Source organism: Streptomyces sp. Ru71 (assembly GCF_002920535.1).
Taxonomy (GTDB): Bacteria; Actinomycetota; Actinomycetes; order Streptomycetales; family Streptomycetaceae; genus Streptomyces.
In genome coordinates this window covers 1-57,671 of sequence record NZ_PQSS01000044.1, presented here as the reverse complement: position 1 = coordinate 57,671, position 57,671 = coordinate 1, and the positions used below count along the sequence as shown (strand labels likewise).

The 57,671-nt window shown below is 72.8% G+C and carries 47 protein-coding genes and 2 pseudogenes (1 of these 49 running past the window's edge); 22 read left to right on the top strand and 27 right to left on the bottom strand.

What is annotated here, in order from left to right; genetic code table 11:
* The 6 genes from C3489_RS24075 to C3489_RS24050 form a co-directional block, all read left to right on the top strand.
* A protein-coding gene (locus C3489_RS24075; protein WP_103784128.1) for an FAD-binding oxidoreductase crosses the window boundary here: on the top strand, nt 1–218 show its end. Its footprint begins 829 nt before the window's first position; the window shows 218 of its 1,047 coding nt (coding positions 830–1,047); its start codon lies beyond the left edge, outside the window; its stop codon occupies nt 216–218.
* Between the two features lie 55 nt (nt 219–273).
* Nucleotides 274–2,037 carry a carbamoyltransferase C-terminal domain-containing protein gene (locus C3489_RS24070; RefSeq protein ID WP_308460821.1) on the top strand — a complete coding sequence of 588 codons (1,764 nt, stop codon included), beginning with the start codon at nt 274–276 and terminating at the stop codon, nt 2,035–2,037.
* A 25-nt stretch (nt 2,038–2,062) separates the two neighbouring features.
* Nucleotides 2,063–2,548, top strand: coding sequence for an SRPBCC family protein (locus C3489_RS39530; RefSeq protein WP_103784126.1), 486 nt, complete (start codon nt 2,063–2,065; stop codon nt 2,546–2,548).
* A gap of 5 nt (nt 2,549–2,553) precedes the next feature.
* Nucleotides 2,554–3,171 (top strand): histidine phosphatase family protein, encoded by a 618-nt coding sequence (locus C3489_RS24060; protein ID WP_374936771.1) that lies wholly within the window; start codon nt 2,554–2,556, stop codon nt 3,169–3,171.
* Nucleotides 3,172–3,403: 232 nt separating this feature from the next.
* Nucleotides 3,404–4,186: a polysaccharide deacetylase family protein gene (locus C3489_RS24055; RefSeq protein ID WP_103784124.1), complete on the top strand. Its 783-nt coding sequence runs from the start codon at nt 3,404–3,406 to the stop codon at nt 4,184–4,186.
* Between the two features lie 146 nt (nt 4,187–4,332).
* Entirely contained in the window at nt 4,333–4,980 is a 648-nt protein-coding gene (locus C3489_RS24050) for a dihydrofolate reductase family protein (RefSeq protein ID WP_103784123.1), read from the top strand.
* Nucleotides 4,981–5,062: 82 nt separating this feature from the next.
* Here the strand turns inward: C3489_RS24050 and C3489_RS24045 are convergent, their stop codons facing one another.
* The 13 genes and pseudogenes from C3489_RS24045 to C3489_RS23985 all read right to left on the bottom strand — a co-directional run bounded on the left by C3489_RS24045 (nt 5,063) and on the right by C3489_RS23985 (nt 23,186).
* Nucleotides 5,063–7,867: a DUF5682 family protein gene (locus C3489_RS24045; protein WP_103784122.1), complete on the bottom strand. Its 2,805-nt coding sequence runs from the start codon at nt 7,865–7,867 to the stop codon at nt 5,063–5,065.
* A complete protein-coding gene (locus tag C3489_RS24040; RefSeq protein WP_103784121.1) occupies nt 7,864–8,976 on the bottom strand; it encodes an AAA family ATPase in 1,113 nt (370 codons plus the stop codon). Before C3489_RS24040 ends, C3489_RS24045 begins: the two co-directional genes overlap by 4 nt.
* Nucleotides 8,977–9,056: 80 nt before the next feature.
* Nucleotides 9,057–10,485 (bottom strand): annotated as a pseudogene (locus tag C3489_RS24035) (VWA domain-containing protein).
* On the bottom strand, nt 10,482–11,870 hold the full coding sequence (locus C3489_RS24030; RefSeq protein ID WP_258054926.1) for a hypothetical protein: 1,389 nt from the start codon (nt 11,868–11,870) through the stop codon (nt 10,482–10,484). The pseudogene C3489_RS24035 and the gene C3489_RS24030 overlap by 4 nt, the downstream one beginning before the upstream one ends.
* A complete protein-coding gene (locus C3489_RS24025) occupies nt 11,870–12,376 on the bottom strand; it encodes a hypothetical protein (protein WP_219821974.1) in 507 nt (168 codons plus the stop codon). The genes C3489_RS24030 and C3489_RS24025 overlap by 1 nt, the downstream gene beginning before the upstream one ends.
* A 143-nt stretch (nt 12,377–12,519) precedes the next feature.
* Nucleotides 12,520–14,637, bottom strand: a complete 2,118-nt coding sequence (locus C3489_RS24020) for an SWIM zinc finger family protein (protein ID WP_103784118.1) — start codon at nt 14,635–14,637, stop codon at nt 12,520–12,522.
* Entirely contained in the window at nt 14,637–17,465 is a 2,829-nt protein-coding gene (locus tag C3489_RS24015; RefSeq protein WP_103784117.1) for a DEAD/DEAH box helicase, read from the bottom strand. Before C3489_RS24015 ends, C3489_RS24020 begins: the two co-directional genes overlap by 1 nt.
* 107 nt (nt 17,466–17,572) lie before the next feature.
* Nucleotides 17,573–18,154, bottom strand: a complete 582-nt coding sequence (locus C3489_RS24010; RefSeq protein WP_103784116.1) for a sugar kinase — start codon at nt 18,152–18,154, stop codon at nt 17,573–17,575.
* On the bottom strand, nt 18,151–19,299 hold the full coding sequence (locus tag C3489_RS24005; RefSeq protein WP_103784115.1) for an ROK family glucokinase: 1,149 nt from the start codon (nt 19,297–19,299) through the stop codon (nt 18,151–18,153). Before C3489_RS24005 ends, C3489_RS24010 begins: the two co-directional genes overlap by 4 nt.
* 141 nt (nt 19,300–19,440) lie before the next feature.
* Nucleotides 19,441–20,232, bottom strand: coding sequence for an ATP-binding cassette domain-containing protein (locus C3489_RS24000; protein ID WP_103784114.1), 792 nt, complete (start codon nt 20,230–20,232; stop codon nt 19,441–19,443).
* A complete protein-coding gene (locus C3489_RS23995; RefSeq protein WP_103784113.1) occupies nt 20,229–21,260 on the bottom strand; it encodes an ABC transporter permease in 1,032 nt (343 codons plus the stop codon). Before C3489_RS23995 ends, C3489_RS24000 begins: the two co-directional genes overlap by 4 nt.
* Complete coding sequence (locus tag C3489_RS23990) at nt 21,257–22,261, bottom strand: sugar ABC transporter substrate-binding protein (RefSeq protein ID WP_103784112.1); 1,005 nt, start codon at nt 22,259–22,261, stop codon at nt 21,257–21,259. The genes C3489_RS23995 and C3489_RS23990 overlap by 4 nt, the downstream gene beginning before the upstream one ends.
* 187 nt (nt 22,262–22,448) lie before the next feature.
* Nucleotides 22,449–23,186 (bottom strand): GntR family transcriptional regulator, encoded by a 738-nt coding sequence (locus C3489_RS23985; protein WP_103784137.1) that lies wholly within the window; start codon nt 23,184–23,186, stop codon nt 22,449–22,451.
* 129 nt (nt 23,187–23,315) lie between these two features.
* Between C3489_RS23985 and C3489_RS23980 the strand changes: the two genes are divergently transcribed.
* Complete coding sequence (locus C3489_RS23980; RefSeq protein ID WP_103784111.1) at nt 23,316–24,344, top strand: Gfo/Idh/MocA family oxidoreductase; 1,029 nt, start codon at nt 23,316–23,318, stop codon at nt 24,342–24,344.
* A gap of 17 nt (nt 24,345–24,361) precedes the next feature.
* On the opposite strand, the gene C3489_RS23975 is transcribed toward C3489_RS23980, so the two are convergent.
* The 4 genes from C3489_RS23975 to C3489_RS23960 all read right to left on the bottom strand — a co-directional run bounded on the left by C3489_RS23975 (nt 24,362) and on the right by C3489_RS23960 (nt 28,880).
* Nucleotides 24,362–25,546, bottom strand: coding sequence for a cytochrome P450 (locus C3489_RS23975; RefSeq protein WP_103784136.1), 1,185 nt, complete (start codon nt 25,544–25,546; stop codon nt 24,362–24,364).
* A gap of 57 nt (nt 25,547–25,603) precedes the next feature.
* Nucleotides 25,604–26,296: a response regulator transcription factor gene (locus tag C3489_RS23970; RefSeq protein ID WP_103784110.1), complete on the bottom strand. Its 693-nt coding sequence runs from the start codon at nt 26,294–26,296 to the stop codon at nt 25,604–25,606.
* Nucleotides 26,297–26,465: 169 nt separating this feature from the next.
* Nucleotides 26,466–27,566 (bottom strand): hypothetical protein, encoded by a 1,101-nt coding sequence (locus C3489_RS23965; RefSeq protein ID WP_258054925.1) that lies wholly within the window; start codon nt 27,564–27,566, stop codon nt 26,466–26,468.
* Between the two features lie 99 nt (nt 27,567–27,665).
* Complete coding sequence (locus C3489_RS23960; RefSeq protein WP_103784109.1) at nt 27,666–28,880, bottom strand: histidine kinase; 1,215 nt, start codon at nt 28,878–28,880, stop codon at nt 27,666–27,668.
* A 221-nt stretch (nt 28,881–29,101) separates the two neighbouring features.
* Between C3489_RS23960 and C3489_RS23955 the strand changes: the two genes are divergently transcribed.
* Entirely contained in the window at nt 29,102–29,302 is a 201-nt protein-coding gene (locus C3489_RS23955; protein WP_103784108.1) for a hypothetical protein, read from the top strand.
* A gap of 44 nt (nt 29,303–29,346) precedes the next feature.
* Here the strand turns inward: C3489_RS23955 and C3489_RS23950 are convergent, their stop codons facing one another.
* Together C3489_RS23950 and C3489_RS23945 are read right to left on the bottom strand one after the other, a co-directional pair.
* Nucleotides 29,347–29,742 carry a ribonuclease domain-containing protein gene (locus tag C3489_RS23950; RefSeq protein WP_103784107.1) on the bottom strand — a complete coding sequence of 132 codons (396 nt, stop codon included), beginning with the start codon at nt 29,740–29,742 and terminating at the stop codon, nt 29,347–29,349.
* A gap of 101 nt (nt 29,743–29,843) precedes the next feature.
* Entirely contained in the window at nt 29,844–30,659 is an 816-nt protein-coding gene (locus tag C3489_RS23945) for an AIM24 family protein (RefSeq protein ID WP_103784106.1), read from the bottom strand.
* 164 nt (nt 30,660–30,823) lie between these two features.
* On the opposite strand from C3489_RS23945, the gene C3489_RS23940 reads away from it, so the two are divergent.
* Nucleotides 30,824–31,564 carry an SDR family oxidoreductase gene (locus tag C3489_RS23940; protein ID WP_103784105.1) on the top strand — a complete coding sequence of 247 codons (741 nt, stop codon included), beginning with the start codon at nt 30,824–30,826 and terminating at the stop codon, nt 31,562–31,564.
* A 90-nt stretch (nt 31,565–31,654) separates the two neighbouring features.
* On the opposite strand, the gene alc is transcribed toward C3489_RS23940, so the two are convergent.
* Nucleotides 31,655–32,770 (bottom strand): allantoicase, encoded by a 1,116-nt coding sequence (gene alc / locus C3489_RS23935; RefSeq protein ID WP_103784104.1) that lies wholly within the window; start codon nt 32,768–32,770, stop codon nt 31,655–31,657.
* A 68-nt stretch (nt 32,771–32,838) separates the two neighbouring features.
* Nucleotides 32,839–34,175: pseudogene (allB, locus tag C3489_RS23930) on the bottom strand (allantoinase AllB).
* Nucleotides 34,176–34,468: 293 nt separating this feature from the next.
* Between allB and C3489_RS23925 the strand changes: the two are divergent.
* Entirely contained in the window at nt 34,469–35,272 is an 804-nt protein-coding gene (locus tag C3489_RS23925) for an IclR family transcriptional regulator (protein WP_103784103.1), read from the top strand.
* A gap of 151 nt (nt 35,273–35,423) precedes the next feature.
* Nucleotides 35,424–37,811 (top strand): excinuclease ABC subunit UvrA, encoded by a 2,388-nt coding sequence (locus tag C3489_RS23920; RefSeq protein ID WP_103784102.1) that lies wholly within the window; start codon nt 35,424–35,426, stop codon nt 37,809–37,811.
* A gap of 132 nt (nt 37,812–37,943) precedes the next feature.
* Here the strand turns inward: C3489_RS23920 and C3489_RS23915 are convergent, their stop codons facing one another.
* Nucleotides 37,944–38,252 carry a DUF5955 family protein gene (locus C3489_RS23915; protein ID WP_103784101.1) on the bottom strand — a complete coding sequence of 103 codons (309 nt, stop codon included), beginning with the start codon at nt 38,250–38,252 and terminating at the stop codon, nt 37,944–37,946.
* Nucleotides 38,253–38,432: 180 nt separating this feature from the next.
* Between C3489_RS23915 and C3489_RS23910 the strand changes: the two genes are divergently transcribed.
* Both C3489_RS23910 and aceB read left to right on the top strand, forming a co-directional pair.
* Nucleotides 38,433–39,041, top strand: a complete 609-nt coding sequence (locus C3489_RS23910; RefSeq protein WP_103784100.1) for an NTP transferase domain-containing protein — start codon at nt 38,433–38,435, stop codon at nt 39,039–39,041.
* A gap of 222 nt (nt 39,042–39,263) precedes the next feature.
* Nucleotides 39,264–40,889, top strand: a complete 1,626-nt coding sequence (gene aceB, locus C3489_RS23905) for a malate synthase A (protein WP_103784099.1) — start codon at nt 39,264–39,266, stop codon at nt 40,887–40,889.
* Nucleotides 40,890–40,945: 56 nt separating this feature from the next.
* On the opposite strand, the gene C3489_RS23900 is transcribed toward aceB, so the two are convergent.
* Nucleotides 40,946–41,857 (bottom strand): HipA family kinase, encoded by a 912-nt coding sequence (locus C3489_RS23900; RefSeq protein WP_103784098.1) that lies wholly within the window; start codon nt 41,855–41,857, stop codon nt 40,946–40,948.
* Between the two features lie 20 nt (nt 41,858–41,877).
* A complete protein-coding gene (locus tag C3489_RS23895) occupies nt 41,878–43,497 on the bottom strand; it encodes an IucA/IucC family protein (RefSeq protein WP_103784097.1) in 1,620 nt (539 codons plus the stop codon).
* Between the two features lie 92 nt (nt 43,498–43,589).
* Between C3489_RS23895 and C3489_RS23890 the strand changes: the two genes are divergently transcribed.
* Genes C3489_RS23890 through C3489_RS23880 form a run of 3 tightly spaced genes read left to right on the top strand, consistent with a single transcriptional unit; the run spans nt 43,590 to nt 47,188 of the window.
* The gene (locus tag C3489_RS23890; protein WP_103784096.1) at nt 43,590–45,077 is read left to right on the top strand and encodes an IucA/IucC family protein; all 1,488 of its coding nucleotides are present in this window, start codon (nt 43,590–43,592) and stop codon (nt 45,075–45,077) included.
* A 45-nt stretch (nt 45,078–45,122) separates the two neighbouring features.
* Complete coding sequence (locus C3489_RS23885; protein ID WP_103784095.1) at nt 45,123–46,385, top strand: VWA domain-containing protein; 1,263 nt, start codon at nt 45,123–45,125, stop codon at nt 46,383–46,385.
* On the top strand, nt 46,385–47,188 hold the full coding sequence (locus tag C3489_RS23880; protein WP_103784094.1) for a hypothetical protein: 804 nt from the start codon (nt 46,385–46,387) through the stop codon (nt 47,186–47,188). The genes C3489_RS23885 and C3489_RS23880 overlap by 1 nt, the downstream gene beginning before the upstream one ends.
* Nucleotides 47,189–47,561: 373 nt before the next feature.
* Here C3489_RS23880 and C3489_RS23875 read toward each other — a convergent pair whose 3' ends face one another.
* On the bottom strand, nt 47,562–48,194 hold the full coding sequence (locus C3489_RS23875) for a winged helix-turn-helix transcriptional regulator (RefSeq protein ID WP_103784093.1): 633 nt from the start codon (nt 48,192–48,194) through the stop codon (nt 47,562–47,564).
* Between the two features lie 81 nt (nt 48,195–48,275).
* Here C3489_RS23875 and C3489_RS23870 point away from each other — a divergent pair, with 81 nt between their 5' ends.
* The 4 genes from C3489_RS23870 (at nt 48,276) to C3489_RS23855 (ending at nt 51,444) form a co-directional block, all read left to right on the top strand.
* Nucleotides 48,276–49,484 (top strand): pyridoxal phosphate-dependent aminotransferase, encoded by a 1,209-nt coding sequence (locus C3489_RS23870; protein WP_103784092.1) that lies wholly within the window; start codon nt 48,276–48,278, stop codon nt 49,482–49,484.
* Nucleotides 49,485–49,626: 142 nt separating this feature from the next.
* On the top strand, nt 49,627–50,226 hold the full coding sequence (locus C3489_RS23865; RefSeq protein ID WP_103784091.1) for a histidine phosphatase family protein: 600 nt from the start codon (nt 49,627–49,629) through the stop codon (nt 50,224–50,226).
* A 116-nt stretch (nt 50,227–50,342) separates the two neighbouring features.
* Nucleotides 50,343–50,972, top strand: a complete 630-nt coding sequence (locus C3489_RS23860) for a hypothetical protein (protein ID WP_103784090.1) — start codon at nt 50,343–50,345, stop codon at nt 50,970–50,972.
* Between the two features lie 49 nt (nt 50,973–51,021).
* Nucleotides 51,022–51,444, top strand: coding sequence for a thioesterase family protein (locus tag C3489_RS23855; RefSeq protein WP_103784089.1), 423 nt, complete (start codon nt 51,022–51,024; stop codon nt 51,442–51,444).
* Nucleotides 51,445–51,457: 13 nt separating this feature from the next.
* Here C3489_RS23855 and C3489_RS23850 read toward each other — a convergent pair whose 3' ends face one another.
* Both C3489_RS23850 and C3489_RS23845 read right to left on the bottom strand, forming a co-directional pair.
* Nucleotides 51,458–51,916 (bottom strand): hypothetical protein, encoded by a 459-nt coding sequence (locus C3489_RS23850; RefSeq protein ID WP_103784088.1) that lies wholly within the window; start codon nt 51,914–51,916, stop codon nt 51,458–51,460.
* Nucleotides 51,906–55,727: a polymorphic toxin-type HINT domain-containing protein gene (locus C3489_RS23845; RefSeq protein ID WP_146075347.1), complete on the bottom strand. Its 3,822-nt coding sequence runs from the start codon at nt 55,725–55,727 to the stop codon at nt 51,906–51,908. Before C3489_RS23845 ends, C3489_RS23850 begins: the two co-directional genes overlap by 11 nt.
* Before the next feature lie 396 nt (nt 55,728–56,123).
* Here C3489_RS23845 and C3489_RS23840 point away from each other — a divergent pair, with 396 nt between their 5' ends.
* Complete coding sequence (locus C3489_RS23840) at nt 56,124–56,624, top strand: hypothetical protein (protein ID WP_258054922.1); 501 nt, start codon at nt 56,124–56,126, stop codon at nt 56,622–56,624.
* Nucleotides 56,625–56,698: 74 nt separating this feature from the next.
* Nucleotides 56,699–57,671: trypsin-like serine protease (locus tag C3489_RS23835; protein WP_146075346.1), on the top strand; the 973-nt coding region annotated here is incomplete at its 3' end.

Sequence of the window (57,671 nt, the reverse complement as noted above, 5' to 3'; positions counted from 1 at the left end):
GCATCGCCGGGCATCTCGGCACCCTGTTCCCCGCCCTGGACGGCAGCGGCCTGCATCGCGCGTGGACCGGCGACTTCGACGCCAGCCCCGGCAACTCCGCCTTCATCGGCGAACACCCCACCCGCCGCTTCCTGTACGCGGCCGGATTCACCGGCGCGGGTCTGTGCCAGGCGCCCGCGGCCGGAGAGAAGCTGCGCGACCTGCTGATCGCCAAGTAGCCCCATAACAGGAAAGAATCCCGTGATTGTTCTCGGATGTAATGGTTTCAGTCGGGTGTCGGAGTTCTTCTCCGAACGCCTCGGTGCGACCGGCATCAACAAGCATTACCTCCTGGGCCATGACGCCGCCGCCGCACTCCTGATCGACGGCCGCCTGGTCGCCGCGGTGGAGGAGGAGCGCCTCAACCGGGAGAAGAAGACCACCGACTTCCCCGTGAACGCGATCGACTGGTGTCTGAACGAAGCCGGGATCACGTTCGACGACGTCGATCTGTTCGCCTTCCCGTGGAACTGGACCCCTCAGGTCCTGAACGAGATCCTGGACGGCATCCGCACCTCGCCCATGCCGCTGGCCGCGAAGACCAACCTCATGAGCGACATGGCCGACTTGTTCGACCAGGTCGTCAGCCCCGAGGCGATGCTCGCGGACTTCGAGGCCCGCACCGGACACCGCCCCGACCCGGCCAAGGTCCGCTTCGTTCCTCACCACCTGGCGCACGCCACCACCGGCTACTACCTCGCCGGCATGAAGGACGCCGCGTTCCTCGTCAGCGACGGCCGCGCCGAACGCTTCTCGACGCTGACGGGCGAGATACGCAACGGCAGGATCACCGTCTTCGACGACACCGTCATCGGTGCCCAGTACTCCATGGGCACCCTGTTCTCCTCCATCACCCGCTTCCTCGGCTTCGTCCCCAACAACGACGAGTACAAGGTGATGGGCCTGGCGGGATACACCGCCCCGCCGGCGCCGAACCCGTTCGTCGAGCACCTGCTGCGGCTGCACGACGACGGCCGCTACAGCTTCACCAAGCCGCTGCAGACCGACAACCTCCACAGCCACGACGCCCTGTTCGAGGAGTACTTCGGCCCGTTCGAGGACACCCTCGCCTACAAGGCCCGCGTCGCCGCCGCCGCGCAGCAGATGCTGAACGTCGCCACCGCCCACCAGGTCCGCCACCTGGAGCGGCGGACGGATCTCGACCTGCTGCTGTTCGAAGGCGGCGTCGCCCTGAACTGCCTGAACAACACCCCGCTGTTCGAAGGCTCCCGCTTCGAGGACATGCACGTCAGCTTCGGCGCCTCGGACACCGGCATCACCATCGGAGCCGCGGCCCATGCCTGGCTCAACGACCCCGGCACCGAGCCCGCCGCCGTCCTCGCCGCCGCCTCCACACCCGTCACCCCGTACCTCGGCCCGGCCTACGACGACGCCGCGATCGAGGAGGCCCTTGAGCGTTTCGGCGACCGTGTCGCCGTCTCGCGCCTGGACGACGAGGAGGTCGTCGAGCAGGTGGCGAAGCTGCTGACGCAGAAGGTCGTCATCGGCTGGTTCGAAGGCCGTATCGAGCACGGGCCGCGCGCGCTGGGGCACCGCAGCATCCTCGCCAACCCCGGCTTCGACGACATCAAGGACATCATCAACACCCGGGTCAAGCACCGCGAGCCCTTCCGCCCGTTCGCTCCCCTGGTCCTCGAAGAGCAGGCGCCGAAGATCTTCGACATGGGGCGCAAGACCAGCTCCCCGTACATGACGTTCGTCTTCCCCGTCCGCGACGAGTACAAGGAGCGCATCCCCGGCGCCGTACACGTGGACGGCACCTCCCGGATCCAGACCCTGACGGACGAGGGAACCCCGCGGCTCACCGCACTGCTGCGGAGGTTCATCGACCTCACCGGCACCCCGTGCCTGATCAACACCTCGTTCAACGTCGCCGGCGAACCCATCGTCTGCACTCCTACCGACGCCCTGAACTGCTTCCTGGGCACCGAGATCGACTACCTGGTCCTCGGAAACCACCTCGTCGCCAAGAACTAGACAAGAACCAGAGAAGGAACACCCCGTGCCGATCAAGATCCAGCGCAAGCACACCATGTACCACTCCACCATCCTCGACGCCGACCCGGAGACGGTGTGGGCGACCATCCGCGACGCCATGCAGATCCTGGAGATCGTGTCCCCCGGCGACCTGGACGTCCACCGGGACGTCAGCTGGGTGGAGGGCGGCTCGGTCGAGACGGTGCCGGCCCGCTACGACTTCAAGCTCACGCTCAGCGGCAAGGTCGTCCAGCAGGAGATCGCCGCCCGTGACGAGATCAACAAGACCCAGTCCTACCGGGCCGTCGCACCCACCAGCGGAGTCGCCAGCTACGAGGCCACCATCCGGGTGTTCCCCATCACCAACGACCCGGCCCGCAGCTTCTTCGACTGGTCGCGGGTCCTGGAGATCGCCGAGGACGCCGACCTGAGCGTGGTCGAGGGCATCATCGACATCATGGAGAAGCAGACCGACGCCGTACGGGACCACTTCGCGCAGACCTCGAAGTGAGCGACGTGACGACACTCGTCCTGCTGCGGCACGGCGAGACCCTGCTCACGCCCGAGCGGCGGCTCTCCGGGAGCGGAGGATCCAACCCGGGCCTCTCCCCGGCCGGACGCCGCCAGGCCCGGGCGGCAGCGGACGCCCTCGCCCGCCGCGGCGCCATCGAGGCGGTCGTCACTTCACCGATGCGGCGCTGCCAGGAGACCGCTCAGGCCGTGGCCGCGCGCCTCGGCCTGAGCGTCCAGGTCGACCGGGACCTGCGGGAAGCGGACTTCGGCGCCTGGGAGGGACTGACCTTCGGCGAGATCCGCGAACGCTACCCGGACGACCTGAGCGCATGGTTCGCCTCGCCCGAGAGTCCGCCCTCGGGCGCGGGCGAGACCATGCGGGAGGTCACTCGCCGGGTCTCCGCCGTACGGGACGGACTCCTGGCCCGGTACGCCGGCGCCACGGTCGTGGTCGTCTCCCATGTCGTACCGCTCAGGACCCTGATACGGCTCGCCCTGCAGGCCCCGCCGCACAGTCTGTTCCGTATGGAGGTCGCGGCGGCGTCCCTGTCGACGGTGAGGTACGACGAGGACGGCACCGCCACGGTGCTGGCCCTCAACGACACGCATCACTTGGACTGAACCGCACGCCGAGGGGCCCCGGCACACGTGACGTGTGCCGGGGCCCCTCGGTCCTTGTTCCTTGTTCGCGGATCGTTCAATCACCGCCGCCGCGCGCGGACTTGTCCGTGAACTCCCGCAGAATTGTCCGTGATCGGTAACGGACGGATCCGATGGCCGCTGTCTCTCGTCCTGTCAGGTGGCAGAACAGGGGCCGAGGGCCGGTGGGGAACTGCGGGGAAGTGGGGCGGACATGGCACGTCACGGTGGTGGACGCGGCTGGTACGGCAAGGTGGTTGGCGCGGCTCTCGGGGTGACCGTGCTCGCCGCCGGTGCCGCGGTGTGGACGGCTCAGGCCGGTGAGGTGAGCGCCACCGCCTCCTCGCCCAAGCCGTCCGCGTCGGCCTCGTCGGGCACTGCGCCGGCGTCGCCGGTGGCGGTGACCATCGCGCACGCCTCGGACAAGGGACCGCGCGGCGTCAACATCACCATCGACGACGGCCCTGATCCGGTGTGGACGCCTCAGATGCTCGACCTGCTTGAGCAGTACGGGGTGAAGGCCACGTTCTGCATGGTGGGGACGCAGGCGCAGGCCCACCCGGACCTGGTGAAGAAGGTGGTCGCGGCAGGGCACCGGCTGTGCGACCACACCGTGTCGCACGACACCACCATGGACAAGAAGTCCCAGGCGTACCAGTCGCAGCAGATCCTCGACGCCGAGCGCATGATCACCGAGGCCTCCGGCGGCGTGAAGCCGATGTACTACCGGGCCCCCGGCGGCGCCTTCACCCCGTACAGCCGCACCCTGGCCGCCTCCCGGGGCATGCGTCCGCTGGGCTGGAACGTGGACTCCAAGGACTTCGAGCGGCCGGGCACGAACGCGATCGTCGCCACCGTCCAGCGTGAGGTGCCCAACGGGCCGACGCTGCTGTTCCACGACGCGGGCGGCGACCGCTCCCAGACCGTCGCGGCCCTGCGCCGCATCCTCCCCTGGCTCAAGGAACAGGGCTACTCCTTCGGCTTTCCTGTGCGCTGATCTCTCCCGTCGGGAACCGGCGAGCAAAGCCTTGACCTGGGCCGGGCGGCCTCGGCGGTGGGAGCGCGCGTCGTGTCGACGCCACCGATGAGTTCCGCCAGGCCGCGGAGTCTTATCACCGTGGCCTGACGACACGGGAGGAACACATGACCACTCAGCTACTGCGGGTGCAGAACTTCTGCGTTTCGAGTGACGGGATCGGCGCGGGTGAGGAGCAGAGCCTGGAGCGGCCGTTCGGGCACGTCGATCCCGGTCGGCTGTTCGCCTGGGCCGGTGCCACGGCGAGCTGGCCCATGCGCACCGACCCCGGTGGCACCCGGGGCCTGGACGACTACTTCACCCGCGATTTCTCGCGCAACATCGGCGCCGAGATCATGGGCCGCAACAAGTTCGGTCCGCAGCGAGGGCCCTGGCAGGACCCCGAGTGGCGCGGCTGGTGGGGCGAGGAGCCCCCGTTCCGCACTCCGGTGTTCGTCCTGACCCACCACAAGCGCCCCTCGTTCACGCTGTCCGACACCACCTTCCACTTCGTCGACGGCGACCCCGCGACGGTGCTGGCGCAGGCGCGGGAGGCGGCGCAGGGCAAGGACGTCCGGCTGGGCGGCGGGGTCACCACCATCCGGGAGTTCCTCGACGCCGACCTCGTCGACACCCTGCACGTCGTGGTCTCGCCGGTGAAGCTCGGGTCCGGACTGCGGCTGTGGGACTCCCCCGAGGAGCTGAGCGACCGCTTCCACCTGGAGGTCGTGCCCAGCCCGAGCGGCGTGCTGCACCACCTGTTCTGGCGCAGGTGACGGGCGTGCCGAAGTCACCGGTGCGGGGGGCCGGTGACTTCGGCGGGTGGGTCGTCAGGCGTTCAGGGCGTCGCAGGGGACGTCAGCGAGTCGTCAGCAGCGCCTCCAGGGCCTCCGCGGAGCGTGGATGGCGGGCGAGCAGGGCCGCGCCCGCCGGGGCCGGCTCCGCCGTCTGCCAGGGGTCCGCGCAGCCGAGCAGGTCCGCCACCGCCTCGCAGGCCGCGGGGTGGGCGGCGAGCAGGGGCAGGCCGCGCGGGCCGGGCGCCCGGTCGCGGGAGGGCCGGGCCGCCGCCGGGGCCGGGTCGGCCCGCCACGGGGGCACCCAGGCGTCCAGGGCCGCCAGCCGGCCGGGGAAGATGCGGCCGGCCTCCCGGATCAGCAGGGGCGCGAGGTCCGCGCCGCCGCCGCGCAGGGTGGTGATCAGGGTCGGCAGCCAGGGCAGCAGCACCGGGTCCGGCAGCTGGGCGAAGGCGTGGGAGACGGCTTCGACGACGAAGTCGGCCAGGCCCGGAACCGGTTCCAGCGCGTGCAGGAGGCCGCTGAGGTAGCGCGGGTAGGCCGGCACCACCAGGGGGTTGGCCAGCAGTTCGGCGCACCGCGCCCGCAGGTCCGCGCGGGAGAGATGGCCGAGCTGGGTTCTGGCCGCCCACAGCAGCGCGATCTTCGCGGGGTCCTCGGGGTGCGACTGGGCGACGGCCAGCTCCAGCTGGTTGCGGTCGCAGCCGAGGGAGAGCGCGAGGCTCTCCATGCTGAACAGGAAGCCCAGCATGGCCGCCACCTGGCCCACGCTCGCGTCGTCGTCGGCGCACGCCGTCGGCAGCAGGGTGCAGTAGTGGGCGTAGCCGGTCTTGACGAAGGACTCGATCCACTCCGGGAGTGTCGGCTCACTGGTGCGGTAGTACGCCAGCAGTCCGCGCACCCGGCGCAGTACCTCCGGGGCGCCGTCGACGCTCCGCTCGGTGGCCAGGACCTCCAGGGCGTGCCGGCCCAGTTCGTCGGCGAGGCGGCGGCTGCGCAGGTACAGGGTGGCGTCCTCGACGGTCTCCAGGACGGTCGCCGTGGTCGCCTGCGGACCGTACGCGGTGCGGCGCAGACGCTGTTCGAGGACCTGCTCCAGGCTGACGCCCTCGTAGCCCAGCTCGATCAGGGCCCGCTGGTGGGTGCCGAGGGCCAGGTCCCACGACTCCTGGATGGGGTCCTCGCCGAGCTTGCGTTCGCCCATGATGGGGCGGGCGGCGCCGTGCGGCATCACGTAGCGCAGCATCCACAGCACGTCGGAGCACGGCCGCAGCTCGGGGCGGGACGCCATGTCGAGCAGGGCCCGCTGGACTCCGCGCTGCTGGAGCTTGAGGTTCAGCGGCGCCAGCCGGTCGTGGACGTCGCGGGCGAGCGGCGGCAGGGCGTCGTATCCGACCTGGCCGACGCGGTCGCCGCCGAGCATGATCTCCACGAGCCGGCGCACGTCCCGCCGGCCGGGCACGGTGTCCTTCTCGATGCAGGTGACCGCCGCGTCCTGGAAGTCGTACGGCGTCGGCTTGGCGCGGTCGCGCATCCCGGCCAGCAGGATGGACGTCTCGAACACCGCGATGGCGTCGGCGGTGGAGGCCAGGTAGCCGTTGCGGCGGGCGGCCCGCACGATCTCCACGGACCAGCCGAGCAGTTCCTCCTCGTCCAGGCGGTCCAGGACGGGGGGCCTGCGCAGGAAGCCGCTGAGCCGGTCGGAGGCGGCGGCCGGGTCGACCGCGGCCGGGGCGTCGGCCTTCGCGGTCTTCCCGGGTGCCTTCGTGCCCGCCTGCCCGGCCAGCCGGTACGGCTTGACCCGGGTGCGTCTGAGGTTCTTCGCCCACTGCGTCGCGGCGATGGACACCGAGCCCGCGGCGAGGCCGAACTGCGCCTCGATCGCCGCGTGCGAGGACGGGATCAGCCCGTGCTGCCACTTGGTGCCGCTGGGCGCGCTGATGTCGAAGGTGTCCGCGCCGTGCACGCCGAACTCCGCCACCCGGCTGGCCGCGTGGAAGGCGCCGCACACATACAGGGCGTCCGCCGGGTCGGTGCCGGTCGCGGTGAGGTGCTGCCGCATCCGCGTCCACATGTACCGCTCGCGGTCCTCGTCGACGCGGATCCGGTGCGCCTCGCCGGGGGCGAGACGGCGGAAGAGGCTGCCGATCAGCAGCATGACCTGGCGGTAGGTGTCGTGGTCGGCGTCGCCGAGGGGCAGCTCGACGTACTGGTGCCACCACTCCGACCAGTGCCGCACCCGGCCATGCCTCAGCAGGTGCTCCTCCAGTTCGACGAAGCGTGGGCGCAGGTCGCCGATCTCCACGCCGACCGCGTCGCCGTGCAGCGCGGCCTCCTCCTCGGCGGGCGGCGCGTCGGGGTCGGCCGTCGCGGCGGCTTCCTCCTCGTTCTCCTGCCACTGGAAGACGTGGTCGGAGGAGCGGTCGACGAGGACGAGTTCGACGCCGGGGGTGTCCAGGGCGTAGGCGATCGCCTGGTACTCGGCGGACGCCTCGGTGATCGGGGCGACCACCGACAGCGGCGCCCACTCGGCGGGCAAGCCGTCGACCTCGGTGGCGAACGCCTGAACCGCGACGGGCAGCCGGCAGTTGCGCAGCTCGGTCAGCAGCGGCGCCATGTCCTCGCACAGCTCCAGGTAGACCACCTTCGGCCGCTTCTCTCGCAGCCGGCGGGCCATGGCGAGCGCGGAGGCGGGCGAGTGGTGGCAGACCGGGAAGATCTCCAGCGGTTCGCGCACCGCGCGGTCGACGTCGTCGACGATGCCGAGGAGGATGCCCTCCAGTGCGTTCGGCCCGTCGGCGAACGCGGCTGCGGCTTGCTGGAGTTGGCCGCGCAGTGCGGCGAAGGTCCCCTCGTTCACGGCGCTCACGCCAGGGTGGCGATCGCGTCGCGGCCGCCCTCGTAGAACTCCGGCCAACTGCCGCCCTCCTCCTTGCCGCGCGGCTCGACGACGCCGTGCAGGTACTTGTTGAGGATGGCGAGGTCCTCGGGCTCGCGCCGGGCGAGCGAGCCGACGAGGGAGGAGGCGAGGGTGCGGGCGGTCAGGGTGCGCTCGCCGAAGAAGTTGCTGTGCAGGATGGCGTCCTCCAGCACGCCGATCTGCTCGGCGGTGGACAGCGCCGACTCCAGCTTCTCGTCGTCGCTGGCGGCCGCGGCCGCCGAGGCGCGCAGGTCGGAGAAGCTCTGCAGCAGCACGTCCAGCAGCGTCGGCGGCACGTCCAGCTCTATGCGGTGGCGGCGCAGCAGTTCCTCGGTGCGGAAGCGGACGATCTCCGCCTCGCTCTTCTTGTTGGTGACCACGGGGATGCGGACGAAGTTGAAGCGGCGCTTGAGCGCGGAGGACAGGTCGTTGACGCCCCGGTCGCGGCTGTTGGCGGTGGCGATGACGGAGAAGCCGGGCTTGGCGAAGACGATGTTGTCGCTGTCGAGTTCGGGCACCGAGATGTACTTCTCGGAGAGGATGGAGATCAGTGCGTCCTGGACGTCGCTGGTGGAGCGGGTGAGTTCCTCGAAGCGGCCGATGACGCCGCTCTCCATCGCGGTCATGATCGGTGAGGGGATCATCGACTCCCGCGACTGGCCCTTGGCGATGACCATGGACACGTTCCACGAGTACTTGATGTGGTCCTCGGTGGTGCCGGCCGTGCCCTGCACCACCAGGGTGGAGTTGCGGCAGACCGCGGCGGCCAGCAGTTCGGCCAGCCAGCTCTTGCCGGTGCCGGGGTCGCCGATCAGCAGCAGTCCGCGGTCGGAGGCGAGGGTGACGATGGCGCGCTCGACGATGCTGCGGTCGCCGAACCACTTCTGGGAGATCTCCCGGTCGAGCCCGTCGGCCCGCTCGGAGCCCAGGATGAACAGCCGGATCATCTTCGGCGACAGCCGCCAGGAGAACGGCTTGGGCTGGTCGTCGACGGACTCCAGCCAGTCCAGTTCCTCGGCGTACTTGATCTCGGCGGGGGCACGCAACAGGTCGGACATGAGGGGGCCTTTCGGTGATGAAGAGAGGTGAGAAGAAGGCCGGGCGAGGAGCCCGGTGGCGTCGGGCGCGGCCGGGCGCGTCAGGCCAGGAACGTCTTCAGCTCGTGGACGAGCTTGCGGATGTGGCCGGATATGACCGGCGTGCCGAGGTCCTTGAAGCGCTCCTTGAACCACGGGTTGACGCTGCCGCGGCCCGCGCTGGTCACCGAGCCGACGGGGATGAACTTCGCCCCGGAGCGGTGGACGGCCGCCATGCTCTCGAACAGTTCCTCGGAGCGCCATTCGTAGAAGTCGGAGATCCACACGACGACGGTGTTGCGCGGTTCGGCGATCTTCGGCTGGGCGAGGGCCATCGCGACTGTGCCGTCCGTGCCGCCGCCGAGGTTGGTGCGCAGCAGGGTCTCGAACGGGTCGTTCACCCACGGGGTGAGGTCGAGCGCCTGGGTGTCGTAGGCGATCAGGTGGACGTCGACCTTGGGCAGTCCGGCGAAGATGGACGCCAGGATGGTGCAGTTGACCATGGAGTCGACCATCGAGCCCGACTGGTCGACGACGACGATCAGCCGCTGGGGTGTCGTCCTGCGCGCGGTGTGCCGGTAGTAGAGGCGGTCGACGTAGAGCCGCTCCTCGTCCGGGTCCCAGTTGGTGAGGTTCTTCCAGATGGTGCGGTCCAGGTCGAGGTTGCGGAAGACCCGCTTGGGCGGCACCGACCGGTCCAGTGCTCCCACGGACGCCTTCTCGACCTGTGTGCGCAGCACTTCCGCGACGTCGTCGACGAAGCGGCGGATGAGCGCCTTGGCGTTGGCGAGGGCGACACCGGAGAGGTTGTTCTTGTCGCGCAGCAACTGCTCGATGAGCGACATGCTCGGGGTGAGCTGTGCGGCGAGCCGCGGATCGGCGAGGACCTCGCGCAGCTTCATGCGCTTGACCAGGTCGGCCTCGATGGCGCCGAGTTCGGGGCCGATCGCCGGGATGAGGGTGCCGAGGTCGGGGTGGGTGGCCGGGTCCGGTGCCGGTGGGGCTGACTCCCTGGCCGGCGCCCGCACGTGCGGCGCCGTCTCCCGCGCCGCGGCCGCCGCGCAGGTCGCCCGGTGCGCAGCCGAGCGCCCGCTCCAGCCAGCCGGCGTCGGACTGCCAGCGGGCCAGCTGCCCGGCGGTGACCGTGCCGGCGGCGGAGGCGAAGACGTTGAGCAGCACCTTGGAGACCAGGGCGGCGCGTCGTACCTCGGCGGCCCGGTCGCGGCCGTCCGGGTCGGGTTCGGGCACCATCAGCCGGTCGAACTCGGCGGCCAGCTCGGGGTGGCGCTGCACGAGGGCGTCGATGGAGGACTGCGGGTCCAGCAGCGCGGGCGGCAGTCCGATGTCCTCGACGACGGCGAGCGAGGCGGACTCCAGGCCGGGCTGTTCCTCGTGATCGAAGAGGCGGGCCAGCAGCCGCCAGTACAGGACCTGACGGCGGTTCTCGTCGGCGTCGGCCGGTGCGGCCCCCGTGGTGGTGTGGTCGGTCATGCGCGCAGCAGCCTTCCCGCGCGTTCGCGCAGTACGGCCACCGCGTCGGTGGCGGCCTTCTCCGCCTTCACCCCGGCCTTGTCGGTGGTGCCCCCGGCCCATGCGCCGGCGTGCACGGCGACGGTCTTCTTGCGCACCGTGGTCTCCACGGCGAGCGGCTGGAGGACGAAGTCCCCGGCGTCCCAGCGCAGCAGCCCGATGCAGGCGCTGGAGCCGGCGACGGTCTGCGGGGTGAGCGGGCCTGCGGCCGGGACGCGGTCGGTGTCGACGGCGAGGCGACACCCGGCGACGGTGAACACCAGTCCCTCGTCGTCCTGTTCGGCGCCGTAGCCCTCCAGGAAAACCGGCTCGGCCAGCCGCACCGGGTGCCGGTCCAGGGGCGCGGCCGGGGCCGCGGTGGCGGTCGGCAGGGCGACGCGGGCGGTGGCGAAGGGGTCGGCGTGCTCGCCCGGGCGGGCGTGCTCCTCGTGCCAGATCAGGTCGCCCTCGGCGGTGACCGGCATGTCGGTGAGGTCCATGGAGCGGCCCTCACCGGCGGCGGTGAGGAGGGTGAGGTGCGGGCGCAGCAGCTGCCAGACGCCGGCGCCGAGGACCGTGTCGGGCTTCGGCACGGACACGCTCACCCGCACCAGCCGGGGAGAGCCGCCGTCGGCCGGTTCGAGGACGGCGTGGACCTGGGCCTGGGCCGCGCCGGCGTGTTCCTGGAGATCGACGCCGAGGGGCAGCAGCCGGCCCGTGACGGTGTCCGTGGCGGGCGCGGTGGCGGCGCCTGGCACGGTCAGGAGCATGCCGCGCGCCCACAGGTCGGCCCAGCGGCGCACGGGGACCCGGTCCACGGCCGCGCCGGGGCAGGATGCGGCGAGTTCGGCGGCGAAGCCGTCGAGGAGCGTCGCGAGGCGCCGCAGCCCCGGGTCGGGGAGCATCGCGGAGACCACCTGGGCGGAGCCGGCGACCACGTCGTGGTCGATGCCCTGCCAGCCGGCGCGGGCCAGGTCGCACAGCCAGGAGCGGGCGGCGGCGAGCAGGTTCGGCGGCTGCTCCCCGGCGGCGGGCGGGGCCGGTTCCCCGGCGCGGGTGCGGCCGGTGGCCTCGTCGGCGCGGGCGGCGAGCGCGTCGTGCACGGCGCCCAGCACAGCGGTGCGGGCGGCGGCGAGGGCGAGGAGGTGATCCTCGCTCGCGGCGCCGGCCGCGGCCTTGTCGGCGGCCTCGGCGACCCGCGCGGCGAGCGGGCTCGCGGCGACCGCGTCGGCGAGGGCCGTCAGGCCTTGCGTCTGGGCCGGCTGGGGGCGCAGCAGGCCGCCGAGCAGAGCCTGGTCGAAGGCGTCGACGGCGGCCAGTGCCTCGTCGAGGCCGTCGACCGGTTCGGTGAGCAGGTCGAGCCTCATCACGCCACCGCCCTCGTGGGCGGGAACCACTGCATCTCCGGCAACGGCGCCGTGGTGGCGGCGAGTTCAAGGTAGGACAGGTGGCGCAGGAACCGGCTGAAGACCGACGCGGCGGCCTTGCTGTCGGCCGGGGACGGGCGGGTCGCGCCCATCGCGTGGTGGATCGCCAGCGCGCCGGCCTCGCCGTCCGCGAGGTCGACCCGCAGATAGCGGGCGACGCGCTCGGCGCCGTACTGCAGCACCGATTCGTTGATCAGCGCGCCGATGTGGTTGCAGAAGCCGCCGCGGGCGCCGCCGCAGGGTCGGTTGTTGTTGGTGCTGCACGCGTAGGCGTACGTCCCGGCGGCGACCGACGAGACGTAGACCCGCTCGATGGCCGAGCCGCTGGAGACGACGCCCTGCAGACGTCCGTCGGCCAGTTCCACGAACGGGACCTTGGCCAGCTTGCGCGGCCGGGCGGGCGGGATCACCCGCGCCGTGCTCGACCTCTCGAACTCGGACAACACACCATCTCCTTTGCAGCACAAGGGAAGCCCAGTCGCCGGATCGGCGGGACATCAACGAACTTAGCGGGGGCCACTGACAACGCCCTTCGGACGGACGGCCGGTGGGCTTCACCCGTGCGGCTGGGTACGCCGGCGGTGCGCCCTCAGAGTTCCTCGGTGATGCCGAGGCCGGTCAGGGCGCCGACCGGGTCCGGGTCGGGTGTGCCGCGCGGCCACCAGTCGTCGGCGCCCGGCTCGGACTCGTACGCGTACCACAACCCGTCGCGGCCCAGGCGGAGTTGGACATGGCCGCGCGGGTGGGTGAGGCGGTTGCGCCAGGGCCGGAACGCGGGGAGGTCGGCGGCGAGGAGCGCCGGGCGGGCACGGTCGAAACGTCCCGCCGGCGGATCCCAGGGCTCCTCCAGTACGGCGAGCCCGTCCCGTCCGCCCTGGCGCCACGCGGCGACCGCGCGCGCCAGCTCGGCCGGGCTGCGGCCGGCGGCGGAGGCGAGCGAGGAGTACAGGGCGCGTGAGCCGGCGGTGAGCCCGGAGCCGGGCCGGGCCGCCGCCAGCCGGATCGCGTCCTGCCACAGTGTCAGCTCGCCCACCTCGTCCCGGCCGGTGGCGAGCAGGGCGTGGGCGCGGGCGGCGGCGTCGGTGGCCAGCTGGTCCAGCGCGATCGGGTCGGGCCCGCCGGGGGCCGCCGGGTAGACGGGCGGCTGCTCCGGGTGCGCGGGCAGCGGCAACGGCTCGGGCAGCGGCGGCAGTCGGCGCGGCGCGAGCGCCTCGGTGGCCCGCACGCCGGGCAGGGGCGCCGGCTCCCGGTCCTGGGCGGCGCGGGCCGCTCGGGTGGCGCTGAGCCGGGCCAGCGTGTCGAGCAGCTGCCGCTCGCCCCGGCCGCGCAGCAGGAGCAGCACGAAGGGGTCTTCGTCCAACAGCCGCGCGGTCTGGTAGCAGAGGGCGGCGGCGTGCTTGCAGGGGTGACCGCGGTCGGGGCAGCTGCACCGGGGTTCCAGGTCGCCGGGACCGGGCAGCAGGCGGACCCCGCAGTCGGCGAGGGAGTGCGGCATCTCCTTGTCGAGCAGGGCGGCGATATGGCCGGGCCGCTCCGCCGCCGCGTCCAGGAAGCGCGCCCAGTCCGCGTCGTCGAGCGTGCGCAGCCGCACCTGCACGCGGTAGGGGCGGGGGCGGCTGCCCCGCACGTACGCGAGCACCGAGCCCGGGGTGACCGTGATGGCGTCCACATGGCCCTGTTCGGCGTAACCGCGCCCGCGCGCCAGCCTCTTGGGATCCAGCGCGCCTTCCTCCAGCGCCGTGATCCAGGCGTTGCCCCACCAGGTTTCGGCGAACCGGGAGCCCTCGCCGGCCGGTCCGGGCGCGAAGGCGGGGAAGGTGCGGCGCAGATCGCCGTCCCGGGCGGGGGCGGCCATGGAGCGGGGGACGTGGGACGCGGGGCCAGGAGGGTCGGGCGGTGCGGGGTGAGTGGGGGTGTCGGACGCGGGCAGCACGGGCTGAGGCCGCGCCGGCTGCTCGGGGTGGCCGCTGTCCTGACCGGTCCACCCGCTGTCCTCGTCGTCGGGCTCGCCGGGCGCCGGGTCCGAGGGCATGCGGAAGGCGCCCGCCAGGAAGTTCCTCACGTCGAGCGCCCGTTCGCGTGCGAGGTCGCCACGGGAGGGACCGGGGTGCCGCGTGGCCGGGGGCGCGGCGGAGCGGGGCGGCCGTCGCCGTGCCGTGGACGTCTCGGCCGCGTCGGCCGCCTTGCGCTGGGCCTCGGCCCTGGCCGCGCGCAGCGCCTCGCGGGCGCGGTCCGCCGGGGCGCTGTCGCCGGACCGGGTCCCGCGCGGCACGGAGGCGGTGTCGCCGGAGTGGGTCCCGGACGCCGCCGGGGCGGTGTCGCCCGGCTGGGTCCCGGCCGGCGCCGGGGCCGTGTCCGGCGGCGTCTCGTCAGGCGCAGGGGGTTCCGTGGCCTGGTCGTCGGTCCGCGCCGCCGTACGCCGCTGGGCCACCGCGCGTCGCAGTGCCGCGCGGGCGGCGTCTCCCGGCCGCGGTCCCGAAGGTACGGGCTGTTCCGGCTGCTCGGGGTCCTCCCGCCGCACCGGGGGCTGGGCGGGGTCCATGGCGGGCGCCTGTTCCACGGGCTCGTGCTCCGCTCCGGCGCCCTCCCCCTCGCCGGCTCCCTCCGGTTCCGGTGTCGCGCCCGCACGCTCCCGTGCCTCGCGCAGGGCCCGGCGTGCCGCCTCGGCGGGGCCGGGGGCGTCGGCCGATGGGTCCGTCGGTGCCATCACGCCTCCCTCCGCAGCGAGACCAGATCGGACAGTTCACGGTCGGTCAGTTCGGTGAGGGCGGACTCGCCCGAGCCGAGGATCGCGTCGGCCAGGGCGCGCTTGGCGGCGAGCATCTCGGCGATGCGATCCTCGACGGTGCCCTCCGTGATCAGCCGGTGCACCTGCACCGGCTGGGTCTGGCCGATGCGGTAGGCACGGTCGGTGGCCTGCTCCTCGACGGCCGGGTTCCACCAGCGGTCGAAGTGGACGACATGACCGGCCCGGGTGAGGTTGAGGCCGGTCCCTGCGGCCTTCAGGGACAGCACCAGGACCGGTGTCGTGCCGGCCTGGAAGCGGTCGACCATGCGTTCGCGCTCGGGCACGGGGGTGCCGCCGTGCAGCAGGTCGACCGGGACCGCGCGGGCGGCCAGGTGGGCGGTGATCAGGCGGGCCATGCCGACGTACTGCGTGAAGACCAGCGCCGAGCCGTCCTCCGTGAGCAGGGTGTCCAGCAGCTCGTCCAGCAGGGCGAGTTTCCCGGAACGGGCGGCGAGCCGGTCGCCGTCGGCCCGGCCGTGGTCCTCCTTCAGATACAGCGCCGGGTGGTCGCAGATCTGCTTGAGCGAGGTGAGCAGCTTGAGCACCAGGCCGCGGCGGGCCATGCCCTCGGCCGTCTCGATGGCGAGCATCGACTCGCGCACCACCGCCTCGTACAGCGCGGCCTGTTCGCGGGTGAGCGGCACCGGGTGGTCCGTCTCCGTCTTGGGCGGCAGCTCGGGCACGATACCCGGGTCGGACTTCTTGCGCCGCAGCAGGAACGGGCGCACCAGGCGGGCCAGCCGCCGCACCGCCTCCTCGTCCTCCCCGGTCTCCACGGCACGCGCGTGCCGGGCGCGGAAGGACTTCAGCGGGCCGAGCAGGCCGGGGGTCGTCCAGTCGAGCAGCGCCCACAGCTCGGAGAGGTTGTTCTCGACCGGTGTGCCGGTGAGCGCCACGCGCGCGGGGGACGGGATGGTGCGCAGCGCCTTCGCCGTCGCCGAGTACGGGTTCTTGACGTGCTGCGCCTCGTCGGCGACCACCATGCCCCACGGCTGCTCGGCCAGTGTGGGGGCGGCCGAGCGCATGGTGCCGTAGGTGGTGAGGACGAAACCGCCGTCGAGGTCCTCCAGGGTGCGGCCCTGCCCGTGGTAGCGGCGCACGGGGACGCCGGGGGCGAAGCGGGTGATCTCGCGCTGCCAGTTGCCGAGCAGGGACGCCGGGCAGACGACCAGGGTGGGCTCGCGGCGGGCCCGTTTGAGGTGCAGGGCGATCACGGTGATCGTCTTGCCGAGGCCCATGTCGTCGGCGAGGCAGCCGCCGAGGCCGAGGGAGGTCATCAGTTCGAGCCAGGCGAGACCGCGCAGCTGGTAGTCGCGCAGCGTGGCGTGCAGCCCGGGGGGCGGCTCGGCCGGGTGCAGGCCGGCCGTGAGCCGGTCGCGCAGGGCCGCCAGCGCGCCCGCCGGGACCGCCTCGACCGTCTCGCCGTCCACCTCCGCGGTGCCGGTGAGGGCGACGGACAGCGCGTCGACCGGGTCGAGCAGGCCCAGGTCGCGCTTGCGGGCCTTGCGGACCAGCGCCGGGTCGACGAGCACCCACTGGTCGCGCAGCCGGACCACCGGGCGGTGGGCCTCGGCGAGGGTGTCCATCTCCGCCTCGGAGAGCGGGTCGCCGCCGAGGGCGAGCTGCCAGCGGAACTGCAGCAGGTCCTCGCTCTCGAAGAACCCGGTGCCGTCGGTCGCCGAGCCCGGCGCGGGCCGGACCACCGCGCTCGCCGTGAGGTCGTGGGCCAGGTCGCGGGGCCAGTGGACGGCCACCCCGGCGGCCGCGAGGCGGGTGGCGGCCACGCCGAGCAGGTCGCCCAGCTCGTCCTCGGACAGGGCCAGCACGTCCGGCGTGTCCTGTTCGGTGAGGCGGCCCAGCGGCGGCCACACCCGGGCGGCACGCCGTACGGCGAGGGCGGCGTCCACACGTGCGCGGGGGCCGAAGGCGTCGGCCTCCCCCGCCCACAGCGCCGCCGCGTCGGCGACCAGGGTGGGGTCGGCGAGGCTGTGGACCTGCACGATCGCCGCTCCGGCACCCCGCGCGCCCGCGCCGCCCGAGCCCTGGTCGAACAGATCCTGCGCCGCGAGGTCCAGGCGCAGCGAGATCCGCACCCCGGCGTCCATACCGGCGGCGACCTCGGCGGCCCAGTCCTGCGCGCCGGGCAGCCGCAGCGGCTCGCGGGCGGCGAAGGGCCGGCCGGCGGCGTACGGCGCGGCCGGGGTACGGGGCAGGGTGTCGGTGACCGCGTCCAGGAAGGCGCGCATCAGCGCCTCGGGGGCGGGCAGCCGCAGCGGGCCCGGGCCGGGCAGCGGGACGGCGTGCCCCTCGGCGGGCAGGGCGGCGGCGACCGCGCGCAGATGGGCGATGTCGTCCGGGTCGAGGGGGCCGGCCCGCCAGGCGTCGTGGCCGCTGGGGGTGAGGCCGGGCAGCAGGCGCCCGCGCGCGGTGAGCCGCAGCGCGTGCAGCGCTGCCGCGCCCCAGCAGGCGGTGGCGGGATGGGCGGCCGGGTCACGGCGGGCACGCACCAGCAGCGGCAGGGCGGCGTCGAGCGGCAGGGACAGCGCCGGGGTCCGTCTGCGCCGGACGGACGCGCCGTGCGGGCGTACCACCGTCAGTTCGGCCGGCTCGGCGGAGGTGAGCTGCGGCAGGGGGCCGTCGTCCGGGTCCCAGAGGGCGATCCGGCCCTCGCGCGGCACGGCGGCGGGCAGGAAGACGGCCGCGAGCCGCACGGGCACGCGCTCGGCCACGGCGGGCATGTCGCCCATACGTTCCGCCACCTCCCGTCCGCACGTCGGATCAGACGTCTCCGACTCTACGGGCGGGGTCTGACAATCGGCTCCGGCGGCCGGGAGCGCCCGGTCTCACAGGACGCTCACGGCACCGTACGGGAGACGACGTACACCATCGGGTTGTCCGGGTCGGCCATGTTCACCACGACGTCCTGGGTGGGCGCCGGGTTCTTCTGCTCGTGCACCAGACCGCCCCACGGCCCGGGGCCGGTGAACTTCCAGCCGGTGATCTTCTGGTCGCGGTCGCTGATGGTGATGTCGTTCAGCCTCAGCTCGCTGCGGTGCGCGCCGATCCAGCGCAGGAAGTTGTCCAGGTTGGCGATGGAGGTCTGGAACTGGACGTAGAGACGGCTGGTCTTCCAGTTGTTGGTCTCGTAGTAGGCGACCTCGTAGGACTGCTTCGGGATCGGCACCTGGTACAGGCGGCGCTGCACCCGGGACGGCCAGCCCGCGGTCAGGCCGGTCGCCGAGTACTTCGCCTCCTTGTCCTTGCCGCTGTCGCGGCTCTGGTTGGCGGAGATCACCAGGTAGCCGGCCGGGACGCCGATGAGCAGCACGATGATCAGCAGGGTGAGCGCCCTGCGCCGGATCATGTGCCGGCGGTCCTCCGCGGGCCGGTCCTGCTCCTCCGTCGGCTCCGCCTGATGGGGAAGCGAGGCCGTCATGCGCTGTCCCGGGCCGTTCGACGCGCCTCGGCGTAGCGCTCGTACCGCTCGTAGCGCTCCACCCGGCGCCGCTTGGCGCGGCGGAACCGCCGGGCGACCAGCCGCGCGAGGTCGGCGGCGCCGACCATGCCGGCCTCGGGGCCGAGCTGGGCCCGCACGATCCGGGCCTCGGGCCGGTAGCCGCGTCCGGTGAGGTGCCGTTTGAAGGCGTCCCGCGCGGGGCCGATCAGCAGGTCGTCGGCCGCGGAGACGCCGCCGCCGATGACGAAGCAGGACGGGTCGAGGGCGGCGGCGAGGTTGGCGATGCCGACGCCGAGCCACTGGCCGATGTCCTGGAGCAGCTCCACGCACATCGCGTCGCCCTCGCGGGCCAGCTCGGTGATCATCGGCCCGGTGATGTCGCCGATGTTGCCCTTGACGTGCTCGATGATCCCGTACGCCACCGGTGAGTCCGCGGCGGCCAGCTCCCTGGCCTCCCGCACCAGGGCGTTGCCGGAGCTGTACTGCTCCCAGCAGCCACGGTTGCCGCACGGGCAGCGGTGGCCGCCGGGCACGACCTGCATATGGCCGAACTCGCCCGCGACGCCGTACTTGCCCCGCTTGACCTGGCCGTCCTCCAGGATCGCGCCGCCGATGCCGGTGCCCAGCGTGATCATGACGAGGTGGTCCTCGCCACGGCCGGCGCCGAAGCGCCACTCGGCCCAGGCGGCGGTGTTGGCGTCGTTGTCGACCAGCACCGGCACCGACAGGCGGCTGGCGAGCCGGTCGCGCAGCGGCTCGTTGCGCCAGGACAGGTGCGGGGCGAACAGGACGCGGTTGCGGTCGGCGTCGACCCAGCCGGCCGCGCCGATGCCGACGGCGTGCACGTCGTGCCGGTCGGACAGGTCCAGCACCAGCTCGACGATGGTGTCCTCGACGACCTTGGGGCTCTTGGACTTGTCCGGGGTCTCCGTGCGGAGCTTCTCCAGGATGTTGCCGTCGGCGTCCACGACGCCCGCCATCACCTTCGTGCCGCCGATGTCGATGCCGACGGTGGGCACGCGGGGGGCGGTCAGGTGTGACCGGCGCTCCCGGGTGCCGACCGTCCGCAGCGCGGTGGCCCGGCGGGAGCCGATCGGGGCCGTGAAGTTGCCGTAGGTGCTCATCGCCGCCGATTCTGCCGCACGGGTGCCTTCGGCGACGAACGGAGGAGTGCGGGGGTGGTCACTGATGCCCGCCGGGTGCGGGTGCGTCGTGGTTGCTCGCGCCCACGCGGCGGAGCCGCATATCGACACAGCCCCGCGCCCCTAGGTGCGCTGCAGTTCATGGCGTAGAGCGTCAAGGTCGGACCCGCCTGCCATCTGCCGGGTCAGCTCGTCCAGGGTGATCTCTTCACGGGTGTGGTTGCCCACCATCGTGCCCCGCCTGAGCAGGACGAAGCGGTCGCCGACCAGGTACGCGTGGTGGGGGTTGTGGGTGATCAGTACGACACCGAGACCCTCGTCACGTGCCGCCGCCACGTACTTCAGGACCACTCCGGACTGCTTGACGCCGAGGGCCGCCGTCGGCTCGTCCAGGACCAGGACCTTCGCGCCGAAGTGGACGGCGCGGGCGATGGCCACGCACTGGCGTTCGCCGCCCGACAGGGTGCCGATGGGCTGGTCGACGTCGCGCAGGTCGATGCCCATGCGCAGCAGCGCCGCGCGCGTGGTGCGGCGCATGTGGTCGACGTCCATGCGCTTGAAGGGGCCGACGCCCTTGCGCGGCTCGGAGCCGAGGAAGAAGTTGCGCCACACCGGCATGAGCGGGACGACCGCGAGGTCCTGGTAGACGGTGGCGATGCCGCGGTCCAGGGCCTCGCGGGGCGAGGAGAGACGGGTCTCCTCACCGTCGATGCGCAGGACACCCTCGTCATGCCGGTGCAGTCCGGCAATCATCTTGATCAATGTTGACTTGCCGGCGATGTTGTCGCCGAGGACGCAGGTGATCTCCCCCGCGTGGACCTCCAGGGACACGCCCTGAAGGGCGCGGATGTTCCCGTAGTGCTTGCTGACGTCCGACAGCTCCACGAGTGCCGTACGGGCCCCGGTCTGCGTCATGTCGTGGCCTCCGCCCGCTTGCGGACCCAGGCGTTGAGCAGGGTCGCGAGGAGCAGCATCGCTCCGAGGAAGAACTTGAACCAGTCGGGGTTCCACTCGGCGAAGACGATGCCCTTGCTGGTCATGCCGAAGATGAACGCGCCGACCGCGGAACCGACCGCGCTCCCGTAGCCGCCGGTGATCAGGCAGCCGCCGATGACGGCCGCGATGATGTAGATCAGCTCGTTGCCGACGCCCTCGCCGGACTGGACGACGTCGTAGCTGAACAGCAGGTGCTGACCGGAGATCCAGGCGCCGAACGCCACGCCCGTGTACAGGCCGATCTTGGTCTTGGCGACGGGGACGCCGACCGCGCGTGCCGCGTCCTGGTTGCCGCCGACCGCGAAGATCCAGTTGCCCGTGCGGGTGCGCAGCAGGATCCAGGAGGCGACGGCGACCAGGGCCAGCCACCACAGGATGGTCACCTTGATGCCGACTCCCCCGACGGTCAGGGTCGAGGCGAAGACGTCATGGGCGCTCGGGAAGCCCTCCATGTCGGCAATGGTCTTCGTCGACACCGTGCCGTCGATCAACTTGGTGAAGCCGAGGTTCATGCCGGTCAACATCAGGAAGGTGCCCAGCGTGATGATGAAGCTGGGCAGCCTGGTGCGGGTCAGCATGAACCCGTTGAAGGCGCCGATGGCGAGCGTGACCAGCAGGGACACACCGACGCCGACCCAGACGTTCGCGGTCATCTGGAAGCTGAACATGGACGAGATCAATGCCGACGACGTCACCATGACGCCGGCCGACAGGTCGAACTCGCCGCCGATCATCAGCAGCGCGACCGGGACCGCCATGATGCCGATGGTCGACGACGCGTACAGGACCGTGCTCAGGCTGGAGGCGCGCAGGAAGCTGTCGGCGAAGACCGCGAAGAACACGAAGACCGCGATCGCGCCGACCACCGAGCCCAGCTCGGGGCGGGCGAGCAGCTTGCGCAGCGGCGATGTCTCCAGGAGCCGCTCGTCGGCGCTGGTGGCGGTCATCGGGTGCCTCGCTTCGTGTACTCCTGCAGCGCGGCGGCCTGGTCCTTGGTGATGATCTGCGGGCCGGTGAGGACCGGGCGCCCGCCACCGAGGACGTCGTTGTTGTACTTGTACAGCCACAGCAGGTCGACGGCCTGGTAGCCCTGGAGGTAGGGCTGCTGGTCGACGGCGAAGCCCAGGGTGCCGTCCTGGAGCTCGGTGGCGACCTTGGCGTTGAGGTCGAAGGTGTCGATCTCGGCCTTGCTGCCCGCGTCCGACCTGGCCTTCACGGCGGTGTCGGCGTAGGGGGCGCCGAGGGTGACGACGGCGTCGATGGATTTGTCCGCCTGGAGCTTGGCCTCGATGCCGGACTGCACGTCGGGCATGTTGGTGCCGTTGACGTAGACCCGCTGCAGGGTGCCGCGGAAGGTCTTGCCGATGCCGTCGCAGCGCTGCTCGTGGCCGATGTTGCCCTGCTCGTGCAGCACGCACAGGGCCTTCTTCCTGCCGCGCTTGTTCAGCTCCTCGCCGACGGCCTCGCCGGCGATCGTCTCGTCCTGGCCGACGTGCGTGAGCGCGCCGAAGGCCTTGGACTCGGCGGAGCCGGAGTTCACGGTGATCACCGGGATGCCGGCCCTCTCGGCGCGGGCGACGGCGGCCTTCATCGCGTCGGGCTTGGCGAGCGTGACGATGATGCCGTCGACCTTCTTGTCGACGGCTGCGTCGACCAGCTGCGCCTGCTGCTGGGCCTCATCGTCGTGCGAGTACAGGAAGTTGATGTTGTCCTTGACGGCGGCCTGCTTGGCGCCGCTCTGGACGATGTCCCAGAAGGTGTCGCCGTCACCGGAGTGCGTGATCATCGCGAAGGTCCAGCGCGGGGTGTTCACCGCCGCGCGGCCCTGCGCGGCCGCGGCCTTGCGGGCGTCCTCGGCGCGTTTGCCGCCGGTGCTGCTGCACGCGGCCAGGGACGCACACAGTGCCCCTGTCAACGCGATCCCTGCCCAGGTCCGAAACCGTGCCACGAGGCCGTGCCCTTCTTGCTGTGTCTGTGCGGAGTACTGCGGCGGCGCCGGTGAGCTTTCGTGCTCACAGCGGCCCCAAACGCCCCAGTATCAAGCACACGGCACTGCCGTCACATGGGCGGGGTGGCACGTCGGTCACATTGTCCGGACATTGCGACGAGCGGGAGCGCCCCGGGCGGGGCGCGGATCAGGACCGGACGAGCAGCTGGAACTCGAAGGAGTAACGGCTCGGGCGGTAGATGTGGTCACCGAACTCCACCGCGCGGCCGGTGTCGTCGAAGGTGGTGCGCTGCATGGTCAGCAGCGGGGCGCCCTCGCTCTCGGCGAGCCGCTCCGCCTCGGCCGCGGTGGCGGCGCGGGCCCCGACGGACTGACGGGCGCTGTGCAGGGTGATCCCGGCACTGCGCATCAGCCGGTACAGGCCGGTGGACTCCAGCTGCGCGGTGTCCAGGTCGAGCAGCCCGGCCGGCAGGTAGTTGCACAGGTACGCCATCGGCTCGCCGTGCGCGAGCCGCAGCCGCTCGACCCGGTGGACGTCGCCGTCCTCGGCGATGCCGAGCGCCGCCGCGACCCCGGCGGGCGCCGGGACGACCGCGTTGACCAGGACCTTGGTCGCGGGCCGCTGCCCGGCCGCCTCCAGGTCGTCGTAGAGGCTGCTGAGCTCCAGCGGGCGCTTGACCTGGCTGTGCACGACCTGGGTGCCGACGCCGCGGCGGCGCACCAGCAGGCCCTTGTCGACCAGCGACTGGATGGCCTGGCGGACCGTCGGCCGGGACAGGCCGAGCCGTGCGGCGAGCTCGATCTCGTTGCCGAGCAGGCTGCCCGGGGTGAGGGTGCCGTGCTCGATCGCCGCCTCAAGCTGCTGGGACAGCTGGAAGTACAACGGCACGGGCGAGCTCCGGTCCACTCGGAGCTCCAGCTGCACGGTCGGGTCCACTTCTGGTTTCGGCACGGGCCGAGCGTAGCTCTGTGCGCTGTTGACGGGAAGTTGTGTAGTCAGGTTGTCCGGACATGCGCATTGACAGGGTGCGGATCGCGACCTCACCGTGTTCCCATGCGCATCGGGGTCATCGGTACCGGCCGGATCGGCACCATCCACGCCCACACCCTCAGTCGCCATCGCGACGTCGGTTCACTGATCCTCACGGACACCGACCCGGCGCGGGCCCAGGCGCTCGCGCTGCGGCTGGGCGAGACGGCCGCGCCGGGGGTGGACGAGATCTTCACCTGGGGCGTGGACGCCGTGGTGATCACGACGGCGACGGCCGCCCACGCCGAGCTGATCGGCCGGGCGGCGCGCTCCGGGCTCCCGGTGTTCTGCGAGAAACCGATCGCGCTCGACCTGCCGGGCACGCTCCAGGCGATCGCCGAGGTCGAGGCGGCCGGCACGGTGCTGCAGATGGGCTTCCAGCGCCGCTTCGACGCCGGGTACGCGGGCGCCCGCGAGGCGGTCCGCTCGGGCCGGCTCGGACGGCTGCACACGGTGCGGGCGGTCACCTCCGACCAGTCCCCGCCGCCGGCCGCGTGGCTGCCGCTGTCCGGCGGGCTGTACCGGGACGCTCTCATCCACGACTTCGACGTGCTGCGCTGGGTCACCGGCCGGGAGGTGGCCGACGTGTACGCCGCCGGGTCCGACGCCGGTCCGGCGATGTTCCGCGAGGCGGGCGACGTCGACACGGCCGCGGTGGTGCTGACCCTTGATGACGGCACGCTCGCCACCGCCACGGCGACCCGGCTGAACGGCGCCGGGTACGACGTCCGCATGGAGCTGGCCGGGGAGCGGGACCAGATCGTCGTCGGGCTGGACGACCGCACCCCGATCGCATCCACCGAGCCGACGGGCCCGCCGGCCGCGGACAAGCCGTGGACCGGCTTCCTGGAACGCTTCGCACCCGCCTACGAGGCCGAGCTGACGGCGTTCGTCGACGTGGTCCGGGGCGAGCGTGCCAACCCCTGCGACGGACGCGAGGCACTGCAGGCCCTGCGGATCGCGGAGGCCTGCGAACTGTCCCGCCGCGAGCGCAGACCGGTACGGCTGACGGAGATCGCGGACGCGCCGGCCACCGCGTGGGGCGGGGCGTAGACCGGCGCGCGCGTCGGCTACCAGCGCACCGGCAGGCTCCGGACCCCCCGTATCAGCGTGCCCGGGAGCCAGGGGCCGGGTGGGCCGGCCAGTTCGAGGGCCGGGGTGCGGTTCAGCAGGGAGGTCAGGGCGACGCGGGCCTCCAGGCGGGCCAGGGGTGCGCCGAGGCAGTAGTGGATGCCGTGGCCGAAGGCCAGGTGGCCGCGGGTGTCGCGGCGGATGTCGAAGCGGTCGGGGTCCGGGAAACGGTCCGTGTCCCGGCCCACGGCGGTCAGACCGACGAGCACCGGCTCGCCGCGTTCGATCCTGCGGCCGGCGATCTCCAGCGGCTCGGCGGCGAAGCGGACCGTCGTGTTCTCCACCGGCCCCTCCCACCGCAGCGTCTCCTCCACCGCGGCGTCGACGAGGCTCATGTCGGCCCGTAGGGCGGCGAGTTGGTCGGGGTGGGTGAGCAGCGCGTACACGGCGTTGGTGATGAGGTTGACCGTGGTCTCGTGGCCGGCGACGAGCAACACGAAGGCCATCCCGCGCAGTTCGTCCGCACAGAGGCGGTCGCCGTCCTCCGTGACGGTGCGGATCAGGTCGCTGAGCAGGTCGTCGCTCGGGCCGGCGCGGCGCTTGTCCTCGATCAGACCGGTGAGGTACTCACCGAGGCTGACGAAGGCGTCCTGCTCGCTGAGCGCACTGGTGGGCGCCACGGCCTCCGTGGACATGCGGCGGAACTCCGCGCGGTCCAGGTCGGGCACACCGAGCAGCTCGCAGATCACGGTGATCGGCAGCGGGAAGGAGAAGGACTCCACCAGGTCCGCGCGGCCCAGCGGCAGCATCGCGTCGAGCAGCTCGTCGGTGATCTGCTGGATGCGCGGCCGCAGTTGTTCCACCCGGCGCATGGTGAACGCGCGCGAGACCAGCCCCCGCAGCCGGGTGTGCTGCGGCGGGTCGGTGGTGAGCAGGTACTTGCCGATGTACTCGTCGTCCAGGTAGCTCAGCCCGATGCTCGACGGATCCTTGACCAGCCGTGGGTCGGTGAGCGCCGCGCGCGCCGCGCCGGACTCCACCACCAGCCAGGTCTCGTGGTACCCCTCGGCGGTCGGCAGCCGGACGCGGTGCACCGGTCCGCGCTCCCTCAGCCGCGCGTACGCCGGATGCGGGTTCTCGGTGAACCCGGTGCCGAACTCCTCCACGTCGATGACATCGCCCACGTCGGTCACTGCTCCCCCTCGTGTCCCCTCGCCCCTGCCAACGAGCCGCCGCAGCCGTCAGTTCCCGCGCTCGCCGTGCTCGTCGCCGCTCCCGTCCAGCAGCCCCGCGTCGTACGCCAACAGGGCGATCTGCACCCGGTTGTTGAGGCCGAGGCGGGCGAGGATGCGCGAGACGTGCGCCTTGACCGTGGCGACGCTCATGTACAGCTCGGCGGCGATCTCCGCGTTGGACAGCCCCCGGCCCACCGCGACGGCGACCTCGCGTTCGCGTTCGGCCAGCTCGGCGATCCGCGCACGCGCGCGTGCGCGGCGCGTGTCGGCACCGGTTCCGGCCGCGTGCCGCATCAGCTGCCGGGTGACGGCAGGCGAGAGCACCGGGTCCCCGGCGGCCACCCTGCGGACCGCGTCGAGGATCTCGGCGGGCGGGGTGTCCTTCAGGACGAACCCCGCGGCGCCCGCGCGCAGCGCCCGCAGCACCTGGTCGTCGGCGTGGAAGGTGGTCAGCAGCACGATTTGGGGCGCGTCCTGACGGCCACGCAGCCGCTCGGTGGCGGTCAGCCCGTCCATGGACGGCATGCGGATGTCCATCAGCACGACATCCGGGCGGGTGCGGTCGACCAGCTCCGCCACCTCACCGCCGTCGCCCGCCTCGCCGACGATGTCGATGTCGTCCGCCCCGCCCAGCATCAGCGACAGCCCGGCCCGCACCAGCGGATCGTCGTCGACGAGGAGCAATCTGATCGCAGTCATGGGCCATACGAAACCACGGCCCCCGCACCCGCCGGACACCGCGCGACCACGCCACGCTCCGGCCCCTCGACCGCGCGGGATCGACGCCACACCCTCGCCCTCAGCCTCGCGAGACCACCGCCACACCCTCGCCCTCAGCCGCGCGCGACCACCGCCACGCCCTCCGCCCTCAGCCGCGCAGGACGACACCGTAAACGGTGCGCAGCCGGTGGATCTCCCACCAGGCCACCGCCGTGACCGAGGCCGGGCCGCCGAGCACCGAGCACACCTGGAGGAACGGCGGGCCGGGCGGAAGGCCGCCGGCGACCAGCCCGATGGCCATGAACTCCCACACCAGCACCCCGGTGAGGAGGGCGGGCAGGGCGGGGTGCGCCTCCACGGTGTTGAAGGCACCGCGGACGGCCGGTCCCGAGGCGAACGCCACGAACATCAGCACCCAGAGCATCGGGACGAAGGCGGCGAAGAACAGCACGGGAGCCAGGAAGGCCCACAGCATGCCCTCACCGCGCTCCGCGAACCGCGTGCCCCAGGCCCCCGCCATCGCGAGCAGCGGCACCAGGCTGAACGCCCCGAAGTACCACAGGGCCGACCGCCCGGCGGCGCGCAGCCGGGGCCGCATGGCGTGTCTGGCCTCCGGCGAGGCCCACCGGAACAGCAGCGCCACCACCACGGGCGCGGTGAGCAGGAGCAGCCAGGGAGTGATCACGAGCCGCGTCCAGTACTGCTCCTGGGCCTGGGCCATGTCCCCGGGCTTGCCGTAGGCGATCAGGATGAGGAACGACATGGCGGCGGCGGTCCAGGCGCGCACCTTCTGCACCCGCATCACCTCCGGGTCCTCGATGCGCCGGTGACCGCGTGTGGGGAAGACGCCCCGGGCCGCGCGTCGGGCCGAGCGGGCCAACGGGTAGCACACCAGCAGGGGCAGGGTCAGCCCCCAGACGCACGGCACGAGCAGCAGTGCCCACACACAGCCGTGGATGCGCTGCCGCCCGCCCCTCAGGACGGCACCGAGCGGCGGCCACTCGTCGTCGCGCAGCCGGCGCCACAGTGAGGTGTACGGCGGCCGCGGACCGTACGGGGAGGGCCCGGGCTGCGGCGGGACATACGGCACGTACGGCACGTGCGGCGGCACGCCCGGCGGCGGCGGAACGTGCGGCCCCGGCGGACCGTAGGGCCCCGGACCGCCCTGCGGCGCGTACGGGTTGCCGCCGTACGGCGCATACGGATTGCCGCCCTGCGGCTGGTACGGGTTGTGGCCCCCGAAACTCACGGTGCTGTCCTCTCCAGTGCTGCTCTTGGTGCTCGAAACAGTCAACTGGCGGACGCGCTCCAGGTCATGGGTTTGCCGGAAGATCCAGAAGCGTCCCCGTCATCCCCACGGAAGCCACGCACGGATCTCGAACCCGCCGTCCGCCCGCGGTCCGTGCTCCAGACGGCCGCCGGTCAGGGTGGCGCGCTCGGTGAGGCCGATCAGGCCCTGCCCGGAGCCGGGGACGGGCGGGGCGTCGCGGTCGGGGGGCGGGTTGCGTACGGCGACGGTGAGGCCGTCGCCCGGGGCGCCGGTGACCGTGACGGTGACCTCCGCGCCGGGGGCGTGCTTGCGGGCGTTGGTCAGGCCCTCCTGGGCGATGCGGTAGGCGGTGCGGCCCACGGAGGCGGGGACCTGGGCGGGCTCGGTGACCCGCTGGTCGAGGACGACCTTCATGCCGGCCTCGCGGGACTCGGCGACCAGCGCGTCCAGGGCGGCGAGCGTGGGCTGCGGGCGCCCGGCGTCGTCGGCGTCCCCGGCGCGCAGCACGCCGATGATCTCCCGCAGGTCCTGCAGGGCCTCGTGGGCGCTCTCCCGGATGACACCGGCCGCCCGCGCGATCTCCGCGCCCGGTGCGTCGGGGCGGAACTCCAGCGCCCCGGCGTGCACGCTGAGCAGGGTGAGCCGGTGGGCGAGCACGTCGTGCATCTCGCGGGCGATGGCCTCGCGGGCGAGCCGCTGCGCCTGCTCGGCGCGCAGTTGCGCCTCGGTCTCGGCACGCCGGGCCCGGTCGCGCAGGCTGAGCAGCAGCTGCCGTTTGGCGCGTACGAACATGCCCCAGCCGACGGCGGCGACGGTGAGCACCGCGACGAAGGAGACGGCTGCCAGGTAGGACAGTTCGGGATCGGGGCGCAGCCAGTAGTACAGCGGGACGAGCGCGAGCTGCGCGCCGCCGATCCAGGCCACGTACCGGAACGGCCGGTGCACGGCGAGGCTGAACAGGGCGATGAGGCTGGCGCCCCCGGCCGTGTCGGAGGCCAGGCCGACCACGACCAGGGCGAGCGCCAGCCCGACGGGCCAGCGGCGGCGCAGCCACACGGCCGCGCAGGCGAGCGCGCCGAGCAGCTGGTCGGCGACGACGAGGGCGTGCGGAAGGTGCGGGTTGTCGCGCACCACGTCGGCGGCGGCGAAGCCGAGGAGGACGGCCAGCACGAAGCAGCTGAAGTCGACGACCCAGTCGCGCGCGGTGCGCCGGGGCCGCCCGGCGCGTCCCGTGACCGGGTCCAGTTCATGGGTCAGCGCCGACGGCAGCCACCACCGCCGACCGGGCAGCACCGGCGTGCGCGTGGGTTCGTCGTCCCTGGTAGTCGGCTTCACAGTCGGCAAATCTACGCAGCTCCGGGCGGTCGTGGCGGTCTGTGCGGCACGTCGTCGACCGAAGTCGCCCGGCCGCCGACTTTGGTCGGTCCGCCGGTGTGCGCGGGGATACCCGCGTCGGGCGCGGCTCGCCCTCTGGCCGTCGCGCGGTCGGGGCCCGCCGGGCGAGGCTCGTGCCCATGAAGCGATTGCTGGAGTTCGCCGGATTCATCGCCCTGGTGCAGGGCGTCCTGGGCCTGCTGCACGAGTTCACCGACTGGCATGTGGGTCTGGTGCGGCGGATCGGCTTCCTCGACGGCTACGAGGTGTACGCGAGCGTCGCGCTGATCGTGCTGGCGCTCGCCCTGTTCGCGGCGGCCGAGAGCCGGAAGGCGGACTGAGGCCGGCCCCGGCACCGGAGCGGGGGCCGGCCGGGGCCGGTGGCTCAGCAGCCGAAGTCGATCAGGTCGAACGTGGCGTAGTGGTCGGCGGTGTAGTAGTCCTCCTGGGACTCCTCACCGGTGACGACGCGGCGGGCGCCACGGGTGGGAGAGCCCGGTGTGATCACCGTGTACTCGTGGTAGTAGCCGCTCGGCCGGCTCGGCAGGACGCCCTCGCGGTTCTGGAAGACGCTGCCGTCCTGGTCGTAGGGGTAGGGACCGCCCTGCTCGATCAGGTCGAGGGTGTCGTGCGCCTGGGACGGCAGGTCGCTGTAGCAGACACTGCCGACGGAGGAGGTGGCGGCGTCGGCCGTCGTGGTGGAGACGGCGCCGCCGACGAGGAGGGCGGACAGCAGTGCGGCCGATGCGCCGAGGCGCGAGAGGTGTGGGGGGAATCTCATGCCCTCATGATGACGCGCGTAGACGCTGTCATGTCAACGACAAACATGTGGAGTTCTCTTTCAAGTCCCGTGTGTTTCCGGGGTGTTCACCTGCCGTGGGCTCACCCCGCGTGGGTGGAGAACAGTCCTCCGGTCGGCCCCTGCTTGTCGCCGCCCTGGGCCTTCTTCAGCGCGTTGGCCAGGGACTCGATGGTCAGGGACTGGAGGATGACGCGGCCGTTGCCCTCCAGGGTGGCCAGGGACAGGCCCTCGCCGCCGAAGACGGCGTTCATGATGCCCTGGCGGTTGAGGCCGCCCACGCGCTGGACGCCGTACTGGATGCCCTCCTCGAAGGCGACGACGCAGCCGGTGTCGACCTCGATGCGGCCGCCGAAGTCGGCCGGGTTGAGGTCGATGAAGTTGCCCGCGCCGGCGATGATCACGGTGCCGTGGCCGGTGAACTTCTCCAGGACGAAGCCCTCGCCGCCGCTCATGCCCGTGCGGCCGCCGGCGAAGGCGATGCCGAAGTCGACGGTGGACTCGGCGGCCACGAAGGCGTCCTTCTCGGCGAACCACGCGCGGGTGCCGTCCAGCTCCAGGGCGCGCATCTCGCCGGGCAGCACGCCGGCGAAGCCGACGGTGCCCTCGCCGCCCTGCGCGGTGAAGTACTGGAAGGCGAGCGACTCGCCCGCGAGCATGCGCTGGCCGGCCTGCATGGCCGTACCCATGGCCTGGCGCAGCAGCCCGCCCATGCCGCCGCCCCCGCCGCCCTGCGGCTGACCGCCATTGCCGGACGGGCCGGACAGACGCGTCTCCATGGTCACGTTCGTCGTCTTGAACAGGAACTTCCCGGCCTCGCAGTACACGGTCTGCCCGGGGTGCAGGTTGACGACGGCCATCTGCATGGCGTTGCCGACGATCTCTTGCTGAAGTGTCACGCCGGGAGAACGCGGAGGGGCAGGTGAGAGTTCCGGACGATCTCGATGTCCGTTCGCCGCCAGCGTGGCCGGGGCGTCACCGCTGGGATGGGGGCATGTCTTCTTCTCACGGAACACTTCACCCCACGGTCCAGGGAACGACACTTCACGAGACGGTCCAGGCAATGCCGAACGCGCCTCTGCACGGCAAGGTCGCGCTGATCACCGGCGGCAGCCGGGGCATCGGGGCGGCGACGGCGCTGCGGCTGGCGCGCGACGGCGCGGACGTGGCACTGACCTACGTCCAGGACAAGGAAGCGGCCGAGGACGTCGTCCGGGCCGTGCAGGCCCTCGGGCGGCGGGCGGTCGCCCTGCGGGCCGACGCGGCGGACGCCGACGAGGCGGCGGGCGCGGTGGACCGTGCCGCCGAGGCGCTCGGCCGGCTCGACGTGCTGGTCAACAACGCGGGCGTCGGCGTGCTCGGCCCGCTGGAGGGCCTCTCGCTCGCGGACGTGGACCGGGTGCTCTCGGTGAACGTCCGGGCCGTCTTCCTGGCCTCCCAGGCGGCCGCCGCGCGGATGGCCGACGGAGGGCGGATCATCACCATCGGCACCTGCATGGTCCAGCGTGTGCCGGGCCCCGGGGGCACGCTGTACGCGATGAGCAAGTCGGCGCTGGTCGGGCTGACCAAGGCTCTCGCGCGGGAGCTCGGGTCGCGCGGCATCACGGCGAACATCGTCCACCCCGGCCCGATCGACACCGACCTGAACCCCGCCGACAGCCCGTACGCGGCCGGTCAGGCGGCGATGACGGCGCTGGGCCGGTTCGGGCGGGCGGAGGAGGTCGCGGCCACGGTCGCCCACCTCGCGGACGCGGCCTACGTCACCGGCGCCGAGTTCGCGGTGGACGGCGGGCACGCCGCGTAGGGCACGCGCGTGCCCGAGAGCGGCATGCGCGCGTGGGGCGCACCGGTGCTGTCAGGCCGGTGCGCCCCACGGGTCTTCGGGAGCTGTGGGTCAGCCGCCCAGTTCCTGGTGGCGGGCCGCCAGGCGGGTCGCGCCGGCCTCGGTCAGGGAGCCGAACAGGCGCAGGCGGGAGATGCCGCCGTCGGGGAAGATGTCCACGCGCGCGTGCGTGCCGACGGCCGGGGTCGGCAGGACGAAGCGGTGGTTGGTGTCGGGCTGCATCCGGGTGCGCGGGAGGATCTCCACCCACTCGCCGTCCTCGCCGTCCTTGACGGACACCGACGCCCAGCCGGCGCTGTTGCCCTTGAGGTAGGCGGTGTCGATCTCGATCGCGCGGATCTCGGACTGGGCGACCAGCCGGTAGCGGATCCAGTCGTTGCCCTGGTCGCGCCGGCGGCGGGTCTCCCAGCCGTCGTCCATCTTGCGGGAGCGGCCCGGCTGGATGGTGTTGGTGGCCGGCGAGTAGAAGAGGTTGGAGGCGTCCTCGACCTGGCCGCCGTTCTCCAGGGCGACCACGTCGAAGGTGCCGAGCACGTCGAGCCACTTCGGGTCGGGTACGACCTCGCCGTACACCCGCAGGCGGGCGATGCCGCCGTCGGGGTGCTGCTTGAGCCGCAGGTGCGTGAAGCGCTGCTCGACGTCGACGGCGAAGCCGTTGGCCGCGTGGCCGCCGACGGCGGTGCGCGGGACGAGGGTCGTCCACTTCACGTCGTCGGCGAGGAGCTCCTCGGGCGACGGGGAGCCCGCGACCGAGGCGGCCTCGACGGACACGGCCTGCGGGTAGTTGCCGCGGAAGTGGGCGGTGTCGACGACGATGCCGCGCACCACGCCCGGGGCGCCGAGGCGGATCAGCGCCCAGTCGTGGTCGTCCTCGGTCGGCCAGGGGTGCTCGGCGGAGGCGCCGCGCCGGCGGCGGGTCTCCCAGCCGTCCATGACCTTGCCCTTGTGCCCGAAGTGCTCGGGGTCGAACTCGGCGGCCTCGGGCACCAGCAGGTTCTCGCGCTGGGCGAAGAACTCGTCGTTGGCGGCGATGACACCGGCGCCGAGCTGCCGGTCGGCGAGGTTGGCGTACTGGGTGAAGGGGAAGTCGGCGGTGCGGTAGTCCGCGTAGGGGTCGCCGCCTCCGTAGGGGTTCGCGTCGCCGGTGAAGCTGGGTATCGCCGTCACGGTGATCAGGTCCTTCCTTTCAGGTCGTGGTCTGCCGGGATGGGGAGGCGGTCGAGGTGGCCTCTCGGTCAGGCGGGCCGGTCGAGCAGACGGCCCTTGGGCTCGGTGAACTCACCGTCCGCGACGATCCGCTCGCCGCGCAGCCAGGTCGACTTCACCACGCCGTACAGGGTCTTGCCGGCGTAGGCGGTGACGCGGTTGCGGTGCTGGAGGGCGGCCGGGTCGACGGTGAAGGTGTCGTCGGGGGCGAGGACGGCGAAGTCGGCGTCGCGGCCGGCCTCGATGGCGCCCTTGGAGCCGAGGCCGGCCAGGGCGGCCGTGCGCTGCGACATCCAGCGCACCACGTCCTCCAGGCCGTGGCCGCGCTCACGGGCGGCGGTCCACACGGCGGACAGGCTGAGCTGGAGGCCGGAGATGCCGCCCCAGGCGGTGGCGAAGTCGTCGGTCTTGAGGTCCGCGGTGGACGGCGAGTGGTCGGTGACGACGCAGTCGATGGTGCCGTCGGCGAGCGCCTGCCACAGCAGGTCCTGGTTGGCGGCCTCGCGGATGGGCGGGCAGCACTTGAACTCGCTGGCGCCGTCGGGGACTTCCTCGGCGGTCAGGGTGAGGTAGTGCGGGCAGGTCTCGACGGTGATCGCCACGCCCTCGGCCTTGGCGGCGCGGATCAGCGGCAGCGCGTCGCTGGAGGACAGGTGCAGCACGTGCACCCGCGCGCCCAGGCGCTTGGCCTGCGCGATGAGGTTCGCGATGGCGGTGTCCTCGGCGTCGCGCGGGCGGGAGGCGAGGAAGTCGGTGTACTTGGGGCCGCCGTGCTGCGGGGCGGCGTCGAGGTGGTGCGGGTCCTCGGCGTGCACGATCATCAGGCCGCCGAAGCCGGCGATCTCGGCCAGGGACTGGGCGAGCCGTTCCTGGTCGAGGTGCGGGAACTCGTCCACGCCGGAGGGCGACAGGAAGCACTTGAAGCCGAAGACGCCGGCGTCGTGCAGCGGGCGCAGGTCCTTGACGTTGTCCGGCAGGGCGCCGCCCCAGAAGCCGAGTCGATGTGTGCCTTGTCGCGGGCCACGTCCTGCTTGACGCGCAGGTTGTCCACGGTCGTGGTGGGCGGCAGCGAGTTGAGCGGCATGTCGATGAGGGTGGTGATGCCGCCGGCCGCGGCGGCGCGGGTGGCGGTCCAGAAGCCCTCCCACTCGGTGCGGCCCGGGTCGTTGACGTGCACGTGCGTGTCGACCAGGCCGGGCAGCAGGACGTCGTCGCCGAAGTCCTCCAGACGGGCCGTGGCGGGTACCTCCGCGTCATGCGGGAGGACGGCGGCGATCTTGCCGCCGGCCACCACGACGGACGCGGGCCGCGTCCCCTCGGGAGTGATGACGCGCCTCGAACGCAGGACCAGTTCAGCGTCGGACACCCGGACCCCTCTCTCTGCCGCTGTGGCGCCTCGGGGAGCGCGAGATCGCTGCCCGGTTCTTCCACCCAGCGGAAATTCAACGAACTGTTGAAGCTACTTCGGGAGTCTTCACTCCCGCCTTCGCGTCGTCAAGGGCACACTCATCCACAGTGCACCCGAACCGCCCACCCTGGACGTTTCCACAAAGCGAAATTAGAATTCCGCCAGACAGAACGTAGCTACGCACAAGCGGGGAGTCAACCGACCGCCGGGTAGGCTGCTGCCTCTCCTGCCAGCCCCGAAAGGAACGCGCCGTGCCGACGTCCAGCGCCAGCACCACCGACTCCGCCAAACCCGCCGCAACAGGCGGGGTCCAGTCCCTGGAGCGCGCCTTCGACCTGCTGGAGCGCATGGCGGATGCCGGCGGCGAGGTCGGCCTGAGCGAGCTGTCCGCGAGCAGCGGGCTGCCGCTGCCGACCATCCACCGCCTCATGCGCACCCTGGTGGCCTGCGGATACGTCCGCCAGCAGGCCAACCGCCGCTATGCCCTCGGGCCCCGCCTGATCCGGCTCGGCGAGTCCGCCTCCCGGCTGCTGGGCACCTGGGCGCGGCCCTACCTGGCCCGCCTCGTGGAGGAGACCGGCGAGACGGCCAACATGGCCCTGCTCGACGGCGACGAGATCGTGTACGTGGCGCAGGTGCCGTCCAAGCACTCGATGCGCATGTTCACCGAGGTCGGCCGGCGCGTGCTGCCGCACTCCACGGGCGTGGGCAAGGCACTGCTCGCCGACTACCCGCCGGAGGAGGTGCGCGCCCTGCTGCACCGCACCGGCATGCCCGCCGCGACGGACAAGACGATCACGACACCGGACGACTTCCTGGCCTCGCTGGAGGAGGTCCGCCGGATCGGCTACGCCATCGACGACAACGAGCAGGAGATCGGTGTGCGCTGCCTCGCGGTGTCCGTGCCGAACTCCCCCACAGCCGCGGCGATCTCCATCTCGGGTCCGGCCGGCCGGGTCACCGAGGCGGCGACGGAGAAGATCGTGCCGATCCTCCAGCAGGTCGCGGAGGAGCTCTCCGAGGCCCTGACCAGCTCCGGGAACAACGGCGGCTGACGGCCGGCCCCCTCCCGCGGGCCGGGAGGGGTCCTCGCGCGCACCGGACCGGATCCGCGGCGGATCACGAACCGATCAGGACAGGAGAAGCGCGCGTCCCCTCCGGCCCCGTAGCGTGAGCGGCACGAGGGTCCGACCAGTTGGAGACGCCATGACCAAGGCCACGGGGAACGCCGCACCGACGCCCGCTCACGCCGCTGACAGCCATGACCTGATCCGCGTGCACGGGGCGCGCGAGAACAACCTCAAGGACGTCAGCGTCGAGCTGCCCAAGCGCCGGCTGACGGTCTTCACCGGTGTCTCCGGCTCGGGCAAGAGCTCGCTGGTGTTCGACACGATCGCCGCCGAGTCGCAGCGGATGATCAACGAGACCTACAGCGCCTTCGTGCAGGGCTTCATGCCGACGCTCGCCCGCCCCGACGTCGACGTGCTGGACGGCCTGACCACCGCGATCACCGTCGACCAGCAGCGCATGGGCGCCGACCCGCGCTCCACGGTCGGCACCGCCACCGACGCCAACGCGATGCTGCGCATCCTCTTCAGCCGGCTCGGCACGCCGCACATCGGCTCCCCCAAGGCGTTCTCCTTCAACGTCGCCTCGATCAGCGGCGCGGGCGCGGTCACCGTGCAGCGCGGCGGGCAGACCGTGAAGGAGCGGCGCAGCTTCAGCATCACCGGCGGCATGTGCCCGCGCTGCGAGGGCCGCGGCTCGGTCACCGACATCGACCTCACCCAGCTCTACGACGACTCCAAGTCGCTGAACGAGGGCGCGCTCACCGTCCCCGGCTACAAGTCGGGCGGCTGGAACCACCGCCTGTACACCGAGTCCGGCCTCTACGACGCGGACAAGCCGATCCGGAAGTTCACCAAGCGGGAGCTGCAGGACTTCCTGTACCGGGAGCCGACCCGGATGAAGATCGCGGGCATCAACATGACCTACGAGGGTCTGGTGCCGCGCATCCAGAAGTCGATGCTCGCCAAGGACAAGGAGGCGATGCAGCCGCACATCCGGGAGTTCGTGGAGCGGGCGGTCACCTTCACCGTCTGCCCCGAGTGCGAGGGCACCCGGCTCAACGAGGGCGCCCGGTCGTCGAAGATCAAAGGCCTGAGCATCGCCGACGTGTGCGCGATGCAGATCAGCGACCTGGCCGAGTGGGTGCGCGGTCTGGACGAGCCCTCGGTGGCGCCGCTGCTCACCTCCCTGCGCGGCACCCTCGACGCCTTCGTGGAGATCGGCCTCGGCTATCTCTCGCTGGACCGGCCGGCGGGCACCCTGTCGGGCGGCGAGGCGCAGCGCGTGAAGATGATCCGCCACCTCGGCTCCTCGCTCACCGATGTGACGTACGTCTTCGACGAGCCGAGCATCGGTCTGCACCCGCACGACATCCAGCGGATGAACGACCTGCTGCTGCGGCTGCGGGACAAGGGCAACACGGTGCTCGTCGTGGAGCACAAGCCGGAGCTGATCGCGATCGCCGACCACGTCGTCGACCTCGGGCCCGGGGCCGGCACGGAGGGCGGCACGGTCTGCTTCGAGGGCACGGTGGAGGGCCTGCGGGCCGCCGGCACGCTCACCGGGCGCCACCTCGACGACCGGGCCCGGGTGAAGGAGACGGTCCGCACGCCCACCGGGAAGTTGGCCATCCGGGACGCGACCACCCACAACCTCAAGTCCGTGGACGTCGACATCCCGCTCGGCGTGCTGGTCGTGGTGACCGGTGTGGCCGGCTCCGGCAAGAGCTCCCTGGTGCACGGGTCGATGCCCGCCGACGCCGGTGTGGTCTCCATCGACCAGTCCCCGATCCGCGGCTCGCGGCGCAGCAACCCGGCGACGTACACCGGGCTGCTCGACCCGATCCGCAAGGCGTTCGCCAAGGCCAACGGCGTGAAGCCGGCCCTGTTCAGCGCGAACTCCGAGGGCGCCTGCCCCACCTGCAACGGCGCCGGCGTGATCTACACCGACCTGGCGATGATGGCCGGGGTCGCGACCACGTGCGAGGAGTGCGAGGGCAAGCGGTTCGAGGCGTCGGTCCTGGAGTACCGCCTCGGCGGCCGGGACATCAGCGAGGTGCTGGAGATGCCGGTGGCCGAGGCGGAGGAGTTCTTCGGCGCGGGCGAGGCGCGTACGCCGGCCGCGCACCGGATCCTCCAGCGGCTGTCCGACGTCGGCCTCGGGTACCTCACCCTCGGCCAGCCGCTCACCACGCTGTCGGGCGGTGAGCGGCAGCGGCTGAAGCTGGCGACGCAGATGGGTGAGAAGGGCGGCGTCTACGTGCTGGACGAGCCGACGACCGGGCTGCATCTGGCCGATGTCGAGCAACTGCTCGGGCTGCTCGACCGGCTCGTCGACTCCGGGAAGTCGGTCGTCGTGGTCGAACACCACCAGGCCGTCATGGCCCACGCGGACTGGATCATCGACCTTGGGCCGGGGGCCGGGCACGACGGGGGGCGGGTGGTGTTCGAGGGGACGCCGGCGGAGCTGGTTTCAGCGCGGTGCACGCTTACCGGTGAGCATCTCGCGGCGTACGTGGGCGGGTAGCGCCTTTCGTCTGCCGGGTGCTGTCGTCTTGCGGGTGGGGGTGGACTGTGGCTTGTCGCGCCCGCGCGGCGGAGCCGCATATCGATACAGCCCCGCGCCCCTTGGCGGCGCTGCTCCGGCCGGCGTTCCGTTTCACCCCGGTTCGCTGAAGGCCTCCACCGCCGCCCTGACCTCCCTCAGTGCTCCCGACAGTGCGCTCACCGAGCCGATCGCTCCTGCTATCAGGAGCAGGGAGCGGTGCAGTTGGGCCGGTTCGGGGGTGCCCCGGGTGGCCATGGCCGTCAGTGCGGCCAGCTCTTCCTCCGCGATGTCCCGGTCCCGTAACTCGGCCGGGTGCGCGGCCAGTTCGCGGCGCAACCGGGACGCGGCGGCGCGCAGCCGGCCCGCCCGCAGGTCCCCCTCGCCGCCGATGGCCGGCTTGTGCTGAACACTGCGCAACACAGCCCTCCCCCTCGCACTCCGTCGTGCGAATCTCCCCTGTGGCGTCCGCCCGCGCCGGTGAGGTGAGCCGGGCGGGTGAGACAGTAAACGACACCGCGCCCGGCGAGCGCCAGTCCGCTGCGTCATCGAGTTGCTGCGCTGTGTGAGCCACCCCCGAGCCGTGTGCGGTATGCAGGGCTCATGACGACATCTGAGACCCCGGAGAACCCCGTCGCGGGGCTGCTGCTCGCCGCCGGGGGCGGCCGGCGGCTCGGCGGGCGGCCCAAGGCGCTGCTGGAGCACCGGGGGCGGCCCCTGGTCGAGCACGCCGTCGGGGTGCTGCGTGCGGCGGGCTGCACGCGCGTGTACGTCGTCCTGGGGGCGGCCGCCGACGTCGTACGGCAGCGGGCGCGGCTGGAGGGGTGTGTGCTCGTGGAGAACCCGGAGTGGGAGCAGGGGATGGGCTCCTCGCTGCGGGCCGGACTGGACGCGCTGGCCGGGTCGGGGGCGCGGGCCGCGCTCGTGTCGCTGGTCGATCAGCCCGGGATCGGGGCGGAGGCCTTCGCGCGCGTACTCGGTGCCTTCGAGGACGAGCACAGCCTGATCTCGGCCGCCTATGACGGCGTTCGCGGGCATCCGGTGCTGTTCGGCGCGGCCCACTGGGCGGGCGTCGCGGCCAGCGCGGCCGGCGACCGGGGGGCACGCGTCTATCTGCGGGAGCACACGCGCGAGATGCGGCTCGTCGAGTGCGGGGACGTGGCGCGGCCGTACGACATCGACACCGTGGCGGACCTGGGCCACCTTCAGTGAACGGGGTGGCACCGAGCGCCACCTTTCCTCGACTCAGAGAATCTCGACATCAACAAACCATTGAACTTCCACCATGCGGTAACTACTATCCACTGTTCAGAAGCACCCGACCGCACAGCGGGTGCGAACCGCCCCATTTCTGCATCTAGGCACCCCGTGCCAGGGCAGAGTGGCGATGCACGTGGTTCGCTGAAACAGCCCCCCGTAAGGAAGTGACCGCTCATGTCCGCACCAGCGCCGTCCACGCTGGCCATCGTCGACGCCGAGCCCCTGCCCCGGCAGGAAGAGGTCCTCACCGACGCGGCGCTCGCCTTCGTGGCCGAGCTGCACCAGCGGTTCACGCCGCGCCGCGCGGAACTCCTCGCCCGCCGTGCCGAGCGCCGCGCCGAGATCGCCCGCACCTCCACGCTCGACTTCCTGCCGGAGACGGCCGCCATCCGCGCGGACGACTCCTGGAAGGTCGCCCCGGCCCCGGCCGCGCTGCAGGACCGCCGTGTCGAGATCACCGGCCCGACGGACCGCAAGATGACCATCAACGCCCTGAACTCGGGCGCCAAGGTCTGGCTCGCGGACTTCGAGGACGCCTCCGCCCCCACCTGGGAGAACGTCGTCCTCGGCCAGCTCAATCTGATCGACGCCTACACGCGCAACATCGACTTCACCGACCCGAGGTCGGGCAAGTCCTACGCGCTCAAGCCGAACGAGCAGCTCGCCACCGTCGTCATGCGGCCGCGTGGCTGGCACCTGAACGAGCGGCACCTCGTCGACGCGGACGGCACCCCGGTCCCGGGCGCCTTCGTCGACTTCGGCCTGTACTTCTTCCACAACGCCCAGCGCCTGCTCGACCTGGGCAAGGGCCCCTACTTCTACCTCCCGAAGACGGAGTCGCACCTGGAGGCCCGCCTCTGGAACGACGTCTTCGTCTTCGCCCAGGACTACCTCGGCATCCCGCAGGGCACCGTCCGCGCCACCGTCCTGATCGAGACGATCACGGCGGCGTACGAGATGGAGGAGATCCTCTACGAGCTGCGCGACCACGCCTCCGGGCTGAACGCCGGCCGCTGGGACTACCTGTTCTCCATCGTCAAGAACTTCCGTGACGGCGGCGAGAAGTTCGTGCTGCCGGACCGCAACGCGGTCACCATGACGGCCCCGTTCATGCGCGCCTACACCGAACTCCTCGTGCGCACCTGCCACAAGCGCGGCGCCCACGCGATCGGCGGCATGGCGGCGTTCATCCCCTCCCGCAAGGACGCCGAGGTCAACAAGGTCGCCTTCGAGAAGGTCCGCGCCGACAAGGACCGCGAGGCGAACGACGGCTTCGACGGCTCCTGGGTCGCCCACCCCGACCTGGTGCCGATCGCCATGGAGTCCTTCGACAAGGTCCTCGGCGACAAGCCGAACCAGAAGGACCGGCTGCGCGAGGACGTCGACGTCAAGGCGGCCGACCTGATCGCCATCGACTCCCTGGACGCCAAGCCCACCTACGGCGGTCTGGTCAACGCCGTCCAGGTCGGCATCCGCTACATCGAGGCCTGGCTGCGCGGCCTGGGCGCGGTCGCGATCTTCAACCTCATGGAGGACGCGGCCACCGCCGAGATCTCCCGCTCCCAGATCTGGCAGTGGATCAACGCCGGTGTCGTCCTGGACAACGGCGAGAAGGTCACCGCCGACCTCGCCCGCAAGGTCGCCGCTCAGGAGCTGGAGAACATCCGCGAGGAGATCGGCGACGAGGCCTTCGCCGCCGGCAACTGGCAGCAGGCGCACGACCTGCTGCTGACGGTCTCCCTCGACGACGACTACGCCGACTTCCTCACCCTGCCGGCGTACGAGCAGCTGAAGGGCTGACACCCGGACGGGACGACACGAGTGGCCCCGGGCCTTCCCGGGGCCACTCGGCGCGTTCAGCCCAGGTGCACCGTCCAGTCCTGTTCCGCGGCCGGCTTGCCGTGCAGGTCGGGGACCCGCTTGAGCCAGGCCGGCCGGCCCGCCTGGGTGCGTGCCGCCCGCCGGGCCTCCTCCGCGGCCAGCTCCTCCCGGCTGGGAAAGTCGGTGGGCAGCCACTGGTGCGAGGCCCGCACGCGCGCGTGCAGATACGCCACGTACGCCGCGCGCACCTCGTCGGGGCCCGCGAAGGCGGAGTCCTCCAGCCAGGCGTCGGGCACCTCGGCGACGATCGCGCGCAGCAGCTCCTCGGTGACCTTGGGCGCCAGTTCGGCGTCGGCGGCGCGCACGTCGGGGCCGTAGTGGCCGAGGGCGTGGTGGCGGAGGTCGTAGGCCTTCGCCGGGTCGGCTCCGTCCCAGCGGTGGTGGAAGACGAGGGCGGCGCCGTGGTCGATGAGCCACAGCCGCGGCGGCGCGACGCCGAGGGTGGGCCACACCATCAGGTTGGAACTGTGCACCGTACGGTCGACGTTCGCGGTGAGCGCGTCGAGCCAGACGATCCGGCCGGCCTCCAGCGGGTCGACCGGGAAGACCCGGGCGAGCTCGGGCGTGAAGTCGACCGCGCCCGGCAGATGGTCCATGCCGAGGTTGAGCCCGAGGCTGGCGTCGTGCAGGTCCCGCACCTCCTGGTGGGGCTCGTGCGCGGCGATCGCCGGGTCGAAGTGGACCAGCACCAGCTCGGGGAAGCGCAGGCCCAGCGCGCGGGCCAGCTCCCCGACGATCACCTCGGCGACCAGCGCCTTGTGCCCCTGCGCGGAGCCGGTGAACTTGACCACGTACGTGCCGTCGTCATCGGCCTCGACGACCGCGGGCACCGAACCGCCCGACCTCAGCGGGGTCACGTATCGAACAGCGGTCACGTCGCGCAGCACACCGGCCAGCCTACGGCAGGTCAGGTACCGGCCAGCGGGTTGGGCAGCGGCAGATAGCGGGCCGCGGCGCCGTCCGCGCCGGTCCAGCGCAGCAGCAGGTTGGTCTTGCCCGGCAGGGTCGGGGAGGCGAGCAGGGCGGCGACCTCGGGCAGGTCGTGGCGGGCCAGTTCGCGGCGGGCCGCCGGCCACGGGTCCAGGCCGGGGTGGTGTTCGGCGAGCGCCGCGGCGACCTCGGTGAGGTGGTTGACGACCAGGCAGTACACCAGCCGCTGCCAGCCGGCCTCGGGCGTCACGTCCGGCAGCAGCTTCACGCCCTCCGCGTCCCGGAACAGCGCCTGCACGGGCATCCCGTCGGCGTCCACCGCGACCAGCGTGTTCTGCAGGTGCGCCTCCAGGACGACGCCGTGGTCGGCGTAGGCGGCGAGCGCGGGCGGCACGACCGCGCGCAGGTACGCCTCCCACCAGGCCGCCGGGTCGGCCGCGGCGGCGAGCGGGCTGCCGTCGAAGCCCTCCACCAGGCCGGCCGCGAGCAGCGGGGTCGCACCGGACAGGACGGGACCGCGCAGGCCGTCGCGGACGACGACGGCCAGCTCCTCGTAGGCGAAGGCGGCGGTGCGGTGGCCCCGGTCGCTCAGCCAGGCCGCCGGCCCGCCGAGCGCCGCGAAGGCGTGTGCCACCGCCTTGTCCGTCCGGCGGAGCCTGCGCAGGTCGTGCTCCCACAGCCGGCGGACGTCGTTGGTGATCCGCACGTCGAGGCTGAACTTGAGGAAGAGGTCGTCCTCGGGCGCGTACACGGTGCGGATCGCGGCGGTCGGCCAGGTCTCGGACGCGGTGGCGCCCAGCCGGATCAGCCGTCCGTCGGCGAAGGCGTCCGCCAGGGCGGGCGCGGCCAGCTGAAGCTGCCAGGGGTGCGCGGGCAGCATCCGATAGCCGGGCGGGGCCTCGCCGAGCGCGTCGAGGGCGCCGGTGTCGCCCTCCTCCACGACCGTGTCCGCGCGCACGCCGAGCAGGACCAGCGGGAAGCGGGCGTGCGCCTCCGGGGCGTACGGCAGCCAGCCGGCCGACGGGCCGCCGCCCCGCGCCTTGGGGGCGGGGTGGTGGGGATGGCCGGTGATCAGGGACTGCTCGGAGCGCAGATACGGGTCGGCGGGCGGGATGGCGCCGGCGCGGGCGGCGAGCAGGGCGGCGACCACGTCCCGGCTGTCGCTCATCTCGGCGGGCAGGTCGGGGTTGGCCAGCCCGGTGTGCCGGCGCAGCTCGTCGGCGACGAGGGCGACCAGCTCGCCGTGGCCCAGCGGCCGCCAGGCTCCGTCCGCGCGCAGCTCGGGCCGGGTCGGGCGGCGCGTGCCGCGCACCCGCAGCAGCCGGCCGGAGGCGGCCAGCCGGTGCACCCGCCATCCGTCCGCCTCCCCGCCCGGCACCCGCCGGCCGTCGCACTCCCCTCCCGGCACCCGCCCACCGTCGCCCTCCCCTCCCGGCCGGTGCACCCGCCGTCCGTCGGGCTCACCCGCGGGCCGGGCGACCTCGCGCAGCAGGCAGTTCAGCAGCGGTGCCGTAGCGTGGGCGTCGGCCAGGGCTGCGAGGGCGTCGCGCGGCGCGGCATCGCCGATGGTGGGAGGCATCAGGTCCACGCGATCCACTCGTTCCCTACGGTCCTGTCGGTCGGAGACGATCAGTATCCCTGCCGTCACGCCCCGCCGTGACGCTCCCCGCGTACCCGAGGAGCCCGCCCGTGCACCGACCCCCCACCGCCGACGCGGAGGTCGCCGCCGAACTCGCCGCCGAGCGTCCCGGCCTGGAGCCCCGGTACCGGGCCGCGCTGCCCGGGGCGCGGGCCGCCGTGCTGACCCGGCTGTGGCGCGGCCTCGCCCACGAGCCGCTGCCGTGGATCACACGCCGGGGGGAGCGCGGCGGCCGTCTCACCCTGCACCTGGCCGACGGCCGCCGGCTGCACGGCCCGGCGCCGGACCCGTACGCCACCGACGCGTACGTCACCGTCGTACACCTGGACCACGTGGCGTACGAGCGGCCCGAGCGGCTGATGACGGACCTCGCGGTACCGCACGCGGCGGGTTTCGCCACCGAGCTCGGGCACAGCGTGGCCTCCCTCGCGCTGTCCCGGGCCGGGCAGGAGGAGCGGCCCGAGGGTCGGCCGGCGCACGGCTGGGAGTGGGAGCAGCGGGTCGTCGACGGGCACCCCTACCATCCGTGCTGCCGCTCCCGGCCCGGTTTCTCGGTGGCCGAGCAACTGGCGTACGCGCCCGAGCACCGGCCGGTCGTCGACCTGGAGCTGCTGCCCGTTCCGGCGGCCGGCTGCCTGGTCAGCGGCGACTGGCCGGGGTGGCTGCGGGACGGGGAGCGACTGCTGCTGCCGGTGCATCCGTGGCAGGCGGCGCATGTGCTGAAGCGGACCGGCGAGACCACGCTCGCCGCGCACCCGCTGATGGCGCTGCGCACCCTCGCCCTGCCCGGCGGGCCGCATGTGAAGACCGCCCTGAGCGCCCGGCTGACGTCCTCGGTGCGGGACATCTCCGTCGGCTCGGTGCGCATGGCGGCCTCCCTTTCGGCGTTCGGTGAGCGGATCGCGGCGCGCACGGACGGCCTGCTGCACATCACGCGCACGCTGGGCGCGGCCACCGCCCACTCCCCCGACCTGGCGGCTCAGCTGCGCGAGGCGCCGGAGGTGTACGCGGGGCCCGGCGAGGAGGTCGTCCCGGTCGCGGCGCTCGCCGGCCCGCACTCCCCCGACTGGCTCGCGGACTTCGCGCGGCTGGCGCTCGGCGCGGGCCTGCGGCTGCTGGAGCTGGGCGTGGCGCTGGAGGCGCACGGGCAGAACCTGCTGGTGGTGCTGGGGCCGGGAGGCGAGCCGCGGCGGCTGGTCTACCGGGACCTGGCCGACATCCGGGTCGGCCCGGCCCGGCTGGCCCGGCACGGCATCGCGGTCCCCGGTGATCTGGCCGGCCGGATCGTCACGGACGACGTGACGGCACTGCGGCGCAAGCTGTTCGGTTCGCTGGTGGCGGGCGCGCTGGCGGCCACCGCGGGCGGCGGCCCGGCGCTGGCGGGGGCGCTGGAGGCGGCCGTACGGGATCTGCCGCGCACCCCCGACCTGGTGGCGCTGTGTCAGGAACCGCTGCCCGCCAAGGCCCTGACCTCGATGCGGCTGTCGCCGGACGTGCCCGGTGACCAGTGGACCCGGCTGCCGAACCCGCTCGTCTGACGGACCGTTTTGGAGCGGGGCGGCACAGATCAATAAGATCCGCCGATGATCAGAAGACAACGGCTGGCGGCGGGCCTCGGCGCCCTGCTCGCCGCGCTCGCGGCCGGGCTCGCGTTCCCGGCCGGGGCGGTCGCCGACGAGACCACCGCAAGCGCGCCGAAGGTCGACCTCGTGATCGACGTCAGCGGGTCGATGCGGACGCGGGACATCGACGGACAGACACGCATGTCGGCGGCCAAGCAGGCGTTCAACGAGGTGCTGGACGCCACGCCCGAGGAGGTCCAGCTCGGCATCCGCACGCTGGGCGCCACCTACCCGGGCGACGACCGGCAGACCGGCTGCAAGGACACCGCGCAGCTGTACAAGGTCGGCCCGCTGGACCGCACCGAGGCCAAGACCGCGGTGGCCACGCTCAGCCCGACCGGCTGGACGCCGATCGGACCGGCCCTGCTCAAGGCGGCCGGGGACCTCGACGGGGGCACCGGCTCCAAGCGGATCGTGCTGATCAGTGACGGCGAGGACACCTGCGCCCCGCTCGACCCGTGCGAGGTGGCCCGCGAGATAGCCGCCAAGGGCATCGGCCTGACCATCGACACGCTCGGCCTGGTGCCCAACGTGAAGATGCGGCAGCAGCTCAGCTGTATCGCCGAGGCGACCGGCGGCACCTACACCTCGGTGGAGCACACCGACGATCTCGCCGACAAGGTGAACCAGTTGGTGGACCGGGCGGCCGACCCGGTGGTCACGCCGGTCGCCACCGACGGCGCCGCCTCCTGCGCCAAGGCGCCGACGCTGAACTCGGGCCTGTACACCGACCGCGAGGAGTTCGGGCAGCAGCGCTGGTACCGGGTGGACGTGAAGCCCGGCCAGGAGCTGCGCGCCTCGGTGAGCGTGGCGGCGGACCGCTCGATGCACCCGGACTACGGCGTGCTGCTGCGCGCGGTCACGGTGCACGGCCGGGAGATCGTGCGCGGTGAGGCGGCCGGCAACGGCCGTACGGACGTGATCTCGACGGGTGTGCGCTACCCGAAGGCCGACAGCGACGACGAGAACGCCCCGGCGGAGACGGTGTGCCTGGCGGTGACGAACTCCTTCTCGGCGGCGCCCGGGGTGAAGACCACGCCCGGTATGCCGCTGGAGCTGACCGTGGACGTGGTCGACGGGCCGTCGCAGGCGGACGACGTGGCGTCCTTCGGTCTGGGGCGCGGCTGGTGGCTGCTCGGTCTGCTGGTGCTGATCGGCTTCCTCGCGGGTGTGGTGTGGGGCTGGCTGTCGCGCTGGCGTGTCGCGGTGTGGAGGACCAACTGATGAAGCTCACGCACGCGTTGGGCGCGGCCCTGCTGACGCTCGGCCTCGCCGCCGCCCCCGCGGCGGCCGACTCGTCCCCGTCCGCGAGCCCGTCGGGCGCCGGCTCGGCGCCGGCGTCGGCGGGCACCTCGTTCCGTACGGCGACGGAGGTGGAGCAGGGCCAGACGGCCACGGCGAGCGCCTCCACCGGTGACTACCTGTACTGGTCGTTCCCGGCGGACGCGAAGCAGCGGCCCACCGTGAAGGCGACGGTGAAGCTGCCGCAGACGCACACCACGCAGACCTGGCAGGTCGACGTGTACGACGGGCTGCGGCGCCGCCAGGCCTGCCAGTACGGCGCGCAGACCCGCACGGCCGACGCGGGGACCTCCTCGCTGGAGCTGGCGTGCGTGCTGCGCACCGTGCGCTCCTGGTCGGAGCCGTGGGCGAACGACCCGCTGCCGGGCACGTACTACGTGCGGCTGACGGCGGTGGGCGTGCAGACGGCCGACCTCGGGCAGCCGGTGAACGCCGAACTGCGCGTCGAGTCCAAGGACATCGGCGGCGCGGCGGCCGTGGACGGCCGGCTGGCCGAGCCGCTGGTGCCGGGTGTCGCCGTCAAGGCGCAGCAGGAGAAGGACGACTCGAAGACGGCGGCCGTGCTGGCCAGCGTCGAGCCGGACGGCGGCTGGTCGTCGGGCTGGTGGTCGGACCGCTGGGTGTGGAGCGCGATCGGCGGCGTGCTGGCCGCGCTCGCGGGCATCGGCGGCTACGCACTGACGCGCGGGCGCGGACGCCCGCCGTACGTGCCGCCGAACGCCTGACGAGACCTGCCCTACAGGGCCCGTCGCACGTCCTGTGCGGCGGGCCCTTGTCCTGCCCCGTGATGCGCACCCCACGGCGCGGTTGCCGGTCTCCCTCACGTCCAGGAAGTCACAAAGGCGCGCGCCGTCGGAGGGATCGGGCGTCGGGAGGAAGAACATCGCCCCACGCCTGGAGACGGCGAAGAGGAAGAAGGAGGCGGCCTCCTGCGGGGGAGCGGCGTCCATGCCAAGACGGGTCCACACGGACCGGTTCACCTGCATCCAGCCGGTCCACAGGGTCTCCGCCCCCGATGTCCGTGGCTGGGCCGGCACCCCGGCACCCTCGGCTGCGGCCGAGTCGCCGGCCGGGACGGGATGGCTGCCGCGGTCCATGTCATAGGCTGCGCAGCTCCTTGGCGAGGGCCCCGTCCCCGGACACCTCGACGCGGCCGGCGTGGACGGCGTCGGCGAGGCTCAGCTCACCGGCGCTGATGGCTGTGCAGGTGGACGCGTCCATCACGAGCCGGGCGTCGGGCTCGCCGGGTGCCGGCCCGTCGCCGTAGACGGGGCCCTCCTCGGATCCCGCGTGCAGATGGAACACGCCTTCCTCCAGCCGGACTTCGACGAGCCCCTGTCCGTCGATCGCCCGCAGCAGCGGCAGCGCGAACCAGTGCGCGCGGACGGCGTCGGTGGGCCGCCGCTCCCCCAGCTCCGCCTCGCCCCAGGCGCCGAGGGCCTGCAGGACGGGCAGCAGTCCCCTTCCGCGCGGGGTCAGTTCGTAGACGTAGACGGCTCCCGGCGGTGGCAGCCGGCGCCGGGTGGCCAGGCCGCCCTGCTCCATGTCCTTCAGCCGTGAGGCGAGCATGTCCGTGCTGACGCCCGGCAGGTCGGCGTGCAGGTCGGTGTAGCGGCGCGGCCCGGCGAGCAGCTCCCGGACGATCAGCAGGGTCCAGCGATCGCCGACGAGGTCGAGGGCGCGGGCGGCGGAGCAGTACTGGTCGTAACTACGGCGGGTGCGGGGTGACATGCGACGCAGTCTAGACGCGTTGTTGGACTTTCCAAGCTCCTACTTGGTAAAACCAAGCACCACGAGTTTCCGGAGGGGCGCATGGAGTTCCGGCAGTCGAACAAGCTCAGCGAGGTCTGTTACGAGATCCGGGGCCCGGTGATCGAGCACGCCAACGCGCTGGAGGAGGCCGGGCACAGCGTGCTGCGCCTGAACACCGGCAACCCGGCCCTCTTCGGCTTCGAGGCGCCGGAGGAGATCCTCCAGGACATGATCCGGATGCTGCCGCAGGCGCACGGCTACACCGACTCGCGCGGCATCCTCTCCGCCCGCCGCGCGGTCGCCCAGCGCTACCAGACCCTGGGCCTGGAGGTCGACGTCGACGACGTCTTCCTCGGCAACGGCGTGAGCGAGCTGGTCTCCATGGCCGTCCAGGCCCTGGTCGAGGACGGCGACGAGATCCTCATCCCGGCCCCCGACTTCCCCCTCTGGACGGCGGTGACGACGCTCGCGGGCGGCAAGGCGGTGCACTACCTGTGCGACGAGCAGTCCGAGTGGTACCCGGACCTGGCCGACATGGCCTCGAAGATCACCGACCGCACCAAGGCGGTCGTGCTCATCAACCCCAACAACCCCACCGGCGCGGTCTACCCGAAGGAGATCGTCGAGGGCGTCCTCGACCTCGCCCGCCGGCACGGGCTGATGGTCTTCGCCGACGAGATCTACGACCAGATCCTCTACGACGACGCCGTGCACCACTCGGCCGCCGCGCTCGCCCCCGACCTGGTCGTCCTCACCTTCTGCGGCCTGTCGAAGACGTACCGGGTGGCCGGCTTCCGGTCCGGCTGGCTCGTGGTCACCGGGCCGAAGCAGCACGCGAAGGACTACCTGGAGGGCCTGACCATGCTGGCCTCCATGCGCCTGTGCGCCAACGCGCCCGCCCAGTACGCCATCCAGGCCGCGCTCGGCGGCCGCCAGTCCATCCGTGACCTGACGCGGCCGGGCGGCCGGCTGCACGAACAGCGCAACGTCGCCTGGGAGAAGCTGAACGAGATCCCCGGCGTGTCCTGTGTGAAGCCCAAGGGCGCGCTGTACGCGTTCCCGCGCATCGATCCCAAGGTGCACCCGATCCACGACGACGAGAAGTTCGTCCTGGACCTGCTGCTGCGCGAGAAGATCCAGGTGGTCCAGGGCACCGGCTTCAACTGGCCCACGCCCGACCACTTCCGCATCCTCACCCTCCCCCACGCCGAGGACCTGGAGGCGGCGATCGGCCGGATCGGACGGTTCCTCGGCGGATACCGGCAGTAGGGCCGCTCCCGGCGGTGGGATCGGCAGGCAGGCCCGCGCGCGGGTGTGGCGGGGGCGGCTGCGGGTGCAGCAGGGGCACGGCGCGGCTGTCGGCGCTGCCCGTTCCGCGCGGTCGGCGGACCGGGCCCGTACGCTCTGAACCGTGGGTGATCTCTTTCTGGTCCGGCACGGCGAGACCGAGTGGTCGCGGTCCGGGCGGCACACCGGGTGGACGGACGTCCCGCTGACCGAGCACGGGCGGGAGGAGGCGCGGCGGCTGGTGCCGCTGATCCGCTCGCACCGGATCGGAGCCGCCTTCGTCAGCCCCCTGCAGCGGGCGCGGGAGACGGCCGAGCTGATCGGGGTGCACGACGCGCGCGTGGACGCCGACCTGCGGGAGTGGGACTACGGCGGGTACGAGGGCGTCACGACCGTGGAGATCCAGCGGGAGCGGCCGGGGTGGTTCCTGTTCACGGACGGGGTCGCGCCGGGGCCGCCGGAGCACCCCGGGGAGACGCCCGAGCAGGTCGGGGAGCGTGCCGACCGGATGCTGGGCAAGGTGGACGCCGCGCTCGCCAACACCGAGGGCGTGGTCCTGCTGGTCGCCCACGGGCACTTCCTGCGGGTACTGACCGCCCGGCGCCTGGGTCTGCCCCCGCAGCACGGGGCACTGTTCCAGCTGGCGACGGGTGCGCTGGGCCGGCTGGGCACGGAGCACGGGCGGCCGGTGATCGCGGGCTGGAACGTCAGACCCCCGGCGTGAGCCGCGCGGCGAGGGTCAGCCCCGGCGTTCCGTGATCGGCGGCCGGAATGTCAGACCCCCGGCGTAGCCTGCGAAGCGGGTGTCAGGCCCGTCGGTCCTGCTGGGAGGAGCTTGCCGTGACGCGACCGCCCACCGCCGCCCAGCGGCGTGTCATCGACGCCGCCGATCCCGTCACCGGGCGGCTGAAGGGGACGCCGACCCAGCTCGCGGCGCTGGTGCGGCACGGACTGGCGTTCCGGCATCCGCGCCCGCCGCACGGCCACTTCCTGACGCCGGCCGGGCACCGGATACGCGAGACGCCCGTGACCGCGCCGCCCGAGCCGGCCCCCGCCCAGCCGTCCACCGGTGTCTTCACCGCGCGGGTGGGCGGCGAGGAGGAGCCGCCGCCGCCCGGCCCGGCCCGGCTGCGCGAGGTGCACAGCGCCTGGCAGGGGCTGCTGGAACTGCGCCGTATGACCAACCGGGACGGGTCGACGGACCGGCCCTGCGGCTGGGAGCGCGCGCATCTGGTGCAGGCCGCCGCGCTCGCCCTGGAGGCGGCCGGGCAGCGGCCGGCGGGACCCGAGGGCGCGGGCTACCGGGTGCGGGCGACGCCGCAGCCGGAGGCCGTCGCCGTGTACGCCGACGGCCCCGTCGCGCTGCGCGGCTGCGCGGCCGCGCTGGAGCGGGCCGGATGGCAGGCCGGGGAGTACACCGAGCCCCGTACCCGGGACCGCTATCTGCTGGCGTCGCCCCGCCGGGTGTGAGGGCCGTGCCAAGATCGGTGGGCAGTGCAGCGAACTCGGAAGGGAAGCCATGAGCGAGCCGTTCTCCGTACGGATCACCGTCCGCGGATACGAGACCGACACCCAGGGTCATCTGAACCAGAGCGTGTACCTCAACTACGCGGAGCACGCCCGCTGGTCGTTGCTGCAGGCGGCCGGCATCAGCCAGGCCCGGCTGATCTCCACGGGTGTCGGACCGGTCGCCCTGGAGACCACCATCCGCTACAAACGCGAGCTGCTCGCCGGTGACGAGGTGGACGTGACGTGCGCCTTCTCCTGGGGCGGCGGCAAGACGTTCCGCATCGAGCAGATATTCCGCAAGACGGACGGCACCGTGGCCGCCGAACTGACCGCGGTCGGCGGACTGCTGGACCTCAAGGAGCGCCGGATGGTGGCCAACCCCCAGGACCACTTCAAGGAGTTGGCCACCGACCCCAGCCTGTTCGGGCTGTGAGCGCGCGGGACGCCTACACCACGCCCGGCGGGTAGCCGTAGTGCGGCCCGCCGCGGACCAGCGCACGCCAGGACTCCTCACCGCCGGAGCGGTCGGGGAAGGCCTCGACGCTGAAGCCGTGGGCGGCCTCCAGGGTCAGGGCGCCCGCCGCGCCCTGGTGGACGTCCCGCACCGTGGGCCGGGCCCCGGCCAGGACGCGGTTGAGGATCGCCGCGCGGTCGTCGTACAGGGTGTCGAAGGTGTCGAACGCGTCCTGACCCGCGTCCTTGCGGACGTACGACATGTCGCGCGAGCCCAGCACCACCTGTCCGTCGCGCACGATCCGGAAGGCGCAGCTCAGGTGCAGTCCGAGGTCCTCGCCGTGCGCGCCGGTCAGCTCCAGCACGCCCATGCCCGCCGCGCGGCCGACCGAGCGGATCTCCGCCCCGGTCAGCAGCCGCCGGACGTTCTCCGGCTCCGTGTCAGCATCCACCGAACAACCCCTTGGCCTCTTCGACGATCCGATGGTAGTCGTACCCCTGCCCGGTGATCCGGTCGTGCAGCGCACGGCGCTCGGCGGGGGTCACCTTGCGGCCCAGGTCGCGCTCGACGGAGCGCAGGGCGTCCCTGAACTCCTTGTTCTCCGCCTGGTTGCCGCGCGGGGCGTGGTAGCCGTCGTCGTCCTGGTCCCCGGAGTCCCAGGTCTGCTTGAGCTTCTCGAACTCCTTCTCCCAGTCGAGGCCGCCGTCGTTGTGGACGAGGACCGTGGCGTCGCCGGCCCGCACGTAGTAGGTGTGGGCGTGGGCGACGGTGAGGTTGTGGACCGTCCGGGTCTCCGCCCAGGCGCGGGTGGCGGTGACGGTGCGGAGCGTGCCGTCGGTACCGAGGAGCCGGTCGCCGGGCCGGATGTGGCCCGCGGGGATCCAGGCGTGCCGGTCGGGCACCCACAGCGGGTGGTTGTCGGTCGCGGTGAGCGTGCCCGTGGCGTCCCCGTCGGCGCCGTCGGTGTCGACGGTGAACCGGACCAGGCTCTTGGCGCCCGTGCCGGTGATGAGCCGCTGGACGGGCTGCGGCCCGGTGCGGCCGGTGCGGACGTCGGTGGCGAGCACGCGGTCGCCGATGCGCACGTCCTTGATCGGCTTGACCGTGCCGTCGGCCATGACGACGGGCGTCTCGGGCGTGAAGCTGTTGGCCAGCGGCACCCGGCAGGCCTTGCGCGCCTTGCCGAACAGGCCCTTGAAGACGCCGAGCGCCTTCTTGCCCCACTTGCCGAACTTCACCGTCGAGGCGCCGTAACCGGCGACCGGGACGGCGGAGGCGCAGGACAGGCCGGCGTCCAGCGCGTCCCCCTCGGCGCCGTACCAGGCGCAGTTGGCGCCGTCGGCGAACTCGCCGGCGCCCGGGACGAGGCCGGCCACGTCGAGCAGCAGGTGCCCGGTGTCGGACCAGGTCCACTCGGTCTCGTCCGCTTCCTCCTCGGCGGCCTCGCGGATCGCCTCCTCGCGGGCCTTGCGGGCCGCCTCGTCCCGGCGCCGGGCCTCCTCCTCGGCACGCCGCTTGGTCTCGGCGGTGGCCTTGGCGTCCTTGGCCGCCTTGTCGGCGTCCGTGGCGTCCTTTCCGGCGGCCTGGGCGGAGGCGCGGGCCTGCCGGGAGGACTCGGAGGCGTCTTCGGCGGAGTAGCGGGCCCAGGCGGCGGAGGCGCGTGCCTTCTGCGCCGACGTGGTCGCGTCGATCGCCGCCGCGTTCGCGTCGACCTGCGCCTTGTGGGCGGTCCTGGCCGACTGCTGTGCCTGCGCGGCGGACGTGGCCGCCTGGTCGGCGGACTTGCCGGCCTCGGTGGCGTACTTCTTCGCCTCCTGCGCCGACGCGCTCGCCTTGTCGGCCCAGGTTCTGGCCTCGCCGGCCTGTTTGCGGGCGAGCGCGGCCGCCTTGAGGGCGTCGGCGGCGTTCTGCTGGGCCGTCGCGGCGACGCCGGCCGCCTCGGCGATCATCTGCTGGACGGCGGCGATGTGGGTGGCGGCCAGGGCGTCCTGGCGGGCGGCCCGGTACTGGCCGACGGTGATGAACTCGTGCAGGACCTGCGGCGCACCCTCGACCGCGACGCTCGCGGCCGCCTTGAGCTCGGGGCCGCCCGTGCTGACGAGGCGTGAGGCGCGCAGCTGCTCGTCCTTGATCCGGGCGATGTACTGGCCGGAGGTGAGGAAGGCCCGCAGGGCGTCCGTGCCGCCGTCGAGGGCGGCCAGCGCGGCCTCCTTGGTGGCGACGTCGCCGGTGCTGACGAGCTGCGAGACGCGCAGCCGGTAGTCGTTGGCGGCGACCTCGTGCTGCCCGGTCGTCAGGAACGCGTGGATCTGCCCGGCGTCCTTGCCGAGGACGTCCTCGGCGGCCTTGCGCACGGCGGGCGACTCGGCGTCGTCGGCGAGACGCTCGACCCGGGCCCGTTCGTCCTGCTGGGCCGCCTCCGTCCAGCCGGTGCGGACGTAGGCGAGGACGTCCTCGTCGGAGCCGGCGAGGGCGTCGGCGGCGGCGTTGCTGCTCCACGGCCCGCGGGTCTTCAGGGTGACCAGCGCGATCCAGCGGCCCTTGGCGACGATCCGCGCGGGGTCCGCGTCCGGCTGGGCCGCGTACGCGGACATCTCGGCGACCACGCCGTCGAGTGCGGCCGCCGCCTTGGCGAGCTGGTCGGCCTGACCCGTCTGCAGGTCGTAGGCGGCCTTGCTCTCCCGGGCGGTCTCCAGGGCGTCGGCGGTACGGGCCGTGAGCTCCTCGGCCTCGCTGCGGCGGGTCAGGTCGAAGGTGGCACGGGCCTCCTTGACCGCGGCGGTGGCGGCGTCGGCGGCCTTCTTCGCCTCGCCCGCCTGGGTGGTCGACTCCTTGGCTGCGTCGGTGGCCTTGCCGGCCTGCTTGGCCGCCTCGTCCGCGGCCTTGGCCGCGTTCTCGGCGTGGTCGGCGGCGCCGTTGGCGGCGTCCCTGGCGTCGGTGGCGGCCGCGGCGGACTCCTTGGCGAGGGCCTGGGAGACACCGGCGGCCCGGGTCGCCTCGCGGGCCCTGCGGCGGGCCGTCTCGGCGGCCGCGTCGGCCTGGGCGGAGTGCGCCCCGGCGGCCCGGGCGAGTCCGCCCGCCCGGCCGGCCTGGGCGGCGGCCTCGTCGGCGTTGCGGCCGGCGCTCGCGGCGGAGTCGGCCGCGGAGCCGGCGGCGAGCGACGCCACGGACGCGGCCTGTGCGGCCAGCGCGGCCTCGCGCGCCTGCTTGGCGATGGTCCGGGCCTCCTGCGCGGCCTTGCGGGCGGCCGCGGCCTGGGACGCGTCACCGGCGGCCGCGGCCGCGGCGCTGCGGGCGCGGACAGCGGCGTCCTCGGCACCGGCCGCGGCGATGGCGGCCTGGGACGCGGCGGAGGCGGCGACCCGGGCCGCCGCGTTCGCGGCACGTGCGGCGCTGATCGCCTGTTGTGCGGCGGAGGCGGCGCCCTGGGCGGCGCGTGCGGCGCGGCCCGCGGCGCCGGCGGCGCGCTTGGCGTCCTTGCCTGCGGCGGCGGTCTCCTGGGCGGCTTCCTCGGCGGCCTTCTTGGCCAGGGCGGAGGCCTTGACGGCCCGGTCGGAGGCCTCCTTGGCGGCGTCCGTGTGCTGCTTGGCCTGCGCCCCGGCCGCCTTGGCCCGTTCGACGAGCTGCGCGACGGTGGCGTGCTCGTTGTCCCGGGCGCGGGCGATGTACTGCCCGACGTTCAGGAACTCCCGTACGTCGTCGATGGTTCCGTCGGCGGCGGCCATGGCGGCCGCCTTGGTGGCGGGTCCGCCGGTGCTGACGATCCGGGAGAGCTCCAGCCGGTCGTCGGCCTCGGCGGCCGTGTACCGGCCCTTCTCCAGGAACGCGCGCACCTGGTCGGGGCCGCCGTCGAGCGCGGCGACACCCGCGGACTTGACGTTCGGGCCGCCCTCGCTGACCAGCTGCGAGATCCGCAGTTGCTGGTCCTGCCGCAGCGGCGCCTGCCAGCCGTCCCGCAGGAACGCCAGCACCTGTTCGCGATCGCCGCTGTCGAGCGCCTTGAGCGCCGCCTCGCGCACCTTGGGCCCGCTGACCGAGTAGAGCTGCGAGAACAGCATCTGCTCGTCGTGGCGTTCCGCCACGGCCTGCTCCTGGTCGAGGAACAGCCGGATGTCGGCGTCGGAGCCCTGGAGCGCGGTCTCGGCGGCGGCCCGTACGGAGGGGCCTCCGGTGTTCCACGCGTCCAGCACCAGTTGCCGGTCGGTCGCCGGGGCGGTGACGACCGGTCCGTCGTCGGCCACGGCGGGCGTGAGGGCTCCCATGGTCAGTGAGAGCGTCAGGGCGCCGAGGCACACCGTACGTATGCCACGCGCCCACCTTCCCCCTGCTCTATTCACGTTTTGATTTCCCGTTCAAGAATCCCGCCCGGTCATGGCGGGTTCGCCGAATATCGGCGCGGCGAGCATATCCCCGACCTGCGAGAAGTTCGCACCCGGGAAACGGAAGGCAGTGTTCCGGGAATTGACGGAGGATCAGCCGGTCAGGTTCCCTCCCCTTGGCAGCCGTTATCGCGTCGTTATAGCGGCAGACCTTGTCAGGAACCTGTGAACGAAGGTGATACGTTCTGAAAAGGCCCTGGGGGAACGGGCCTTCTTCGCGGCTGCCCTGGTGCGCCGCATCTTCGAAGGGAACCACTCGTGAAATTTCGCGTGCGCGGAATGCTGCTCGCGGGCGTCGTCGGCACCGTCGCGGCACTGACCGGGACCGCCCTGACCACGGCGAACGCCGCCCCGCTGACCACGGCGGCGGCAGCCGGGACCACGGACGACACCGAGACGCAACCGCCCTACGCCGTCGAGGACTTCGGCTATCCGGACGCCGAGGGAATCCTCAAGGAAAAGGGGATCGTCCTGCGTCGGGGCGACGGCCACATCACCCTCACGGACTGCTCCGCCCCGCACCAGATCCAGGTGTGGACGCTGCAGAACACCGAGGGCCGGTACTGCTTCCGGGTCACCGGAAAGACCGGATATCTCAGCCTGGAAGTCAATCGGGTCCACGCTATCCGCACCGACGACCGGGCGGTTCGCGCCAGCCTGACGACGGACGGGAAAACGACCACGGTCGACGTGCCCAAGGATGACTACAAGCCGGTCGGTGAAGGCGATCAGAAGGACCCGCGGCCCGCGGTCCTCGTGGAACTGAAGGTGACGGGTTGAGCCGGCCGGCGCGCGCGGTGAACCCGCCCGCCGCAGCCCCCCTCTTCGCACCCTCCGACTCGCTAGGAACACCCATGCACAAGCCGCGCCGACGCGCCGCGGTCGTCTCCCTCGTCTCGGCGGCCGCCGTCGCCGCCGGGGCCCTGGCCACCGCGCCCGCCCACGCCGTCGTGGGGAACAGCCCCACGGACGGCTCGTACGCCTTCACCGCCAAGCTGGACATCGGCAACGGCGCCCGCTCCTGCACCGGCACCCTCGTCGAGCAGCAGTGGCTCCTGACCGCCGCCAGCTGCTTCGCGGAGACCCCGGGCGCGACCGTCGCCGCGGGCACGCCCCGCTGGAAGACCACGGCCACGATCGGCCGTACGGACCTGAACGCGGGCGGCGGCGCCGTCACCGAGGTGGTCGAGCTGGTCCCGCGGACCGACCGCGACCTGGTGATGGCCCGTCTCGCCGCCCCGGTCCCCGGTATCGCACCCGCCCGGATCGCCACGGCCGCCCCGCAGGCCGGCGAGGCGCTCGTCGCCGCCGGGTACGGCCGCACCAAGGACGAGTGGGTGCCCGACCGGCTGCACACCGGGGCCTTCACCGCGCAGACCGTCAAGGACGGCTCCCTCGGGCTGGAACCGGCCGCCGCCTCGGACGCCGCCCTGTGCAAGGGCGACACCGGCGGTCCCACCCTGCGCGAGTCGTCCTCGGGACCGGAGCTCGCCGCCGTCAACAGCCGTTCGTGGCAGGGCGGTTGCCTCGGCACCCCGGCGACCGAGACGCGCAGGGGCGCCACGAGCGTCCGGGTGGACGACATCGCCGGCTGGATCGAGCAGACCGCGGCGCGCAGCCTGCTGCCGCGCTCCGACTGGAAGAAGGCCGACCTGCTCGCGTCGGGCTACTTCACCGGCGGCTCGCCGGGCGCATCGCGCCACATGGACCTGCTGGTGCGCTGGTCGGACGGCTCGGTGAGCCTCTTCCAGGGCTCCGACGGCAACGACCCGCAGGCGCCGTTCGCCGCGCAGTACCAGATCGCGAAGCCGGGCAGCGTGTGGCAGT

What these genes read in the sequence shown, in the direction of transcription:
- C3489_RS23940 (WP_103784105.1), top strand. Translation starts at nt 30,824, where the DNA reads ATGCCGAACGCGCCTCTGCACGGCAAGGTCGCGCTGATCACCGGCGGC.
- C3489_RS23880 (WP_103784094.1), top strand. Translation starts at nt 46,385, where the DNA reads ATGAAGCTCACGCACGCGTTGGGCGCGGCCCTGCTGACGCTCGGCCTC.
- C3489_RS24030 (WP_258054926.1), bottom strand. Translation starts at nt 11,870, where the DNA reads ATGAGGCTCGACCTGCTCACCGAACCGGTCGACGGCCTCGACGAGGCA.
- C3489_RS23980 (WP_103784111.1), top strand. Translation starts at nt 23,316, where the DNA reads ATGCGCATCGGGGTCATCGGTACCGGCCGGATCGGCACCATCCACGCC.
- C3489_RS24050 (WP_103784123.1), top strand. Translation starts at nt 4,333, where the DNA reads ATGACCACTCAGCTACTGCGGGTGCAGAACTTCTGCGTTTCGAGTGAC.
- C3489_RS24020 (WP_103784118.1), bottom strand. Translation starts at nt 14,637, where the DNA reads ATGGCACCGACGGACCCATCGGCCGACGCCCCCGGCCCCGCCGAGGCG.
- C3489_RS24040 (WP_103784121.1), bottom strand. Translation starts at nt 8,976, where the DNA reads ATGTCCGACCTGTTGCGTGCCCCCGCCGAGATCAAGTACGCCGAGGAA.
- C3489_RS24005 (WP_103784115.1), bottom strand. Translation starts at nt 19,299, where the DNA reads ATGAGCACCTACGGCAACTTCACGGCCCCGATCGGCTCCCGCCGGGCC.
- C3489_RS23920 (WP_103784102.1), top strand. Translation starts at nt 35,424, where the DNA reads ATGACCAAGGCCACGGGGAACGCCGCACCGACGCCCGCTCACGCCGCT.
- C3489_RS23955 (WP_103784108.1), top strand. Translation starts at nt 29,102, where the DNA reads ATGAAGCGATTGCTGGAGTTCGCCGGATTCATCGCCCTGGTGCAGGGC.
- C3489_RS23970 (WP_103784110.1), bottom strand. Translation starts at nt 26,296, where the DNA reads ATGACTGCGATCAGATTGCTCCTCGTCGACGACGATCCGCTGGTGCGG.
- aceB (WP_103784099.1), top strand. Translation starts at nt 39,264, where the DNA reads ATGTCCGCACCAGCGCCGTCCACGCTGGCCATCGTCGACGCCGAGCCC.
- C3489_RS24000 (WP_103784114.1), bottom strand. Translation starts at nt 20,232, where the DNA reads ATGACGCAGACCGGGGCCCGTACGGCACTCGTGGAGCTGTCGGACGTC.
- C3489_RS23995 (WP_103784113.1), bottom strand. Translation starts at nt 21,260, where the DNA reads ATGACCGCCACCAGCGCCGACGAGCGGCTCCTGGAGACATCGCCGCTG.
- C3489_RS23870 (WP_103784092.1), top strand. Translation starts at nt 48,276, where the DNA reads ATGGAGTTCCGGCAGTCGAACAAGCTCAGCGAGGTCTGTTACGAGATC.
- C3489_RS23885 (WP_103784095.1), top strand. Translation starts at nt 45,123, where the DNA reads ATGATCAGAAGACAACGGCTGGCGGCGGGCCTCGGCGCCCTGCTCGCC.
- C3489_RS24015 (WP_103784117.1), bottom strand. Translation starts at nt 17,465, where the DNA reads ATGGGCGACATGCCCGCCGTGGCCGAGCGCGTGCCCGTGCGGCTCGCG.
- C3489_RS24010 (WP_103784116.1), bottom strand. Translation starts at nt 18,154, where the DNA reads ATGACGGCCTCGCTTCCCCATCAGGCGGAGCCGACGGAGGAGCAGGAC.
- C3489_RS23910 (WP_103784100.1), top strand. Translation starts at nt 38,433, where the DNA reads ATGACGACATCTGAGACCCCGGAGAACCCCGTCGCGGGGCTGCTGCTC.
- C3489_RS23845 (WP_146075347.1), bottom strand. Translation starts at nt 55,727, where the DNA reads ATGGGAGCCCTCACGCCCGCCGTGGCCGACGACGGACCGGTCGTCACC.
- C3489_RS23840 (WP_258054922.1), top strand. Translation starts at nt 56,124, where the DNA reads ATGCTGCTCGCGGGCGTCGTCGGCACCGTCGCGGCACTGACCGGGACC.
- C3489_RS23950 (WP_103784107.1), bottom strand. Translation starts at nt 29,742, where the DNA reads ATGAGATTCCCCCCACACCTCTCGCGCCTCGGCGCATCGGCCGCACTG.
- C3489_RS23855 (WP_103784089.1), top strand. Translation starts at nt 51,022, where the DNA reads ATGAGCGAGCCGTTCTCCGTACGGATCACCGTCCGCGGATACGAGACC.
- C3489_RS23875 (WP_103784093.1), bottom strand. Translation starts at nt 48,194, where the DNA reads ATGTCACCCCGCACCCGCCGTAGTTACGACCAGTACTGCTCCGCCGCC.
- C3489_RS24055 (WP_103784124.1), top strand. Translation starts at nt 3,404, where the DNA reads ATGGCACGTCACGGTGGTGGACGCGGCTGGTACGGCAAGGTGGTTGGC.